Raw genomic sequence first — 57,671 nt, forward strand, 5'->3', positions numbered from 1 at the left:
CATTGATTCCCTCACCTCTCATTGTAAAGGCCCCGATAAGCAGCATTACAGTGGCAACTTGCGGTAGGCTCAAAAGAGAGCCTTTTTGATCAAAAATCCTTTTGTGGAATCGAACCCAGTGACTCAGACCTCAGACTCCTCCTCGCGTCCCTTTCATTTGACCGAATCCGGCGACTCGCTGGCCTGCGGAGCCGTTGCGCTCGATGGCCTGGTGCGCCGCTACGGATCGCCCCTCTACGTCTACTCCGGCGACCAGATTGCCGAGCGTCTGGCCCTGTTTCAGCAGGCCTTCACGGGCCGCGACCATCTGGTCTGCTATGCGGTCAAGGCCAACTCGTCGCTGGCAATTCTCAAGCTGCTGGCCGAGCGTGGCGCGGGCTTCGATATTGTCTCCGGTGGCGAACTGCAGCGGGTGCTGGCGGCCGCGCCCGAGGCAGCGGGCCGCGTGGTCTTCTCTGGCGTGGGAAAAACCGCTGCCGAGATCGATCTGGCGCTCGACGCCGACATTCTGGAGTTCAACGTGGAGAGCGAGGCGGAGCTTGAACTGCTGGCCCAGCGCGCCCGCCGCAAGAAGAAGCGCGCCCGCTTTGCCCTGCGCGTGAATCCCGATGTTTTTGCCGAGACCCACCCCTACATTTCCACCGGCCTGAAGGAACACAAGTTCGGCGTGGATGTGCGCAAGGCCATCGAACTGTACAAACTGGCCGCCAAGAACAGGTGGCTGGAACCTTACAGCATCAGCGCCCACATCGGCTCGCAGATCCGCGCGGCAGCCCCGTTTGGCGCGGCCGTGGAACGCCTGATGCAGATCGTCGGCCAGCTCAAGCGCGCCGGCATCGAGCTCAAATCCATCGATGCGGGCGGCGGACTCGGCATTGAGTACGAGCAGAAGTCCTTCAGCGCCGTAGCCGCCGTCGATGATTACGCGAAGACCATCCAGAAGGCCCTCGGCAACTTCCCCGGCAAGCTCAGCCTCGAACCGGGCCGCTTCATTGTCGGTCAGGCCGGAGCGCTGGTGACACGCGTGGTTACGGTCAAGAAGAACGGCAAAAAGACCTTCGTCGTCGTCGATGCCGCCATGAACGACCTGATCCGCCCCGCGCTCTATGAGGCGCATCACGAGATTGTGCCGCTGAAGCCGCGTGCGGTCAGGCCCGTGAAAGTCGATGTGGTGGGCCCCATCTGCGAGTCGGGCGACTTCTTTGCCCATGATCGCAAGCTGGCTCCGTTGGAAGCGGGCGATCTGGTGGCGATTCTCGACTCCGGTGCCTATGGCATGGCCCAGAGCTCGAACTACAACACCCGCATGCGCCCGGCCGAGGTGCTGGTGGAAGGCAAGAAGGCCCGCCTGATCCGCCGCCGCGAGACCATCGAAGACCTGCTCGCCCCCGAGCGCGTCTAAACGCAGTCATTCCAGCATAAAAAACGAGCCACCCGCACTGGGTGGCTCGTTTTTTATGCATTTTCTTCTTGAGTCCCATAGGGAGTATGCGCCACCATACACTCGTGCAAAATTACCCCTCTTACGTGTGTGATTACGCAGGGGAAACGCTCCCCAACCGTATATTGCGCTGAGTAGAATCGCCTAAGCGTAGCGACCGGACAAAAGCACGTCCGGCATGCGGACACAAACAACGAAGGGATGTGCAGCCGCAGGGTGAACCTTCTGCCGTGAAGTAGCCTTAAATCTAATTTTCATCAATGATTTGGAGGTTTTTTCGCGTACCGGAGGAGAGTCGGGAAATGGAATTCTGAGAACGGGCCATACGATCTGAAAAGCTGCCATTATTGCAATAGACAATAGTTTTCTCATCGTATATGATTCATCTTCGGGTTTTCCGCGTCCCGGCTTTATCGCTCTCTATCTGCAGTCTTTGGTGAAACCATGCATGCTTCACTTTTCATCACCTGCTATAACGACACGCTCTTCCCCGAGACGGGCCGTGCGGTCGTCAAGCTGCTGGAAAGGCTGGGCGTAGGGCTGGAGTTCGAACCCCGCCAGACTTGTTGCGGACAAATGCACGCCAACAGCGGATTCCGTGGCGAGGCCTACAGCCAGGCCAAGCGCTTCATTCGCCTTTATCAAGACGCGGAAAACGTCGTGATTCCCAGTTCCTCCTGCGTGGCCATGATCCGCGAGCAGTACCCCACGCTGATCCGCGAACTGGGCAACGAGAGCCTGCGCAAGGAGTTCGATGCGCTGCTGCCGCGCATCTACGAGCTGAGCGAATTCCTCATCGACAAGCTGGGCGTGGAAGACGTGGGTGCGTACTTTCCGCATCGCGTGACCTATCATGCCAGCTGCCATAGCCTGCGCGGCATTCATCTGGGCGAAAAACCCCTGCGCCTGCTGCGCAAGGTGCGCGGCATGGAACTGGTGGAAATGCCGAATATTGATCGCTGCTGCGGTTTTGGCGGTACTTTTTCGGTCAAGAATGGCGAGGTTTCCTCGGCCATGTTGGCGGTCAAGTTGCAGGATATTCTTTCCACCAACGCCGAGTACTGCACGGCCGTCGACAACAGCTGCCTGATGCATCAGGGCGGGGCCATGCACCGTCAGTTCATCAGCATGAAGACGATCCACATGGCCGAGATTCTGGCCAGCACGCAAAGCGATCCGGCGGAGGCGACTCGATGAGCCACGCTACGCAACAGCCCAATCCCCAGCCTATTCCGCAGCCCATTCTTGATCCGCGCTACGCGCCTACCTTTCCGAAGGCTGCGCTCAACGTGCTGAACAACGTGCAGATGCGCAAGAACGTGGGCCACGCCATTGACGTGATCCAGGCCAAGCGCGCCAAGCTGGTGGCCGAAAAAACCGACTGGCAAGAGCTGCGTGAATCAGCCTCGGCCATTCGCATGCACGTGCTTGAAAATCTGGGCCATTATCTGACCCAGTTCGAAGAGCGCTGCACGGCGAATGGCGGCGTTGTGCACTGGGCTGCCGACGCCGAGGAAGCCCGCCAGATTACGCTCGGAATTTTGCGCCAGGAGCAGGCTCTGGATGTCATCAAGATCAAGACCATGACCTCGGCTGAAATCCAGCTGAATCCGTTTCTGGAGTCAAATGGCGTCAAAGCCTACGAGACCGATCTGGCTGAGATCATTTTGCAGTTAGGTGAGCAGGAGCCCTCGCACATCGTAGTGCCCGCGCTGCATGTAAACCGCAGTCAGGTACGCGAGATCTTCTCCCGCACCATGCATCTGAAGGATCTTTCCGATGAGCCCCGCGAGCTGACCAACGCTGCCCGCAATTATCTGCGCTCCAAGTTCCTCTCCATTCCCACCGCCATCAGCGGCGCGAATTACCTGATTGCCGAAACCGGTTCAGTGGCCGTGGTGGAATCGGAAGGCAACGGTCGCATGTGCCTTACCCTGCCAAAAGCGATGATTACCATCGCCGGCATTGAAAAGGTGCTGCCCCGCTTTGAGGATATGGAGGTCATGTTGCAGTTGCTGGGTCGCTCCGCAACTGGCGAACGCATGAACCCCTATAACTCGCTATGGACGGGCGTAACGCCCGGCGACGGACCCGAACGCTTCCATGTGATTCTGCTCGACAACGGCCGTTCGTCGATCCTCAGCCGCCCCACCGAGCGCCAAACGCTGAAGTGCATCCGCTGTGCGGCCTGCATGAACAGCTGCCCGGTCTATCGACAGACGGGCGGTCATGCCTACGGCTCGGTCTATCCTGGCCCCATTGGCGCGATTCTTACGCCGCAGTTGCAGCAGTTGCATCATGCCCAGTCGCTGCCCTACGCATCGTCGCTGTGCGGCGCATGCTATGAGGCCTGCCCGGTCAAGATCAACATTCCCGAGGTGCTTCTGGAACTACGGGCGCGCGTCACCAACCAGGAACGCAAGGATCTGAAGCGCTTCTTCGATCCCATGTACCTGGGCTTGCGCGTCGCCAATCTCCTGTTCAGTCGTGCCAGTTTCTTTCATGCCGCTCAGTTCTTTGGCCGCATTGGAGCCCGACTGCTTACCCGTTCCGACGGCTGGATTCACTGGCTACCCAGTATGGGCGGCAAATGGACCATGACCCGCGACCTGCGTGGGCTGCCGGAACAGACCTTCCATGAGTGGTGGGCACAGCGACAGAAGGAGGCCAAATGAGCCCGGTAATCGATTCGCGACAGAGAGTTCTGGACCGCATCGGCAAAGCGACGCAGTCCGTAGCGAAAAACAATGCAGAGCGCGCCACCGACTACGCCAACCTGCCCCGCAACTATGTACACAAGGGCCGGCGCAGTCGGCAACAGACCCTCGAACTGATGATTGAACGGCTGCGCGAGTACGACGCCGAGGTGATTGAAAGCACCCCGGAGGCGCTGCCTGCCACCATCGCACAGGTGCTGGCGGCCAGCGGTCACAAGTGTTTTGTAGTGCCGCAAAAGCTACCGACAGAGTGGCTTGCCGCAGGATATGATTGGAAAGTTGATCAGGGCCTTACTTCCGCTGAGATCAATCTGGCGGAGGGTGTGGTGACGGCGGCTTTTTGCGCCGTGGCCGACTCGGGCACCATCATCCTGCACCACTCGGAAACAGAAGGGCAAAGGGCGATTACCCTGCTGCCCGACTGGCAACTCTGCATTCTTCGCTCCAGCCAGGTGGTGGAAACCTTGCCGGAGTACTTCAGCCGTTGCACAGCACCGCCACGGCTGCTTACCAGCCTGTCCGGGCCCAGCGCCACGGCAGACATCGAGATGACGCGCATCAAGGGCGTGCATGGACCACGCTACCTGCATGTAATTCTGGTGCGCGACGAAGAGGTCCGCTGATCCTTCCGGCTTTGGCAAGACGCCGCGGAAGCAGATTCAGCAACCTGCTTCGGGCGTCTTGCGATGAAACATATCGATCTCTCAGGGTTAGAGAAGGGAAACGCACTTGGCTAAGGCAAAGATCAAACGACTTTATCTGATTCCAATTCTCTCCAAGGCGCTCGACGTCATCGAGTTGCTGGAGCAAAGTCATAGTTCGCTCAGTCTGGAAGATGTGTACCAGAAGACCCGCATCTCCAAAACCAGCGTCTACCGCATCCTGAAAACGCTCGTCCATCGTGGCTACGTGGCACAGACGCAAAGCGGACAATACCGTCTGGTGTCGCGCCCCCGCCGCCTGCGCTTCGGCTTTGCCGTGCAGAGCGCGGAAATGCCCTTTCCTATCGAGGTTTCACAGAGCGTTACGGCGGCCGCCGCTGCGGCTGGCGTGGAACTGCTGGTGCTCGACAACCGCTACGATCCCGATGTGGCCGTGCGCAACGCCGAAGAATTCGTGGCGCGCCACGTTGACCTCGTGCTGGAGTTCCAGGTGGAAGAAGTGGTGGCGCCGCGCATCGCCCACATCTTCAAAAAGGCCGAGATTCCTCTAATCGCCATCGACGTTCCTCACCCCAACGCTACCTACTTCGGCGTGGACAACTTCGAGGCTGGCTACGAGGTGGGAACCGCCCTTGCGCAACATGCCCAGATCAAGTGGAAGGGCAGCGTGCACCACGTTGTGGGCCTGGGCTTCAGCGAGGCCGGCAGCTTTGTACAAAGCCGCGTTACCGGCGCTTTCGACGGCATTCGCGAACGCCTGAACGAACTTCCGCCAGAGTGCTTTATGCAGATCGACGGTCGCGGCCTGCGTGAATCCAGCCTGAAGGTGATGCGCGACATGCTCAAGGGGCACAAGCCTGGCCAACACATCCTGGTGGCTGCCGCCAATGACACCAGCGCCCTCGGTGCGCTCGATGCCGTACGCGAAGCTGGCTGCGAGGCAGATGTGGCCATCATCGGACAGGACTGCATCCCTGAGGTCATCGAAGAGATCCGCAACGGCTCGGCGATCATTGGCTCCATCTCGCATGAGGTGGAAACCTACGGCCCGCGCCTCATTCAGCTCGGTATTGCCCTGCTCCGCGGCAACATCGTCCCGCCGTACAACTATGTGCGCCACCGCGCCGTCACCCGCGAAACGCTACTTGCCGAAGAGGCTGCGGCGACGAAAAAATAGTCCGCCGCCAGCTTGCCGGTCAGTGTTTGACAGAAAGATTGGAGACCAAGTCCTTACCATGCAGGAACTCGCTCGTGTTGCTCTTGACCTGGGGGCGCAAAGCTGTCGCGTCTCGTTGCTGCGCTGGAATGCCGGCAAACCGTCCATCGAAGTGGTCCACCGCATTCCCAACGCACCGATTCACATCGGCGAGCAACTGCATTGGGATCTGAACGGCATTCTGGCCGGACTGGAAGAAGGCTTGCGCAAGGCCGCGGCCATTGCCACCGAGGGTATTGCCTCGATTGCAGTCGATTGCTGGGGGGTGGACTACGTCCGCCTGGATGCAAACGGCAAACCGCTGCAGCAGCCCTTCTGCTATCGCGATGAACGCACCAAAGCCACCAAGGAAGAGGGCGACCGCCGCATTACGCCCTTTGAACTCTACCAACTGACCGGCGCCATGCCGGTAGCACTGAACACCGCCTACCAGCTGATGGCCGATCCGGCCTGCGGCATCGCCGCCAAAGCCCCGTGGGTGATGATCCCCGAGTACCTCACCCTGTGGCTGGGCGGTCGGCGCGTTAGCGAGTTCACCCACGCTACCCACACCGGCTTGGTCGACCTGAAGACCGGCAAATGGTCCGCCGAAGCATTCAAAACCCTTGGCCTTGAGCTGAGCGCCGCGCCGGAGATTGTGCTTGCCGGAACCGTGGTCGGCAAAGTGCGAGGACCGCTGGCCGCACTGCCAGCCTATGCCAACACCGAGCTGATTATGCCTGCCTGCCACGACACGGCCTCAGCCATCGCCGGCATTCCCACCGACCTGAGCACTGTGGCTTACATCAGCTCCGGCACCTGGTCGCTGGTGGGCACGCGCACCAGCACATCCTGCACCACGCGCCAGGCCTTTGACTCGGGCTACACCAACCTGGGCGCGGCTTCCGGCGATCTGCTCTTCCACTCCATGATCAACAGCATGTGGGTGCTGCAGCAGTGCATGCTCGCCTGGGAAGCGCAGGGACGCAGTTGGGAGATTGGTACGCTGGTCAAGGCTGCCGAGGAAGTGAACCTCTCCACCGGCTTCCTCGACATGGACGCCGAAGCGCTCATGCTCGACACCGACATGCCGAGCCGCATCAACACGGAACTGACTCGTCTGGGCTTTGAGACGATTCCCGATGTGCCCGGCAATGAACCCGTTTTCGCCCGTCTGATCTTCGAAAGCCTGTCGGTGCGTTACGCTGCTGCGCTGGCCAGCCTGGAACAGATGCTCGGCCGCAAGCTGACCGGCATTCACATGCTGGGCGGGGCTAATCGCAACAAGTTGCTGGTAAGGCTAACCGAGGAACGCACCGGCCTGAAGGTCGAGATCGGCCAGACGGAAAGCACCACTGTCGGCAATCTGGCCGTGCAGATGGCCTCCGCTGAACTGGGCGGCAAGCCGGTGAATGCCGAGTCCATCCGCAAGTGGGCCGCGGTTCTCTGTCAGGCTTAGTTTTCTATAACCTAACGAACGATTCGGCTTGGGCCGTAGCCAAAGCCGAATCGTTCGCATCCGGAAGAATCAAAAATAATCAGGCAAACACCACCGCGCCTTCAAGAGCGGCGTCGATCTGCGTCAGGACGTCGTCAGGCAGCGTCACGCCGACGGCGCGCACATTGTCGGCAATCTGCTCCGGACGGGATGCGCCGATGATGGCCGAACTGACTTCCGTACGCCGCAGAACCCAGGCCAGCGCCAGCTGCACCATCGTCAACCCAAGATCCGCCGCAATCGGCTGCAGCTTTTCTACGGCCGTCAGCAGATGATCCGAGCGATAGTGCCGCCCGGCCGTCTCCATGAACTGATTCATCTGCGGATTGGCAGCGCGGCTGTCGGCGGGCGGCGGCTGGCCGGGCCGGTACTTGCCCGTCAGCACGCCGTGTGCCAACGGAGAAAAGGCGAGATTGCCAATCTGATGCCTGCGGCAGGCGGCAAAGACCCCGCTCTCCGGTTTACGCCACAGCATCGAGTACTGCGGCTGGCTAGAGCTGAAGCCAGTGAACCCGGCCTCGGCGCTGATCTTCATTGCCGCATCGATCTGCTCGGCGTTCCACTCGCTAAAGCCGATGGCCCGCACCTTGCCCGAGCGCACAGCCCGGTCGAGCGCCTCCATCGTCTCTTCCAGCGGAGTTTCCGCGTCAAAACGGTGGCACTGGAACAGGTCAATGTACTCCACTCCCAGCCGCTCCAGGCAGCGGTTGAGCTGCTTCTCAATCTGCGCGGCACTCAGGCCGTGATCGGGCTCATCGCCCACCGGAAAAAAGAGCTTGGTGGCCACCAGAAAGCGGTCGCGGGGCGCACTGGCCAAAGCTTCGCCCAGCAGACGCTCGGCCTCGCCCGCGCCATACTGGTTGGCAGTATCGAACATGGTAATGCCGCAGTCCAGCGCGGCATGAATACAGCGGATGGCCTTCTGGCGTTCCACGCCGCCAGCCACGGTCAACCAAGTACCAAAGCTTAACTCAGAAACCTGCAACGGCCCCCGGCCCAATGGTCGCAACTTCATTCTTTCTCCTTGGATACATCTCCAAATGCGAATTCAGCGTCGAATGGATTGTAGTTCAACGATAGAACCGCTGTATCTACAGAAAAACCTCCGCATTGCCGTTCCCTGCCGGGCACGGCAATGCGGAGGTTTTGTCGGGCTATAGCATTTCTCCAATTGCTGTAGAGCGAAAGCTGGATGCTGAGTGGATTTTTCCTTAAGAAAAAGCCCCCTTGCACGCAATTCGACACTGCACGTGTATTGGAGAAATGCTCTAAAAGCTTCGACTTAGCGCAAAGATTTTTTGCTTGGCCAGCAGGGCTTGCGGTGCGCCTTGAACGCGCTCACGCCCTCGCGGAAGTCATCGCCCGAACGGTGCAGGGCGTTGGCGCGGATGGCGTCTTCCATCTCTTCATTCAGGCGGCGATGCGCGCTGCGGGCCAGCAATGCCTTGGTGCATTGCATGGCCTGGGGGCTGTTCTGCAGTAGTGTCTGGGCCAGTGCGTGCGCGGCCTGCTGCAATTCTTCGGCAGCTACAATCTGCGTCACCAGTCCCAGCGCCATGGCCTCGGTCGGCTTCATCAACCGTCCGGTCAGCAGCAGATCACGGGTACGCTTGTCGCCGATCTGGCGCAACAGAAAGCTGGCCTCAATCGCCGGCACAAAACCGACCCGCACTTCGTTGAAGCCGAACTTGGCCTCGGGAGCGGCCAGCGTGAAGTCGGCCAGCGTGGCCAGACTCATGCCCGCGGCAATCGCCGGACCGTTCACAGCCGCAATCACGGGCTTGGGAAACTCGTAGAGCCGCCGCAACAACAGCGCCATGTTTTCACTGTCGCAACGACACTCATCCTCAGTCTGGGCGTGCAGTGTGGTCAGATGTTCCAGATCGAGCCCGGAACAGAATGCCTGCCCAGCCCCGGTCAAAACCACCACCTCGGTGGGTGAATCCACGGCTTCGTTCAGTCCCTGCAACAGTTCCGCAATCATCAGCGGAGAGAGCGCATTACACTTGTCTGGACGATTCAGCTTGATGGTAGTGATGCGGGCTTCGTGCGCGATGAGTAATTGTGAGGTTTCCGCCATAGCAAGCATCCCCTGACGGTCTGGTTGGAATTTGGAAGAGACCGTCTTCGTGCTGCCTATCGTAGCGTGAATAAGCCATCATGGGCCAGTGATTCAAATCACTGGCTCCCAGAAATATCAACAAACACATCCCAAAGAATTTATCTTCCCTTCGGAATTCACCTTCCCCGCGCACCGCTGGAAGAGTTTTACTCGGCCTTGAGTCCACGCAACAACAGATCCACGGCTTCGGCCAGCGATCCGGCCCGGGCCGTGGCCAACTTTGCTGCCTCTTCGGCGGCGGGGCTGGGGTGTTCGCCAGCGGCTACGCAAATGGTCTGCATGCCCAGGATGCGGCCGAACTCGATATCGCCCAGCGAATCGCCGATCATAAGGCTGGTGACAGCTTCAATCTGCGGAAAACGCTGCTGCGCCTGATGGAAGAGGCCCGGCAGCGGCTTGCGGCAATCGCACTGCTTCTTATCGTGCGGGCAGATGAAAAACCCGTCCAGATGCGCACCATAGGCCGCCAGTTCCTGCTGCAAACGCTCGTGCACAGCCTCCACGCCGGCCAGCGTGCTGCGCCCACGGGCCACGCCCCGCTGGTTGGTAACCACCACGGTCAGCAATCCGGCGGCGTTCAAACGCGCTATGGCCTCCGGAACGCCGGGAAGAAGAGAAAACTCCTCCCAGCAAGTCACGTAATTGTCCTCAGGCAGCTTGCGGTTGAGGACGCCGTCGCGGTCAAGAAAAACCGTCCGCAGGGGAGCAGAAAAAGAGATGGACTGGTCGGGATTCACACAGACAGGATAGCAAGCGGGGTTAGCCGGGTTGGTGGGATTGTTTCCTATATCCTCCTGGCTGCGGAAAAACTCGTAGCGGAGGGAGGCAGGGGTTTTAACCCCTGCAAAAAGCGGCAAAATGAGCGCGGGCTTCAGCCCCGGAAGTCTTTCGGAAGTTCGCCGCCAAAGTAAGAAATAGCCCGCGCCTGAAGGCGATACTTGGCGCATCCACTCTGCAGGGGCCTGAAGGCCCCTGCTCCCTCCGCACATACAAACCCACTCTGCGGCGAGTTTTTCCGCAGCCTGTTCAGCCCCTGCATTTGGCTGAAAATACATGCCGAACGCGACCCAGCGCAGGCCGCGCAGATACAATACGGGGATGGTATTCAGTATTTCCACCCGGCGTCTGTTCAGCTGCCACGCCGGGCAGGTGGATCGAAGCGAATGAAGAATTTTTTGCGCCTGCTGCGCTATGGAATTCCCTACGTGCTGCAGATGTTGCCCGGCGTGATGCTGCTGGCCATGGTGGGGGTGTTCGACACCTTTCGCGTGCTTCTGCTGCAGCCCATCTTTGATCAGGTTCTGCGCCCCGATGCGCCGGAAGGCCCCATCTACCTCGGCCTGCCCAAAAGCCCCTGGCATTTTGATCTGCGATCGCTGATTCCACCGGCCATTCACATGCACAATGCGTGGCATGTAGTAGCCTGTGCGCTGGTTCTGGCTACGCTAGCCAAAGGCATCTGTGATTATCTGGGCACCTATCTGGTGAACTACGCCGGCTTTGGCACCATCACCGACCTGCGCAATCATCTGTACGAAGCCACCCTGCGCCGCTCATCGAGCTTCTTTCACAAACACGCGACGGGAACCATCCTTTCCACCCTGATCAACGATGTGGACAGGGTGCAGAACGCCGTCAGCTCCGTAATTGGCGAATTTCTGCAGCAGTTCTTCACCTTTGTGGTGGGACTGGTCTTTGTCATTCGTCTGGGCGGACATCTGAGCTGGGCGCTGGTGCTGTTTATTCCGGTGGTGATTACCTCAGCCCGCAAGATCGGTCGCGAAGTACGTACCCGCACCCGCAGCGGACAAGACAAACTGGCCGAGATTCAGAACATTCTGCATGAAACCGTAACCGGCAACCGCATTGTGAAGGCCTTCAACACCGAGGTGTGGGAAGTCATCCGCTTCAAGACCGCGGCCCGTCGGCTCTTCCGTGCCAACCTGCGCAGCGTGCGCATTCAGTCCATCAGCTCGCCGCTGATGGATACGATTGGCGCCATTGCCATCGCCCTTTTCCTGCTGATCGGACGCAACGAGATTCTGCACGGCCGCATGACCATGGGTCTGTTCGGCGCATTCATCATTCTGCTCTTCAAGCTGTACGATCCGGTACGCAAGTTCGCCTACTTCTACAACAGCTTCCAACAGGCGATGGGCGCGTCTTCGTCGATCTTTGGATTCTTTGACACCGAAGACGACGTCAGGGAAAAGCCGCACGCCATCCACTTCAAGCGCTTTCAGCACTCCGTCAAATTCGAGAATGTGAACTTCAGCTACTCGACGGAAGAGGGCGAACACCAGATCCTGCACGACATCAACCTTGAGGTGAAGGCTGGCGAAGTACTGGCCGTGGTCGGTCCCAGTGGCGCGGGCAAATCCACGCTGGTGAATCTGATTCCGCGCTTCTACGACGCCAGCGCCGGCGCCATCACCATGGACGGCGTGGATCTGCGCGCCATGACGCTCGGTTCACTGCGCAAGCAGGTGGCGCAGGTTACGCAAGAGACCATCCTGTTCAACGACACGGTCAGCGGCAACATCGCTTACGGCCAGTCGGTAGTCAAGCCGGACTTGGTACGCAAGGCCGCGCAGGCCGCACTGGCGCACGACTTCATCGAGCGTCTGCCGCAGGGCTATGAGACAGTGATCGGCGAAAAAGGCTTCCGAATGTCCGGCGGCGAACGCCAGCGCATGGCCATTGCCCGCGCCATTCTGAAGGATGCGCCGATCCTGATTCTGGACGAGGCCACCAGCGCCCTTGACGCCGAGAGCGAATCCCTGGTGCAGGAGGCGCTGGCCAACCTGATGCACGGCCGCACCGCCATCGTCATCGCCCATCGCCTCTCGACCATCCGCAAGGCCAATCGCATTGTGGTGCTGGAAGACGGACGCATTACGGCCATTGGCCCTCATGAAGAGCTGCTGAACACATCGCCCACCTACCAGCGGTTATATTCGCTGCAGTTTATTGATCGGGCCGAAACCGAAGTCGTCACCGCACCGGGAGTACGGACACAGGAGTAAGCAACTATGCCGATCTATTCCATGACGGGATTTGCACGCGTGCAGGCGCGCGTGAACGATCAGCTGGGCTACACGCTCAGCCTGAAGAGCGTCAATCACCGCTTTTTAGATGTGCAGCTGCGCATGTCGTCCTCGCTCGACGGGCTGGAGATGGATCTGCGCAAGGCGCTGAAGGATGCGCTGGTGCGCGGGCATGTGGATGTGACGCTCTCCATCGAGCGCACCACGGCCGCCAAAGCCGGCTACAACCGCGAGTTGGTGGCCAACTTTGTAACCGCCTTCCGCGATGCGCAGGCCGAGCACGGGATCTCTGGCCAGCCGGACCTGAATGCGGCTCTGCGCCTGCCCAATGCGCTGCAGACCGACAATCGCAATGACGAGGATCAGGAAGCGCTGGAAGCCAGCATCCGTGCCCAGATTGTGCCGCTGATCGCGGAACTGAAGACCATGCGCGCCCGCGAAGGCGACTCGCTGAAGACGATTCTGGAAACCACGCTGGACCGGCTGGCCGAGGCCACCGCAGGCGTGGAAGAGTTGCGACCGGAGATTGAGCAGCGCTATCAGGAACGGCTCGCGCAGCGCCTGCAGGCGGCCGTCGGCAACGAGTTCAGCCACCAGCGCGTGCTGGAAGAAGTAGCCATTCTGGTGGACCGCAGCGACGTCAGCGAAGAGCTGGCACGGATGAAGACCCACATCGGCCACTTCCGCGAACTGCTGGCCAACGGCGGCGAACTCGGCAAAAAGCTAGACTTTCTGCTGCAAGAGATGAACCGCGAGGCCAACACCCTGCTCTCCAAAACCGGCAGCGTCGCCGGCAAGGGCACCCGCATCACTGAGCTGGGCCTGGCCATGAAGGCCGAGATCGAAAAGGCCCGCGAGCAGATTCAGAACATAGAGTAGGATATTTGCAAGGCCGTTCTCATCGAGCGGCCTTGCAAAAATGATTCACAAACGACCGAAACAATGCAGATAAAGCACTCATGTTGATAAAGCACACTCGGTCGGCACTTTTTTTTGGAGGCAGCAAGCACTGTGGCAGGGATCCTTTTTATCATCTCCGCTCCTTCGGGTTCGGGCAAAAGCACACTGGTAAGCGAATTGCGTCGGCAGGTCAAGGGAGTTGAATTTGCCGTCAGCTGGACGACGCGCGCCCCTCGCGGCTCAGAAGAAAACGGTCGCGAGTACCACTTCACCACCCGCGAGCGGTTCGAAGAGATGATCGCCGAAGACAAGTTTCTGGAGTACGCCGAGGTCTTCGGCAACCTGTACGGCACGGCGCGGCACTCGCTGGAAGAAGCCCGCCTCTCCGGCCATGACTTGCTGCTCGACATAGACGTGCAAGGTGCGCAGCAGGTACGGGAGCGCATGCCGGAGGCGGTCAGCATCTTCGTCATGCCGCCCACCCCCAAGGTTTTGCGCACCCGCCTGCGCAACCGCAGCCGCGCTGAGGGCTCCATCAACGAGTCCGAACTCTACCGCCGCCTGAGCGAAGCCAGCCGCGAGATTGAAAACTATCACCAGTACGGCTATATTCTGGTCAACGACATTTTGGACAGGGCTGTGGCGCAAATGGAAGCTATCGTGCTGGCCGAACGCTTCTACCGCAATGGAGAATCGATCGCCCTCCGCAGCCGCCGGGTTCTGGAAGTTGCCGCATCCTGCCTGCAGGCCAACAGTCAGGAGCGGGTCAAGCCCGTGCTCGATGCTTTCGGCATTTTTGGAGACAGCGCACAACGGGAATTTAATTTCGGGGAGGACAACGATGACGATTGAAACTACGTTTGATTCGAATTATCGTAAGGTTCTTGTTGCAGCACGCCGCGCCCGGCAGTTGCAGAACGGCTCCCATGCACTGATCCATAGCGATTCGAGTAAAGCCTGCCGAATCGCTCAGGATGAAATCGCCGCAGGCAAAATTTCCTATATCAAAGCAGAAGTTCCGGTCCACAAACCCCTGGTGGAGGGGCCGGCTATTCCCATCATGAGCAGCTAAAAAAGATTCAAACTGGCACGCACTTCCCTGCTGAGCAGTGGGGAAGGTGAATCTGTGCGTCGGAATAAATTTTCCTCCACCGAGTGATTTAAATCACTCGCGCGCGCCCGCCTCCAACGGTATAACGTAGAACTATGTGCCTCGCCATTCCCGGAAAAGTCGAAGAAATCCTCGCTGAAGGGGACCTGCATATCGGCCGCGTCAACTTTGGCGGCGTCGTCAAGCGTGTCTGCCTGGACTACGTTCCCGAGGTTGAAGTCGGTGAATACGTCGTTGTCCATGTTGGCTTTGCCATCTCCAAGCTGGACGCTGAAACCGCTGAAAAAACGCTGGACATCTTCCGCCAGATGGGCGCCCTCGACGAAGAGCTGGCCACTGAGGAGGAAGCCTTTGCCCGCGCCGCCGAGCGTGAACAATCGAACTGCCCCGACGGCAGCTGTACGGCCAAAAAGGACGAGCCCGCCGCATGAAGTATCTGACCGAGTTCCGCAACGGTGAAATCGCCCAGCGCATGGCCCGCGAAATCCGCACCCACTGTACCAAGCCGTGGAAGATCATGGAGATCTGCGGCGGCCAGACACATTCCATCCTCAAAAATGGCATCGACCAGATGCTGCCCGCGGGCGTTGAGATGGTGCACGGTCCCGGCTGCCCGGTCTGCGTTACCCCGCTTGAGCTGATCGACAAGGCTCTGGCCATTGCCGCACGGCCCGAGGTCATCTTCTGCTCCTTTGGTGACATGCTGCGCGTGCCCGGCACCGAGGCCGACCTCTTCCAGATCAAGGGCCGTGGCGGCGACGTCCGCGTGGTCTATTCGCCGCTGGATGCGGTGGAACTGGCACAGAAGAATCCCGACCGTCAGGTGGTCTTTTTCGGCGTGGGCTTTGAAACCACAGCTCCGGCCAACGCCATGGCGGTACACGTGGCCAAGCGGCGCGGACTGAAGAACTTCTCCCTGCTGGTTTCGCACGTTCTGGTGCCGCCTGCCATTGAGGCGCTGCTCAGCAACGAGCGCAACCACATTGACGCTTTTCTGGCTGCCGGCCACGTCTGCAGCGTGATGGGTTTTTGGGAGTATCCGCCACTGGCCGAGCGCTTCAAAACGCCCATCGTCGTCACCGGTTTTGAGCCGCTCGACCTGCTGGACGGCATTCGCCGCGCGATTCTGCAACTGGAAGCGGGCCGCCACGAGGTGGAAAACGCCTATGAGCGCGCCGTCACCTTCGAGGGCAACAAGCCGGCGCAAAAGCTGCTCGGCGAGGTCTTTGAAGTAACCGATCGCGCCTGGCGCGGCATTGGCGTGATCCCGCAGAGCGGCTGGCGCTTGAACGCCGACTATCGCGACTTCGACGCCGATCTGCGCTTTGACACCAGCGGCATTCACACCGAGGAATCGCCCCTCTGCCATGCAGGCGAAGTGCTGCGCGGCACCCTCAAGCCCGCCCACTGCCCGGCCTTCGGCAAAGCGTGCACCCCCCGCCATCCGCTGGGCGCAACCATGGTTTCCAGCGAAGGCGCCTGCGCCGCGTACTTCAACTACGGTCGATTTTTGAGCACCGAAGAACTGGCTGCGGCAGGAAGCAAGACAGCTGTCAGCTCTTAGCTGTCAGCTCTTTTCGTGGCAGAGATGCCTCTTGCCTCACCATAAAAAAATGGGTGCCCCAGGTCTCGCAGAGACCTGGGATGCAGGGACTCTGGCGTATTTTCTGCACGAATAGACTTACTGATTTTTCCTCGATAAAAATTGGCTGAAATAAAGTATTCATCTCAGGCCCCAGAAGCGGGACCTGGGGCACCCATTTCTATGGGACTAACTAAAATGCGGGCCACCTGCCTCATATTTTTTATGTCGCAGAGAATCCACGTTTAACCCAACGAATAAGAAAAAGCCTATTTGCTCAAGCAGCGCTGGGTCGTGCAGGAACTTGACTGCCGCGCGCTCGCACTCACTCGCGCAGGCCGGCGTGAATTGCTCGCCCGCTTTGATATACAAATTTGAAACTGTCTGTCGGACCTTTACTTGCTTTTTCACTGCCACGGAAGAATTGGATGCATCGTCCTTGAATTGTTCCGTGATTCGAAGTCGGTGGCCTATGAATCCAGATCCCGCATCTACTCTGTTGAACTTTATAGGTAAATGAAGCCGTTTGTTCGCGCCTTGCCTGATCAGTCATCGAAAGTTGCCATCGCGACTGGAATCTCTTGACCTATCCTTGCTGCGTATCGCTGTTCCCCATGGCGTTCACGAAGAGCATTCTGGATAAAAAGCGCCTGACCGATGCACAATGAGTGTCTTGACCTGCGGCTAGTTTCTATCCACGAGCATCGAGAAGTGGCAGGGCCAAGGTTGCAACACCGTAAGCGGCGCTGATGGCCAAGAGAGCATTATCGTGTATTCCGATTGCGCTGCGGGCGAGTTCGATGACTCCGTAGGCATTCATCACAGCTGCAAGCGCATAAGGACGGGCCAGAATCGTCATGCATACTTTCGGAAAAATGCGCGCCGATTCGGAAAGCCTGACGCTCGCATCACGCAACTCCTTCTGAAATCCGATTATTGCCGCTGCAGGAATGTAGCCCAGTGGAGTGCGGACGCGGTACCAGTCGATATAAAGCGGATGAAGGCCGCTGGCAGACAGGCAAAGGCTCCCAAGGATGACGCCAGCAGCATTGATGCGTGGCGCTGCGACCGGATGCTGTTGTTTCTGGCGCAGCGCATAGTCGGAGGCGATCCACAAGAAGCCCACTGCCGTTTCCAGATTTGGGTGTAGACCTCGCCTGAACAGAAGGCCAACATTCCCGGCGATGAGGCTGAACGCAACAACAGTGGGAGCTGCCGCAACTAATCCCTTTTTCACCTTACCCATCCTGGTTTACATCTCCGTCGTCGGGTGCGTGGCTCACCTCTGGCCTTTGCCCGTTGGCTCGTCCAGCACAGAGGATGGGAGCCTCAACCTTCACTGTGCCACAAACAGCCGACCCGTTCAACAGCCCCCCGACCAGGAATAGGTCTCCATATGTTGCCACGTGTCTATGTTCCCGGCCACGCGCAGCCCGCGATCATAGATTGATTCAACCGTGTCACTGAGGGGACACGTACTCTTTCGCATCAGAACTGCACTCGGTTGTTCATCAGTGTAATCTCCGGCAGCGTGCCGGTGATCTCAACGCTCACACTTCCACCCTTCCAGTCTGCGCCTGGCGGCAGGGGTAATGACACTACCTCTGTTTTTGGAAGCAGATCAAGAGGCGCCTTTAGTGGAGCGGCTTTCGCTCTCGCGAGCACTCTGTTCAAGCGATCGCGCAACACAACGGTGGAAGCCGGCGCATCCACTCCGCCTAGACTATGGACTGTCACTCTCATCTGATTGCCGTTGACAACCACATCGTCGGCACTGATCCCCAGGTCGGGCCGCGACCAATAGGGAAGGCCCTTCTCGACCAGATTGAGTTCCAGCACTGTCGTCGTATGAGGAGCAAAAGTAAAGTCCAGCATAGTGCTGCGCTCGAAGCTCTCAGAGCGCCTACGAACATCTACGACTGGATCAGTGTCTGCATTGCCACGCGTGCCCTGGGCGATCTCCCACTTGCCCGGGTCGATCTCCCATCCAGTCATCTGTGCTTTTACCGGATTGGCTTCGAGGTTATAGACGATGATCTTGAGATGATCAGGCGTAGCCTCGGGAATGAGGATTCCGACGCTTTGTGGCGTGGCTGGCGCGACAAATTTCCAACCGACAGCATTGCCCGGATAGATGTGATTGCGAACCAGCGCGATGCCACCAAGACGAGCACGCTGCAGCTCGGTGTTTACGAACATCGGGCCCGCGGAGTCAGTGACGCGATCAATCCAAAGACTACCTTCCGTATTGATCCATTCACGATTCGATTCCGCCTGCAGTTGCGAAGAGTAAAGCCGATCGAGATATCTTGTGTCTCCGCTCACCTGCCACGCCAAGGTCTCGGCAGATCCGGTCATGGACTGTGCGGCGGTTGGAGCTACACCGTTGATGCCTTCAGGCACTCCCGCGGCCGCGACCAACTGCTTGCCCCAGGTATCGCGCAGCTTCAGCTGATCGATCGCGTCCGAGCTGATATGAGCAAGCGACGACGGACCTTCATCCATGAATGGAAGCAAGTACTTCTGATCGCCCGTCCAGCGGTATGCAGCCCAGAACATGAAGTCGGGTGTGGCGTCTCCGCCGGGCAGATCTTCATCGGTCTTGAAATTGATGCTTGTGCGAGTAATGAACCTGCCATCCTGCTCCTGCTTGCGGTGGGCCAACATGCCATTGACAGTCTCCAGCACCATTTTGCGTGTCTCTGGCGCGCCATTGAAGAGCACAAGATCAAGCGCCGGATGAAAGACCATGTAAGAACGTCCCTTGGACCATCCCCACACGCCGCCTTCCGCCATTTTCGCACCGCTGAAGTAGGCTGAGCGAATGTGCCGATGCCCGGCCGCATTCACTCCGGTCAGCCACTCCAATCTGCGCGCGGTTACCATGGCGCGTTCCAGATCTTTGGGATTGCCGAAGTCCATCATCAACGACTGGCCGAGAACATTCAGGCCATCCTCGTAACTGTGCAGTTCGTCAAACTGGCCCGTTGCCAGTCCATTGGTCCACATCTTGTTTTCGTACATGGCCTCCAGTTCCCTGGAGAGAGAAGTCTTCAGCTTCTCCGGTTCCGTCCCCATCAGGGCAAGCGAAGGAAAGAGGTTGGTGAAATCGCTGTCATCGCCAAGACCGCCGCCAAATTCACCATCCCAAGCTTGACGCTCGTCGACGTAGAAGTCTGCGATTCGCTGGAAGTAGTCAACATCCTTCGCCTGCAGATAGGCCCACTTGGGTACATTTGCAGGCACCTCTGGCGGAGTGTAATCAGGAGGAGCCGTTTCGGGGTTCCATTCGTGCCAATACTTGCGCCCCAAATCGTTCGAAGGATCTACGCGCAGCAGATCGGTAATGTCCGCATAGAAGCGATTGTAGGTATTCAGCCGTCGGCTGTTGACGTGTTCTTCCGTCATGTTGGAAAAATTATCGCGCACCTCGGTGAGGCGGTCAGCAATATGCTCTTTGACGGCATCCTTGTAAGGCTTGAAAATCAGCCGTACCTCAGCGCCTTCCAAATCAGAGGCATTGAACTCCGCGCTGGCCGAGGCAATCGTAATCAGAAGGCTTTTGTCGTTGGGTAATATGCGGTCGCGCGTGTCGAGCCACAAGGTGTGCGCCTCGCCCGGCTTCACGGAAAACGTAAAGGTGAGCATGTCGCGCATCGGCCACAGTGGATCTTTCACCGCGATATTCATCGGCACATAATCGCCGTGCGTTGGCTTTACGTTCAGCGCTGGCAGGTCGATGGCAATGCCATCAAGACCCGCATACATGTTGTCCCATGAATAGGAGGGAACGTGCGTTGTACTGGCTGACAGGCCGCGCAAATCGGCGGGGATAAGAATGTGCACAATTGGCATCCCCAAATCCTGCTGTTTGTTTTCTGGCTCCCTGGGCGCTGTGCCGGGACGCTGGCGGCCACCGCCGTATCCGCTAGGTCCCCCGACCAGGATCGCGCGCTCATCTGCCGGATAGCGATCATGAATGAAGCTGACCAGGGGCTGCAGGGTCGGATTGTCGCTCGCAGAAGGGCGCGTCGCAAGTCGGTACCTGAGTTGGACAATTCCTGCCGGTGGACTGCCTGCGTGAACGTAGTAAGCAGAAAGCTCGCCGATAGGCGTCTCTTGCTCCACATTGGTGAAGCGAAGCTTGCCGCCGGTCACAGGCGCGAGAAGATCGTGGAAGGTTGTCTCCTGCCCCTGGGGTCGTTCAAAGATCGTCTTTGCCGGCAGCACCGTTCCGGCCAGGGCACTCTGGCGAAGTTCATGCTCCGATACATCCGGCGTCAGTAATGCCCCGTTGCCAAATGCGCCGCCACTCATCTCCAGGTGATTCCACGGTTCATCGGGCAGAATGAATGTAATCGTCTTCCCGGAGATCGCATAGCAATCCCAATCCGGAAGTTGAAAATAATCGAAGCGACCCGTCAGGCGGGAACGATTGTAAACGCCGGGCCATGTGGTTTCGCGGATACCATCGTTCGCCCTCCACCACCAGCGTCCCAGATCGTAGGCGTCATTGATCTGCACCTTGCGAATCGTCGTGTTGATCGCAGGCAACGGAGCGGGAATATCGCCCGGACGGTTCCAGCCGTAATGGAACCACCACTCCTTCAGCGTCTTCGCGTTCGTCAGGCTGCGCGTTGCCAACGGAATGTTTTGCGGCGTTTCGCCCTTGGCAAGAGAAGCTACATTCTCGTCGCTCAATGCGCGGTCATAAATGCGCAACTCATCAAGATCTCCGCCACGGTCATAGCTGTAAGAACTTTCTACGCCGGTGGGTCCGATGATGCGGGAGTGCGGCCCAAATTGATCGAGTGCGGCATCAAACATGCCCGTCGCAAGATTTTCGGCCACCATCTTGCCGTCCACATAAAACCGAATGCCTGTGGTCTCATCCCAAGTGAGAGTCAGATTTACCCATTGGTCTGGCTTGGGGAAACTCGGCAAGTTATATGAAACCCGAGTCCGGCCCAGGTTCACGTCAGTCACAAAGGCGTCAAAACCGTGGCCGTTGTAGTCGATTCGTAACCACACTTGGTCCCAACTGGAATGGTCAGCATATCCCACACGAAAGATGGGAAAGGCAGTCTCGTCCACTGGATCACGCGACCGCCAATAGAAGGAGATCGTTCCGCGCTGCGAATAAATATTGCCGGGCGCCCAATAGGAAAGCAATTGGTTATTGCCGCATTGCAAGTAGGAGCCTTTGGCCCCACCGGGAAGAATCTTCACATCGGAGTAAAAATTCGGCGTGGTTTGGCCCCCAGCCGCGAAATCGGCATTGGGGCCATGGTCACCGGAAAGATAAAACAAAAGTCCTGGATCGGTGGCAGTTGTCTCCGTTGATGGAAGAACTGAAGAACAACAATTTGGATCTGGTCTCTGTCCCCAGCTAACCAACACTGCGCTTAGCAAAATAACCGGCAAAAATAACCAAAGTGATCTGCTCTTCAACGGAATGCTCCTTCCATCGATACAAATACCATCACCGACGCAGAATACTCGCAATAGATAACTAAGACAATTGACGGAACGCCCGGGGTTTTAGACGCACACATTCTGTGCTTTCAATTTACGCAGCTCTGCATCCACAGCGTTTTCAAGTTTGCGTTTGCAAGAGCTGTACGGAAAAGCTGTCGAATTCAACGGGAGCAACGATGTGCAGACGGAGTTCCTGCTCAGCACTTCTTCCATTTGCGTATCCACGATATTTTCGATACGGACCATCCCGGAACTGCTAGTTCTTGACTTCGGTTCGAGCCAAACCGCATTGCGCTCATCGAGCGCAGATTACTACCCGAATGTCGCCATAGCAACTGGGGTCTCGCGCCGCGTCGCCAGAGCTCGACCCCGGGATGATCCTGGAGCCTGGCGTTTATCGTTACCGATCCTGTTCTACAAGTTGAGTAATTCCCGAGTTAGCAACAATTCTCTCAATACCAAGCCTCACCACTTTGCCTGAAGCACGCTCGCAGTCAGTTGGCCGTCGGCGGGTCAATGTGGTCGATAATTACGACGGGCAGCGGCGCTTTCTTTGAGACAAATTTGAAGCCGGCATGTTTCGCCGCAGCGATGTAGTCGGTGCCCACCTCATCCTCAACACCTCCATCTCCGGTGCCCTGAAACACAGTGGGAGGCAGGTGCAGCGTAATGTCGTAGGTGCCTGTGAGGCCGGTCTCGTCGACGATCTGCTCGTCGCGGTACCTGTCCATAAGGTCTTTGATGAAGTCATGCATGGTGACACCGAAGAGTTGGAGCTGCATTTCATCGCGCTCCTGCCGGATAAACATGCCGCCGTGAACGTTATAGTCGGGGTTGCTGGGGACAGGGCTCGGACCTTTGGGATCGAGCGTCATGACGAGCGCTGGAAAGTCCTGAGTTCCGGTGTGGCAGACCAAGTGGAATCGTTCAGTAAGAAGCTTGCGAATCATGATCCTGGTCTGGTCGTCGTTGGGCACTCCGGGAATGTCGGGTTTGGCGGTGATATCGAATTTTCTCTCTTCCACCCAGGGCGGCGCGTTCATGATCTGGCGGCCGCGGATCTTGTAGACCATCTTGATGAGCTCTGCGGCGTTGGTGCCGGTGGCATGGAACTCCGAAGCATGCATGTTCCAGACAGGGTGTTGCTCCTCGGGCAAGGCAGGCTTAATGACTGCGACCTCGTAGGAGGGGTCCGCATCGGATGCCATAGGCGGCGGACCTGCCGGCTTCCAAAGGCTGGCTGGAGTGGCAAGCGTGAGGGTCAGGGGTAAAGTTCGGTCACCCTGCAGCCAAGTACCGATTATGTACTGACCATCGGCGCTGAGCTTGCCGTGGTAGGCCATGCTGGTCGTCGACTGCGTTGCGACCAGATCCGGAGCCGAGAAGGTAATCGAAGAGAAGACGAGCCCGGCATCGTGGTCGACATACCGGATGCCGCCGTGGAGCGAACCGTCAGAATTTTTCGCGATGGAAAAAGCGACGCGGATCGAGTTGCTGCTGGACAACTCAAGTGCGCCCTGCCAGGTGCCTGCGATGCTTGAGGTACTTGATTGAGCGTGGAGTGCGACGGTCGCGGCTTGGAAAAATAAGATGAAGACAAGTAAGGCGCGGCTGAGAAGAGCTCGTTTCATGGAACCTCCAGCACAGATACATTACGCTACTGCCGACCGGACGCGCCAGAGGAGAATTCTGCTTGCCGTTTGATCGATCCCCCATGCCTTAGCCGTGAAAAGACTGTGGCAGAGCCCGTGGCTTACACTCAATCTGTATGCTCAACCGAGGCTATGCCTACACCACCATCATCGGCAGGAAAGACCATGGGCAAACCCTGCTCTCCCATCTGGCAAGCCTTTATCCCCACTCAACGACCGAAGTCTGGCAACAAAATCTGAACAACGGCGAAGTCACCCTCAACGGCGTGCCCGCCAACGGAAGCGAGTTGCTCACTGCAGGGCAAACCCTGGTCTGGAACCGTCCTCCGTGGATCGAACCAGACGCTCCGCAGCACTTCGAAGTCCTCTTCGAGGACCCCTGTTTGTTGGCCGTCAACAAACCCAGCGGGTTGCCCACCCTGCCCGGCGGCGGCTTTATGGAAAACACCCTCCTGCGCATGGTGCAGAAGCATAGCCTCCACGCCAACCCCGTCCACCGGTTGGGCCGAGGCACTAGCGGCATCGTCCTCTTTGCCAAAACAGCGCAGGCGGCCGCGCATCTGACCGCAAACTGGAACACACCCAAAATTCAAAAGATCTACCGCGCGCTGGCGCAAAACGCTGCCGAGCAGGACGCCTACGAAATCCTCACCCCCATCGGCCTCGTACCGCACCCGCGCATCGGTTCCGTGTGGGCCGCCAACCCCAGCGGCAAGCCGTCCAAGTCCCTGGCCAGGGTGGTCGCACGCAGCGCAAGCAGCACCGTATTTGAGGTAAGCCTGTATTCGGGTCGCCCACATCAAATCAGAATCCATCTGGCTTCCATTGGCCATCCCCTGGTGGGCGATCCTCTGTACGGCTCAGGCGGCCAACCGCTCGAAAATCTCCCCGGCCTGCCCGGCGACGGAGGCTATTTGCTGCACGCCCAATTTCTGCAATTCGAGCACCCCCTCCGCGGAGAACAAATCCAGCTTGAGGCAGCTTTGCCCTCCGGATTCAGCTTGCATCCGTAAAGCAGCTGTCAGCTCAGTCAAGCGAAGCGATTGGCCCCACCGCAAGTGGTTGGCCCCACTGCAGGTGGAAAACGTTACACTGAACACGGGCACCGGTTCTTTGATCTCTGATCTCTGTATCCGTCCCCTGAGTTCTCTTTATGTCCAAACCTGATTTCTCCAACTGGAGCTGCCCACTGCCTCTCGCCGATTACCCCACCATCGTGATGGGGCATGGCGGCGGCGGCAAACTTGGCAACGAACTCGTCGAGCACCTGTTCCTTCCTGCCTTTCGCAATCCCGCGCTCGAAAACCTGGGCGACGCAGCCGTGCTCGATTTGTCTTTCGAGAAAAATGCAGGCCGCATTGCCATGAGCACCGACTCGTTTGTCGTACAGCCGCTCTTTTTCCCCGGCGGCAATATTGGCGAGCTGGCAGTCAACGGTACAGTCAACGATCTGGCCGTCTCCGGCGCGATTCCCAAATTTTTGACCGCAGGCTTCATCCTTGAAGAGGGCTTTCCACTCGATCAGCTGGCGGCCATTGTGCAGTCGATGGCGCGGGCGGCAGCAACGGCAGGCGTACAGATTGTCACCGGCGACACCAAGGTGGTGGAACGCGGCCACGGCGACGGCGTTTACATCAATACAGCCGGCGTGGGCCAGTTGCGCGAGGGCCTGAGCGTGGGTCCGCAACGTGCCCGGCCCGGCGATGCAATCCTGGTTTCCGGCTCCATTGGCGACCACGGCATGGCGATTCTGAGCGTGCGCGAGGGGCTGGAGTTCGAGAGCCCGATTGAATCCGATTGTGCGGCGCTGAACGGCCTGATCGCGAACGTGCTCGATGCGGTGGGACCACAGGTACACACCATGCGCGACCCTACCCGTGGCGGCCTTTCCGCCACGCTCAACGAGATTGCCAACAGCTCGAATGTGGGCATGCAGATCGACGAAACCCGCCTGCCGGTCCACGCCGAGGTGCAGGCCGCCTGCGAGTTGCTGGGCCTTGATCCGGTCTACGTGGCCAACGAGGGCAAGGTGGTCTTCTTTGTTGCGCCCGAGGCTGCGGAGCAGGTGCTGACGATTCTGCACGCGCATCCACTCGGCAAGGAAGCTGCACGCATCGGCACCGTGGTGGCCGAGCACCCGCGCATGCTGGTGGCCCGCACCGCCATGGGTTCCAATCGCGTGATCGCTCCGCAGATCGGCGAACAGTTGCCGCGCATCTGCTAGAGCATTTGTGCTTTCCCAGGTCTCAAAAACGAGACCTGGGGCACCCAGCTCCCACACCCGCACTCGCTCCCGCACCCAACGACCCGATCGAGTAGTTTTGAATTCAAAGAAAAGAAGCGACGGAGCAAACTCCGTCGCTTCTTTTCTTTGTCTGAATCTGTTTTACGCAAACATCTGGAAAGACTTTTCTATGCGGGCAGGCAGCGCATTCAGGTCATCGCCCAGCGCTGGATGCAGTTCCAGCACGATGGCTGGCGGCGTGGGCAGAGCCTTGAGCGCCTGAACTACGGCAGGCCACTCGATGGACCCCTCGCCCGGCCACAGATGCTCGTCCTTCAGGCCGTGATTATCGTGGACGTGCACGTTGACGATGCGCTTGCCGAGCGTAGCGATGGCGTCGGCCACCCCCACGGTCATATGCGCATGGCCAAGGTCCAGACAGATGCCAATGCCGTCCTGATGGCCAATTTCCAGAATCGAATTCAGATGCTCGGGATAGGCGGCCTCGTTCAGCAGGTTCTCCACCAGAATCTTCACGCCCAGCGGATGGGCAAAAGCTCCCAGATGTTCGAGCGCGGTCAAAGAGTGCTCCATCGCGGCCTGATCCCAGCCATCGGTGCGCTCACCCAGATGCAACACCATCGTCTCCAACGGAATATATTCGGCGGTTTCGAGGGCACGCTTGATCTCATCCATGGCCTGAATGCGGCGGGATTTTTCCGGATGGATCAGGTTCACGGCCGGTGCGCCGGCGCGGCCCATCTCCAGATCCGGGAAGAGCGGCGCATGCATCGAATAGGGCTTGAGCGGGTTCGAGCGGAACCAGCTGGCCAGTTCGTGAACGATCTCGGGACTGGTGTAGTCAAAGTGCTGGCGGGCGGCAAAGAGCTCAACGCCGTCGGCTCCGGCGCGGCTGGCCAGTTCAAGCAGGCCAGGATGAAGCCGATGCTGCAGAAACAGATGAGTGGAAAGAATACGCTGCAGAGTCAATGTCCCCCTGCGTACGGCAGAATCAATCAGCAAGCCGCACGCCTGCGTCCTTTCCCAGCTGCAGACCCATAGAACAGAGCTTCAGCCTGTTGCGCATCGGTGTAAATGATCACCGAATACGCTCAAGTGCCTTTGCCGCCGGGAAGACGCTCTACCCACATTCTCGCATCTTTTTTCGTCCGGAGGTTGCCTGCGGAGGCACTCCCAACACGAGAGGGAGATGAACCTTCAAGCGGAACCAAGTTGGGATAGATCAGATAAGATATTTATTTTCTGTGGAATGGGGTTTGCAGCTAGGGGAACCGCAAACCCACATCCCACCGCGCTCTTCTGGGGAAGGGCGGATCATGAAAGTTGGTCGAAACAGATCGTGCGGAAGTATAAAATTTCTGATACGTCCACGAATCAACCGCTTGGGCCCGAATAGCTCGCAGGATCTTTGTCCCTTTTAAACCTGACACTCTATAAATTGATAAGCCAGACTCGAGCTTATATATACGATGTGGGATTTAGTTGGAAGGTTGCTCAGGTTTTTAAAAAAACAAGGAATCTTTTCCGTAATGACAGAATCAAAACCCGGCTGTCCGTAGTTCAGCGTACCCCACGTTAAAACGTGGGGCTAACCTGCGTTGCGCCTACGGCGCGGGCTGGAAGAGCTAACCGCTTGCGCGGAAAGCTGCTTTACGCCTTCCCCTTCAATCCCAGCTCGCGCATGGCTATCTGCAGATCGGCCCAGGCTTCCTTCTTCTGGCGCGGGTCGCGGAGCAGGTAGGCAGGGTGATAGGTGACGATCAGCTTGGTCTGACGGAAGCTGTGCACGCGACCACGCAAGCCGGCCAAAGGCTGACGCTGCCCCAGCAGATAAGTGGCCGCCGTAGCGCCCAGTGCCACAATCACCTCAGGCCGCACCACGTCGATCTGGCGGAAGAGGAAGGGCGTGCAGGTATGCGCCTCTTCCGGCTCCGGCGTACGGTTCTGCGGCGGGCGGCACTTGACCACGTTGGCAATGTAGACCTGCTCGCGCTGCAAACCCATGGCATTGATCATATTGTTCAGCAGCTGGCCGGCGCGGCCCACAAAGGGCAGGCCCTGCGCATCTTCATCGGCTCCTGGACCTTCACCCACAAAGAGCAGGCGGGCGTTGGGGTCGCCGTCAGCAAAAACCAGCTGGTTGCGCCCCTTATGCAAGGAACAACGGGTGCAATCGCCAATCTCGTCGCGAATAGCTTGAAGGGCGGCGGCACGCTTGGCGGGAGCAATGACTGCGCCAATAGCGGGCGCCGCGGGAAAGATCTTGCGAGGGGGAATTTGAGTATCCTCCAGTGAGTTTTGGTCCGGCGCAATCTTCTGCGCCAAGTTCTGCGCGGGCTGCGAACCCTGCGCGGACGGCGAAGGTTCTGAAATTGCTGTGGCTGTTGTGGGTTCTGCGACTACAGGCTCGGGGATTACCGCCGCTTGTAATTGGGCCAGCAAAGCCGGGTCCACCGGGCGGCGATAGAACTCCGTCAGGCCCAGATCGCGATAAAAGCGCATCCGTTCCTGAAGCACCGCGCGGGTTGCCGGATCGAGTACAGGCTTCACGGCTACTCCACGATCAGCTGGCGCTCACGGCCGGCCGGGACAAAGCTGGTTTCGGGGCTATTTTGGAAGCTGGTCTCGCGCAACACGCGTTCCTGGCTGGTCAGCTCGTCTTCATGCGAGCCCACTTCCATCATCAGCGTACGCGGGCGGCGCAGGGTCAGAATCTCGTCCAGAATGCGGTCGGCGAGCTGGCGCTTGGGCATCTTCTCTACTTCGATCGAGGTCGAGGCGGTCAGGAAGGTGACGGCGTTCTGATCGGCGTCAAAGCCCACATCGGAGCGGCTCACGTCGTTCAGCACAATGGCATCCACGCCCTTGCGCAGCAGCTTGGCGCGGCCGTTTGCCACACCGTTTTCAGTTTCAGCGGCAAAGCCCACAATCAGCTGTCCGGGACGGCGGTTGCGCACGACTTCGGCCAGAATGTCTTCAGTAGGCGCCAACTCCAGCGTGAGCGGACCGGTACGCTTTAGCTTCTGATCGCTAACGGCCACGGGGCGATAATCGGCCACGGCTGCGGCCTTGATGACCAGCGTCGCCTCGGTCATGCGCTCCATCACGGCCTTGCGCATCTCCTCCGCAGTGGTCACATTCACCTGCTCACAATGGGCCGGAATCTGCAGCAACGAAGGGCCGCTGACCAGAATCACGCGGGCACCACGGCTGTGCGCGGCCTCGGCCAGCGCGTAACCCATCTTGCCGCTGGAGCGATTGCCGATGTAACGCACCGGGTCGAGCGCCTCGCGTGTGCCGCCGGCCGTCACCAGCACGGTTTCACCACGTAGATCGTGACGATTGCCAAGCGTATTCACCACGGCCTGGGTGATGACCTCAATCTCGGCCATGCGTCCCGCACCCACCATGCCGCAGGCCAGCTCGCCGGTGCCGGGTTCAACCACCCGCACGCCGCGCTGGCGCAGAATTTCCACATTGGCCTGTACGGCAGGATGCGCCCACATGTTGGTATTCATGGCCGGAGCCACAATCACCGGAGCTTCGGTGGCCAGGTACATGGTGGAAAGAAAATCGTCGGCCAGCCCGTGGGCGAATTTGGCCAGAATGTTGGCCGTGGCCGGAGCCACCACCAGAAGGTCGGTCCACTGCGCCTCGGCAACGTGATCAATGCCGTTCTGCTCGCTCTGGCCCTCTTCCCAGCCGTTCCACAGGCTGCTAATCACCCGGTGGCCGGTCAAAGTGGCAAAGGTGAGCGGCTGCACAAAGCGGCTGGCCGCCTCGGTCATAACCACATGCACATCCAGATCCTGCTTTTGCAGAGCCCGCACCAATTCCGCTGACTTGTAGGCGGCAATGCCACCCGATACTCCCACCGTGACTCGCATGGCTTGATTGTAACAATGGAGAGGACGGAAAGCAGCTTTCAGGCGTTAACTACCAGCTTTCAGTTGTTGGTTACCTATTCTGTATTTTTGCCTGCCTTGGGAAGCTCGAATCAGGCGGCGTGTTGATGTTTTTTGCACTCTATTCTCTGCGCTCTATTCTCTGATCCCTGTCCTCTGTTCGTTAAAATGGGCTAAATTCTTCTATTTCTGCTATTCTGCCCGCGGTTTTTCTTTCTGGGGAGCAGGCAATGCGTTGGAACGGCAAGCAGGCGGCGGTTGTGGTGGTGGCAATGGTTTTGACGGTGGCGCTGGCCCCGGCACAGAGCAAAAAAACAGCCAGCAACGCATCCGCAGCCAAATCGGCAGCGACCCAGGCCAAGGCTCCGGCCAAGCCTGCACCCCAGTCCAAGGTCGATCCCCTGCCCTTGGCGGCAAGCACCAACGACTGGGATCAGGTGAAAGCGCTGGTAGCCTCGGGTGCCAAGCTGGAGGCCAAGGGCGCGGACGGTTCAACGGCGCTGGTCTACGCCAGCCGTGCCGGACGGGTGGAAATCGTCAAGCTGCTGCTCAGCCGCGGGGCCGACCCACAGGCCGCCAACACGCTGGGCCGCACGGCTCTGCTGGAGGCCGTGGCCAACGACTACGCCGATGTCGCCACTGCCCTGCTGGCCCAACAGGCCAACGTGAACGCCAAGGACAAGAACAGCGTGACGCCCTTGATGGAGGCCGCACGGCGGGCCAATCAGGAGACGGCACGGCTGCTGCTGGCCCATCAGGCCGATCTGACGGCCAAGGACAAGGACGGCAATACCCCGCTGCTGTATGCCGCCGGATCGGGCGATCTGAACGTCCTGCAGACGTTGATTACCAAGGGTGCCGACGTGAAAACCACCAACAATGAGGGCAATACCCCACTGATGCAGGTGGCTCACGATGGCCTGCTGCCGCTGACGCAGATCCTGCTCAGCCACGGGTCCGAGGTGAACACCGCAGCCAAAGACGGCAGCACCGCCCTGATGAAGGCCGCGGAACGAGGCAATGCGGAGGTCGTACAGCTTTTGCTCAAGAAAAACGCCGACCCACTGCTGAAGAACAAGGCAGGTAAAACAGCGCTGGATCTGGCGGCGGCGGCGCACCAGACGAATGCCTGCGATCTGCTGCTGAAGGCCGAGCTGAAGCCCCTGCCCACTGCACCGCAGCCGGCCAAGCCATAAGGCCGCATCCGCAAAACCGCTGGGGCTGACCTTGGTGCGGTTCCCTCGTAGCTCCGCCCCCCTATAATGGACGGGGAGCCACGCCTTGTTTGCGCGCTGGCCCAAGATTTCGCGAAGTAAAAGGAAGAACCATGGCAGCGGTCATTGAGGCCATCAACGTAAAGCGCAAGATGTACTTTGAGCACGAGAACGTGCCCTACTACTGCATGGACGTCGAAGTATCGACGCCGACGGCACGCGGCGGCCAGACGCTGGTGCGGCTGAAGATGCGTAACCTGATCACCCGGGGCGTCTTCGACAAGACCTTCAAGGCCGGCGAAAAGTTCAAGGAACCGGATCTGGAAGAGATCGAAGCCTCCTACCTGTACAGCGACGGCGACGGCTCCTACTTCCTGGATCAGACCAGCTTTGAGACCCACATGCTGAACAACTCCATGATGGGCGACGCGCTGGAGTTCATCGTTGAAGGCGCAATTCTCAAGCTGATGAAGTACAACGGCAACCCCATCGGGCTGGAACTGCCCGCGCAGGTGGAGCTGACGGTGGAGTACACCGAGCCGGGCGCACGTGGCGATACGAGCGGCAACGTCACCAAGCTGGCACGGCTGGAAACGGGTCTGGAAATCAAGGCTCCGCTGTACATTGAAAACGGTGAAAAGGTGCGCATCTACACGGAAACCCGCGAGTTTGCCGGACGCGCATAGAGCAGTTCTCCTTAGGAAATAGAGAACGTCACGGCAGCTAAGCGCCGTCTTCCACCCCACCCCCATGGCAAATTTAAACGCCTTGCGGGTGGGGCACCCAAAGCGTTTAAATTTGATGTCGATCAATTCTGGAAATACTGCGAGAGGAAACAATGTTTAAAAGTTTACTGCAGGGCTTTTCTGTTTTGGTTCTTTCAACAGCTGTGGCCGGGAGCGCACAGAGTGGATGGGTGGGCACGTGGGCAGCTTCTGCCATGCCCAACCAGGGCGCAAAGTCACTGACCAATGCCACCGAGCGCGAGATTGTGCACCTCTCGCAAGGCGGCGACAAGGTGCGCGTACGCTTTACCAACGAGTACGGCACCGAACCACTGACCATTGAAGAGGCGCATGTAGCGCTGAGCGCGGGCGGCGCGGCTATTCAGCCGGGCACGGACCGCAAGCTGACCTTTGGCGGCGCGGCCAGCATCCAGCTAGCTCCGGGCGCAGTGGTTACCAGCGATCCCGTGGCCCTCACGGCTCCGGCACTCAGCAATCTGGCCATCAGCCTCTTCGTTCCGGTGCAGCCGATGCATACGGCCACCTATCATGCGCTGGCCGTGCAAACCAACTACTCCGTGCCGGGCAACCAGACGGCGGCTGAGACGCTGAGCGAAGCCTCCAAAAGCAGCTCGTGGTACCTGATCAGCGGCGTGGACGTACCGGCAACAGCCGATGCGCGGGCCATCGTCACCTTTGGCGATTCGATCACCGACGGCGCACGTTCCACCAACGACGCCAACCGCCGCTGGCCGAATGTACTGGCCGAACGCCTGCAGCAGACCAAGGGTCTGGAGCACGTGAGCGTGCTCGACGAGGGCATCAGCGGCAACCGCGTGCTGAACGAGGGCGCGGGGCCGAGCGCACTGGCACGCTTTGATCGCGACGTGCTGGCGCAGGACGGCGTCAAGTACCTGATCATCCTGGAAAGCATCAACGACATTGGCCACACCCTGCACCTGAGCGCACCGGAAGATGAGATCACCGCCGATCAGCTGAAGTTTGCCCTGAGCCAGATGGTGGAACGCGCCCATGCGCACGGCATCAAGGTCTACGGCGCAACGCTCACCCCTTACGTGGGCGCAGGCTATTCGAGCGGCAAGGGCGAACAGATGCGCGCGGCTGTGAATCAGTGGATTCGCACGAGCGGCGTCTTCGATGCGGTCATCGACTTTGAAAAGGCGACTGGCGACGGCCAGACCCCGCCGCACTTCAACCCGGCCTACGATTCGGGCGATCATCTGCACCCCGGCGATGCCGGCTACAAGGCGATGGGCGAAGCAATCGACCTGAACCTTTTTAAATAGCACGGCCAAAAACAGAAGAAAAACGCGCATTCCAAGCGAATGCGCGTTTTTCTTTTCCGGGACAAGCACCCGACGACTCTCCCATCCCTGCCGCCCACGCTTGCCCCAGCCGTTATCATGGAAGAAGGCCATTCCGCCCCGATTCCCTCAGGCTCACAAAGGAACCCATGACGCAGAAACCGCTTCATCCCTTGCAGAAAATTCTTGCCGAACGCATCGCCATCATCGATGGCGCGATGGGCACGACCATCCGCACCTACGGGATGAAGGAAGCCGACATTCGCGGCACACGCTTTGCCCATGCCGACAAGGATCTGCTCAACAACGGCGACCTGTTCTCCCTGACGCAATCCGGAATGATCTGCGACATTCACCGGCGCTTTCTGGAAGCCGGGGCCGACATCATCGAGACCAACACCTTTGGCGCGACCTCGATTGCGCAGAGTGAGTTCTTCGTGGAAGACCCGCGTGAGCACGGCGGGCGCAAGAATCCCGAGTTCTATCAGGGCGTGATTGAAATGCCGCAGCTGATCGAACTGGCGCACGAAATCAACTTCCAGAGCGCGCAACAGTGCCGTGCCAGCGCCGACTTGGTGGCCAACGCCACGGGCCGGCAGCGCTTTGTAGCCGGAGCGATTGGCCCGCTCACCGTCTCGCTTTCGAACTCGCCCGACGCCGACGATCCGGGCTTCCGCGTAGTCACCTTCGATCAGGTCAAGCGCGTTTACACCGAGCAGGTGCGTTCGCTGATGGCGGGCGGCGTGGATCTGCTGCTGGTGGAAACCATCTTCGACTCGCTCAACGCCAAGGCCGCGCTGGTGGCCATTCGCGAGGTCTTCGACGCCGACGGCAAGGAGCTGCCGGTGATGATTTCAGCGGCCGTGGGACGTGGTGGCGAGACGATGATCTCGGCGCAGACGGTCGAGGCGCTGTGGAATGCAGTCGAGCACATTCATCCGCTCAGCATCGGCCTGAACTGTTCTCTGGGACCGGACCTGATGTATCCCTTCCTTGAAGAGCTCTCGCAGAAGTCGAACGCGGCCATCTCCGCCTACCCCAACGCGGGCCTGCCCAATCCGCTCTCGCCGACGGGCTTTGACTTTACGCCAGCCGACATGGCGCATCATCTGGCGCACTTTGCCAAGGGTGGACTGATCAACATTGCCGGCGGCTGCTGCGGTAATACGCCGGAGCACATTGCCGCCATTGCGCACGCACTCGAACACCAGCCCACACGCGGCCGTTCACAGGTGGCTATGCCCAGCACCGCCGATGAAGCACCGCGCCCACTACGGCTGAGCGGCTCGCAGCCCTTCACCCAGCAGATCGGCTCCTACCTGATGATTGGCGAGCGCACCAACGTCGCCGGTTCGCCCAAGTTTGCCCGACTCATCAAGGAAGGCAACTACGATGAAGCGGTAAGCGTGGCCCGTCAGCAGGTAGAGAACGGCGCCAATGTCATCGACATCTGCATGGACGAAGGCATGATTGACGGCGTGGCCGCCATGACGCGCTTCCTGCAGTTGCTGGCCAGCGAACCTGAAGTGGCCAAGGTGCCCTTCATGGTGGACTCCTCCAAGTGGGAGGTGATCGAGGCTGGTTTGAAGTGCCTGCAGGGCAAGGGCATCGTCAACTCGATCTCACTGAAGGAGGGCGAAGAGAAGTTCCGCGAACATGCACACACCGTACTCGCCTATGGCGCAGCGGTGGTCGTCATGGCCTTTGACGAGCAGGGTCAGGCCTCGGGCTATGAAGACCGCATCCGCATCTGCGAGCGCGCCTATCACATCCTCGTTGACGAAATCGGCTTTCCCCCTGAAGACATCATCTTCGACCCCAACGTGCTTACTGTTGCCACCGGCATGGAGGAGCACAACAACTACGCGGTCGACTTCATCCGCGCCACCCGCTGGATCAAGCAGAATCTGCCTCACGCCAAGGTGAGCGGCGGCGTCTCCAACATCTCCTTCAGCTTCCGCGGCAACAACAAGGTACGCGAGGCCATGCACTCGGCCTTCCTCTATCACACGATCGCCGCCGGCATGGACATGGGCATTGTGAACGCCGGCATGCTGGAGGTCTACGAAGAGGTTGACCCCGAGCTGCGCACGCTGGTGGAAGATGTGTTGCTGAATCGCCGCCCCGATGCCACCGAACGTCTGGTGGAGTTTGGCGAAACACTCAAGTCAGCCGGCACGGGCAGCACGGAAAAGGCCGAGAAAAAGACCGAGGAGTGGCGCAACGGCACCGTGGAAGCGCGCCTGAGCCATGCGCTGGTCAAGGGCATTGATGCCTACATTGACGAAGACACGGAAGAGGCTCTCAAGCAGCTGGGCCGCCCCATCGACGTGATTGAAGGCCCGCTGATGGCAGGCATGAGCGTGGTGGGCGACCTCTTCGGCGCGGGCAAAATGTTTTTGCCCCAGGTGGTCAAGTCAGCCCGCGTGATGAAGAAGGCCGTGGCCTTTCTGACGCCCACCATGGAAGCGGAAAAAGCCGCTGCCGCTGCCGCCGGTGAGGCGGTGCAGGCGCAAGGCAAGATTCTGCTGGCCACCGTCAAGGGCGACGTGCACGACATTGGCAAGAACATCGTAGGCGTGGTGCTCAGTTGCAACAACTACGAAGTGATCGACATGGGCGTGATGGTGCCGTGCGAAAAGATTCTGGAACGCGCCAAAGAGATCAAGGCCGACATCATCGGCCTGAGCGGCCTGATTACGCCCTCGCTCGACGAGATGGTGCATGTGGCCCGCGAGATGGAGCGGCAGGGCTTCAGGATTCCGCTGATACTGGGCGGCGCAACCACCAGCCGCGCGCATACAGCCATCAAGATTGCACCGCACTACAGCCAGCCCGTGGTGCACGTGCTGGACGCCAGCCGCGCCGTTCCGGTGGCCACCAGCCTGCTGAGCGAAGATGGCCGGGCGGCATACATCAAGAAGCATTTTGCCGAATACGAATCCATTCGGCAAAACTTCACCAACCCCAAGCAAAGCACGATTTCCTTTGCCGAAGCCTGCGCACGACGCACGCCCATCGACTGGCGCGCGGAAGAGCTGGCCACCCCCGCCTTCACCGGCGCACAGGTGCTCGACGGCTTTCCGCTCGATGAACTGCGCAAGTACATTGACTGGACGCCGCTCTTCCACACCTGGGGTCTGAAGGGGCTCTATCCCGCGATTCTTGAGAACGAAAAATATGGACCGCAGGCGCAGCAGATCTTTGCCGACGCACAGACGCTCCTGGATGAGATCATCGCCCAAAAACTGCTGACCGCACGCGGCGTCTATGGCTTCTTCGCGGCCAACGCCGTGGGCGAAGATGTGGAACTCTACGCCGACGCAACGCGCTCCACAGTAGTAGAAAAACTGCACTTTCTGCGTCAGCAGGCCAACCGCGAAGGCAGTCAGGCCTGCCGTTCGCTGGTGGACTTTATCGCGCCCCGCGAGACCGGACTCAGCGACAGCATCGGCATGTTTGCCGTTACCAGCGGTCATGGTTTGAAGGCAATCTGCGACCGCTATCGCGCTGAGAACGACGACTATCACGCCATCATGGCCGAAGCGCTGGCCGACCGTCTGGCCGAGGCCTTTGCCGAATGCCTGCATGCACGGGCGCGGCGCGACTGGGGCTATGGCAACGAGGAAAAACTCACCGACGCACAGTTGTTTGCCGGCGAGTATCGTGGCATTCGTCCTGCGCCGGGCTATCCGGCCTGCCCCGACCACACTGAGAAGGCGGCCATCTGGAAGCTGCTGGATGTGGAGAAGAATACCGGCATGCTGCTGACCGAGTCCTATGCGATGTGGCCGGGCTCCAGCGTGAGCGGCCTCTACTTTGCGCATCCGCAGACGCAATACTTCAATGTGGGCAAAATCGAGCGCGATCAGATCGAGGCCTACCATCAGCGCAAGAACTGGACGCTTGAAGAAACCGAGCGCTGGCTGGCGCCGAACCTGAACTACGAGCCCGCCTGAAGTAGTCTTTGACTCATTGAAACAAAAACCTTTATGGTTCTCTGGTCCGGATTCCGGGACCAGAGAACCATAAATTCAATAACACGTATTATTTTATCGTATCACCATGGCAGGAAATTCCGGGAAAATCGCAGCTTTTTGGACCATTTCTGTGCGATTTTCACATTTGCACAGCGCACGCTACATATACACATTGAAAACACCAATAGCACTAGATATAGTAGAGAAGCTCGGTGGTTCCCCAGGCTACGGCTGGGGCGAAGATGGGAATCCGGCGTGAATCCGGAACTGCCCCGCAGCGGTAAGCAGGTACGAGGGCCAGCAAAAACACTGGACCATGGGTCCGGGAAGTTTAGAGCGGTTCTCCAATAGGTGTAGCCCTTGTGAGACTGTGCAAGGTAGCTTTTTCTTGAGGAAAAAGCCCCTCAGCGGCAGAAGCTTCGGTGTACAGCAATTGGAGAACCGCTATGGCCTTCCGGTTTGAACCTGCAGAGTCCGAAGACCTGCCCCGAGAACAAATGCACAGCCTCCGAGGGGAGGCGAGATGCAATGGCTGCATATCCCCTTCAGGGGAAGCACATTGCCTCGTCTTTCCGGGAGGCCAAGGAGAGTTTTCTCATGGCCACCATTGAGTCGCCCACCGGCTACGCGCCTGTACTACCTGGCTTCCCCGACCGGGATGAAACACCCACGATGCACATACGCAAGCGAAATGGCGTACTGGAACCTGTCGATGTAAACAAGATCGTGCGCGCCGTGCAGCGCTCGGCCTACGGACTTCCGCATGTGGACGTGATCCGCGTGGCGTCGAAGACCATTGGCGGCCTGTACGACGGCGCAACCACGCGTGAACTGGACTCGATTTCGATCGACACGGCCGCGGCGCTGATCGCCGAAGAGCCGCAGTACTCGCGTCTAGCCGCACGTTTACTGCTGGCCACCATCGTCAAGGAAGTTTCCTCGTTCAACATCTACTCGTTCTCGCAGTCCATCGAGCACGGCTACAAACAGGGCCTGATCAGCGATGCGGCCGCGGAGTTCGTGCGGATTCACACCCGCAAGCTGAACGACGCGATTGCCGACGACAACTCCGACCGCTTCGAGTACTTTGGCCTGCGCACGGTCTACGACCGCTATCTGCTGCGTGATCCTGAGTCGCGCAAGGTAATTGAGTCGCCGCAACACTTCTTCCTGCGCGTGGCCTGCGGACTGGCGCACACGCCGCATGAGGCCATCGATTTTTATCGTCTGATCTCGTCGCTGGACTACATGCCGTCGTCGCCGACGCTGTTCAACTCCGGCACCCGCCATGCGCAGATGTCCTCCTGCTACCTGCATGACTCGCCGGAAGATTCGCTCGAAAGCATCTACGACACATACAAAGATGTGGCCATGATGTCGAAGTTTTCCGGCGGCATTGGACTGGCCTTTCATCGCGTGCGTTCGCAGGGTTCGCTGATTCGTGGCACCAATGGCCTGTCGAATGGCATTGTGCCGTGGCTGCGCACGCTCGATAGCTCGGTGGCCGCAGTGAATCAGGGTGGCAAGCGCAAGGGTGCCTGCTGCGTCTATCTGGAGCCGTGGCATGCTGACGTCATGCAGTTTCTGGAACTGCGCGACAACACCGGCGATGTGGCCCGCCGCACCCACAATCTGAATCTGGCCAACTGGATTCCCGATCTGTTCATGCGCCGCGTGGAGGCCGATGGCATCTGGTCGCTCTTCGATCCGAAGGATGTGCCCGAGCTGCCTGACCTCTATGGCAAGCCCTTCGATGCCGCCTATGAAAAAGCCGAAGCCGAGGGACTCTTCAAGGAGCAGGTGAAGGCGCGTGACCTGTATGCGCGCATGATGCGTACGCTCGCCGAAACCGGCAACGGCTGGATGACCTTCAAGGATGCAACCAACCTGAAGTGCAACCAGACGGGCAAACCGGGCAACGTAGTGCATCTGTCGAACCTGTGCACCGAGATCACCGAGGTCAGCTCGCAGGATCAGACGGCGGTCTGCAATCTGGGCTCAATCAATCTGGCACGCCACGTGGAACGCGCGGCAGACGGCACGCTGCGCTTCAACTTTGAGAAGTTGGCGGCCACGGTGGCCACGGCGATTCCCATGCTCGACCGGGTGATTGACATCAACTTCTATCCGATTGAAGCCGCAGCCCGCTCCAATGCCAGCTGGCGTCCGGTGGGACTGGGCGTGATGGGCCTGCAGGACGTCTTCTTCCAGCTCCACATTCCCTTTGACACAGAGGAAGCGCTGAATCTTTCGACGCGCATTCAGGAAGAGATCTACTACTCCGCGCTCAACGCCAGTTGCACACTGGCCGAAGAGTTTGGCGCACACGAAAACTTTGCTGAAACCCGTCTGGCGGACGGTCATTTCCAGTTTGATTTGTGGAATGTGAAGCCTGCCAATACTGCGCGTTGGGAAGAACTGCGCCAGCGCATTGCCAAGAGCGGCGTACGCAACTCGCTGCTGATCGCCATTGCACCCACGGCTACGATTGCCTCGATTGTGGGCTGCTATGAGTGCATTGAGCCGCAGATTTCCAACCTCTTCAAACGCGAAACGCTCTCGGGCGAGTTCTTGCAGGTGAACCGCTATCTGGTGGAAGAGCTGAAGCGGCTGAACCTGTGGAACGACGCGATGCGCAACAAGTTGAAGGCTGCTGAAGGTTCCGTGCAAGGCGTGGAAGAGCTGCCCGAAGAGCTGCGCGTGCTTTACCGCACGGTGTGGGAGACGCCGATGCGTGCGCTGGTGGATATGGCCGCGGCCCGCAACGCCTACATCGATCAGTCGCAGTCGCTCAACCTCTTCAGCGAGTCGCCCAACATCGGCAAGCTCTCATCAATGTACATGTATGCGTGGAAGAAGGGGCTGAAGACGACCTACTATCTGCGTTCGCGCCCCGCTACGCGCATTGCCAAAACGACGATTGCCAGCACGGGCCGTGCGAATCAGACACCGGTGAGCGCGACGGCCGCCATTGCCTGCTCGCTTGAAAATCCGGAATCCTGCGAGTCGTGCCAGTAAGACATTTTCCCGCTTGATCCGGCCCAAAAGATTTGCGTCGTGCTTCCCCACCCTAGCCACAAAGACGTGGCGAGGGTGGGGCACCCGATCAGCATTGGTATGGATTTGCCAGATCAACCACGCTTGAAATAGAGAAAGAAAAAATCATGAATGAAAAATCGCTGCTGAATTCCTCCTCGGTTGAAGTGCCTGACCGCATCCTTGATCCCGGCCTCTGCCTGACGCTGCGCCCCATGCGCTATCCGGTCTTCTATGACATGTACCGTGACGGCATCAAGAACACCTGGACTGTAGACGAGATTGATTTCCAGACCGATCTTGTCGACCTGAAGCAGACGCTGAGTCCGGCCGAGGTGCATCTGATCCAGCGTCTGGTGGCGTTTTTCGCTACCGGCGACAGCATCGTGTCCAACAACCTGGTACTGAATCTGTACAAGCACATCAACTCGCCCGAGGCGCGGCTTTACCTTTCGCGCCAGCTCTTCGAAGAGTCCGTACATGTGCAGTTCTATCTGACGCTGCTCGACAACTACATTCCCGCCCCCGACGAGCGCGCCGACGCCTTCGCCGCGGTGGAGAACATTCCGTCGATTGCCAAGAAGGCTGATTTTTGCATGAAGTGGATCGACACGATCCACCAGATGGATCGCATTGAAACGCGCGAGCACCGTCGTCAGTTCCTGCTGAACCTGATCTGCTTTGCCACCTGCATCGAGGGACTGTTCTTCTTTGGCGCGTTTGCTTATGTGTACTTCTTCCGCTCCAAGGGACTGCTGCACGGACTGGCCGCGGGCACCAACTGGGTCTTTCGCGACGAGAGCTGCCACATCGATTTTGCCTATGAAGTCGTACGCATTGTGCGGGAGCAGGAACCGGATCTGTGGGATGCGGATCTGGAGCGGCAGATTGTGGAGATGCTCACCGAAGCCATCGACGCCGAGGCCCAGTTCAGCGAAGATCTGCTGTCGGGCGGCGTGGCTGGTTTGTCGGCCAAGGAGATGCGTCAGTATCTTGGCTTTGTGGCCGACGCACGGCTGGAGCGGCTGGGCATTGCGCCTGCCTTCCACTGCTCGAACCCCTTCCCGTTCATGGAATTGCAGGACGTGCAGGAGCTGACCAACTTCTTCGAGCGCCGCGTCTCGGCCTATCAGGTTTCGGTGCCCGGCGAAGTAAGCTTCGGCGAAGATTTTTAGAATTTCCTTTTTTTACGCATGCCCTCATCCTTACCGCGAAGAGCGCGCAGGGGTGGGGGCATTCGCTCCAAAGCCCAAATTCTGCTATCATGGACTCACGCTCAGTTGTTTGGCCGTGAGCCGTTCCCGCCTTTCTTCAAGGTTGTCCGCCACGTAAGCTTTCCAGGCCCCTCAGCGTAATGGTCCATCGTAGTCAAGGCTTCGCAGTGTCTGCTCGTGAGAACGCAGCGTGCGATTGACCGGACCAGACTGCAGCGCGTGTGCGCCAGATCAGTCGAAGACGCGAGATGTGGCAAACCCTGAAGCGACGATTCTGAAGTAATCCCAGGTTTACTGCATACAATAGAATGGTCTTTTGCGCGTTTTTGCGCTTGTTGACGTGCAACGAAGGGCCAAATAACTGCGTTCTTGCGGGCAATTCCATGGAAGAACTGGAATGATGGATTGCTGCGCCGTGAATGCTGCCTAGGAATGAATTGAAGATCTTTTCTGAAATGCCCCTGTCGCCCGCAATGAAGCAGCGACTGCTCGAAGCCAATTTTATTTACCCCACGCCCGTACAGACTGAAGCCGTTCAACCCGCGCTTGAAGGCCGTGATGTGCTGGTTACCGCGCAGACCGGCACCGGCAAAACGCTCAGCTATCTGATTCCGCTGATCGAGCGTACCGAGCAGGCAACCAACAGCAAGGGCGCCATCGCGTTGGTCATGCTGCCCACCCGCGAGCTGGCCATGCAGGTGTTGGCCAACTGGCGCACCCTGACCCAGGGCCAGGAAAGCGCCGCGCTGGTTTGCGGCGGCCTACCGGAAGGCCCGCAGCTCTCCGCGATTCGCCGTGGAGCACGCGTGATTTTTGCCACTCCCGGACGCCTGGAAGACTATCTGCAGCGCAAGCTCGTGAACCTGAGCGGCGTGCAGATGATGGTGCTCGACGAAGTGGACCGCATGCTCGACATGGGCTTTAAGCCGTCCATTCAGCGCATCGCCTCGCTGCTGCCCGCCAACCGCCAGACTATGTGCTACTCGGCCACGCTCAGCCCCGCCATTCGCGACGTGGCCAGCATGTACCTGCAGGATCCAGTGCGTGTGGAGATTGGCTCGTCCGAGCTGAAGCCTTCCGCGAATGTAAAACTGCAGAGCTTCGAAGTTCCCACCGACAAGAAGCAGGAGCTGCTTGAGCATCTGCTCACCACACATCCGGGCAGCTTCATGGTATTTGTGCGCACCAAGCACGGAGCCGACCGCGTGGCCAAGAAGCTGACCAACTCAGGCTTCTCGGCAGCGCCGATCCACGGCGACCGCACTCAGGCGCAGCGCAGCTCGGCATTGCGTGGCTTTGCCGAAGGCCGTCACCGCGTGCTGGTGGCCACCGATGTGGTGGCCCGTGGCATTGACGTGGCTGACGTAGCCCATGTGGTCAACTTCGATCTGCCCAAGGAAGCTGAAGACTTTGTGCACCGCGTAGGCCGTACCGGCCGCGCATCGGCCCGCGGCGTGGCTTCCACCTTTGCCGCTCCGGCTGAGATCCGCACCCTGAAGCGCCTGGAACGCACGCTCTCGATCACCACCGAGAAGTACCGTGTGCGCCCCAACCCCTCGGCTCGGGGAATGGTCGCCTAAGAGTCTTTTCAATCAACACTGAAGCGAGTGGGCTTCAGCGCCTGTTTCCTCCTGGATCTGTTCTTCCCGGGAGGAAACAGGCGCTGAGGCCCTCGCTTTTTTAGATGCACTTACGGCCCGACTCAAGTCGGGCTCTGTTACAAATCTCCTCCGGAATGAAACTATCCTATAAAAATCGCTTGGGATTCTGTTGTTTGCCCGTCCTTTAAGGCCGATGAAGGCTAGGAGTTTCCCATTCTGTCAGCGGGTGCTCCACTTGGCCGAGGAATCATTTCATGTCGATTTCACCAGTCTGCTCACGTTGGCTGAGCAGACCTCGGACGCCGTTGTGCTTACCGACCCGGACGGAATCATCCGTTATATAAACCCAGCCTTTACTACTCTCTCCGGCTATACGCTTGAAGATGCCCTCGGCGCCACACCGCGCATTCTCAAATCCGGGAAGCAGAAAGCGGAATTCTATCGCAGCATGTGGCAGTGCATCCAGGCGGGAGACGTCTGGCAAGGCACACTCATCAACAAGCACAAGGATGGTTCGCTGTTTTCAGAACGCCTGCGCATCGTGCCGATTCAGGACAAGCCTCCTCAGAAAATCACAGGCTATATGGCATTTGTCCAGAACAGCACGGTAGCCAGAGCCGCAGAGGATGCGCAACATTTTCTCGCCTCCCTCATACGGGGCTCGGAAGATGGCATTCTTGTCTTTTCCCCCCAGAATGGCGAGATTCTGAGCTGGAATCGCGGTGCCGAACGCATCTTCGGTTACACGGCAGAAGAAACCGTGGGACGTCCCGTGGCAGAGCTATTCGCCCCCGAGTTGCGGGAGCAACTGAGCGCCCAGATTGCACGGATGGCGGACGGAAAAACCTTGCTTCCCTGCCGAACCATCGGGCAACGCAAGAATGGAAGCATCTTCCCCGTGGCGCTGGACGCAGCGCTTGTGCGCGACGAGCAGGGCAACGCCACGTCCATCTCAATGCGGGTCAGCGATGCCACGGCGCAGGCTGAGCCTGAAAGGACGCAGGACTTTCTGGCTGCGGTTGTTGAATTCTCTGAAGATGCCATCGGTTCTTCCGACCTGAGGGGGAAGATTCTGAGTTGGAATTCCAGCGCGGAACGCCTCTTTGGATACAGTGCGCAGGAAGTGATCGGCCAACACGTCCGCCTGCTCACCATGCCGGGACGCGAAGCGCGCCTGACGATGATTCTGCAAAAGATCTGGAATGGGGTGGCCGTCAGCGCTTACGACACGATTCTGCGCCATAAAAACGGCTCTGCGATTGACGTCTCTCTTTCGACTTTTCCGGTGCGCAACGAAGTGGGCGAGATCATTGCCATCAGCGGCATCGCCCGCAGTATTCGTCAACGCATCCAAGACGAACGGCAGCAGCATGAAAGCGAAGAAAAATTCCGTCGCATCTATGAAGACAACGGCCTGGTCATGCTGCTGGTCGAGCCGGGGGATGGAACCATCGTCGATGCCAATCCAGCAGCATGCGAATTCTACGGATACAGCCGCGCCGAGATGGCTGGAATGTCCATCCACAGGATCAACATCATGGAGCAAAGATGGGTTGGCTCCATGCGGCAGCAGGCAATGCGGGAAAAGAATGTGCGCGCCGAGTTTCTCCACCGCCTGGCCAGCGGCGAAGTTCGCGAAGTTGAAGTACATATGGCAGGCATTTATGTGGAAGACAAGCCTCTGATCTTTTCCATCATTCACGACATTACCGAACGTCGGCGGACAGAAACCGCCCTGGCAGAATCGGAGATGCGCTTCCGCAGAATCTTTGAAGAGAACAGTTCGGTGATGCTTTTTGTAGACATAGAGACTGGCATTCTGATCGACGCCAACGCTGCGGCTTCCAACTTTTTTGGCTATCCTTTGCAGGAACTGAAGGGTATGCAGGCCAGCCAGCTGACGCACTTGCCGCAGAAACAGGGCGCAGAACTACGCGAACGCATGCGTCAGGAAGGACGTTCCCGCTTCAGCCTGCGCAATTACACCAAGGATGGCAGGGAACGCGAGGTGGAGGTCTTCTCGTCCTCGCTCGAAGTGAAAGGAAAACCGGTTCTCTTCATCATCATTCACGACATCACCGAGCAGAAGCGAGCCGAGGGAATGCTGGTGGAGCGCGAAAAGCAGTTGCGCCTGCTTACCGACAATATCCGGGAGCTCTTCTGGATCATGAAAGCCGACGGAAGCGCCTTCAAATATCTCAGCCCTAGCTTCGAGAATCTGTGGGGGTTAAACCGCGAAAAGGCCGCATACAATCTCAGCCTGCTCCAGAAGGTGGTTCATCCGGAAGATCTGGAGCTAATTCAGGAAACCTACGCCCGGGAACTTCGCGGAGAAGCTACCGAAGTCGAGTTCCGCATCCTGCATCCCCAGAAGGGCCTGCGCTGGCTGCGAGACCGCTCCTTTCCAATTCGCGACGCCGAAGGCAAATTCACCCAGATGGTTGGCTTCACAGAGGACATTACCGAGCGGAAGTACGCGCAGGATGCGCTTGTAAGCAGCGAAGAGCGCTACCGAAGGACCTTTGACGAAGCGCCTATCGGCATTCTGCATACCGCGCCCAACGGCCGCTTCATCCGCTGCAATCACCGCTTTGCCGAGATCGTAGGCTATGCGCAGGAAGAGGTGACAAGCCTGCGCTTTCAAGACATCACCCTGCCCGAAGACAACGCCGCAAGTCTGGAGATCCTCCACCATCTGGAGAAAGGCACAGTCAGGATTCCTGTCTGGGAAAAGCGCTATGTACGCAAGGACGGAGCGCTGGTCTGGGTACGACTGACCTCGCAGGCGCTGCGCGACACAAATGGAGAAATCTCCTACTACATCACGCTGGTGGAAGACATTCATGCACGCAAGCTTGCCGAAGCCCGATTGAAGGAAACCGCCGAACGCCTGAAGCTGGCCACCCAGGCAGGCGGCGTTGGCATCTGGGAGTTGGATATGGCCCGGCAGCAGTTCTACTGGGACGAACAGATGATCCAACTGTATGGAAACATCACCGACGCACTGCAGGGCGGTTTCGACATATGGATTCAGTCGCTGCATCCGGAAGACGCCCAACGGGCGCAGGAAGAGCTTCAGGCGGCTTTGCAGGGAACAGGGGATTTCAACAGTGAGTTCCGCATCGTCTGGCCCGATGGCAGCATTCACTTCATCCGTGCCATGGCCCTGGTACAGCGGGCAGAGGACGGAAGCCCGCAGCGCCTGGTAGGAACCAACTGGGAGATCACCGCCCAGCGCCAGGCGGACGAAGCCCTGCGCCAGAGCAACCGCGAACTGGAAAAGCAGACAACCCGCGCCAACCGCATGGCCATGCAGGCAGCCCAGGCCAACGCCGCCAAAAGCGAGTTTCTGGCCAACATGAGCCATGAGATCCGCACCCCCATGAATGGCATTGTGGGCATGACGGAGTTGCTGCTGGAAACGCCGATAAACAGTGAGCAACGGTATTATGCCGAAGCCCTGCACTCCAGCAGCGAAACCCTGCTCCGGCTGATCAACGACATTCTCGATCTGTCCAAGATCGAAGCCCGCAAACTGGAGCTGGAGCAGGTCGACTTCGAGCTGATCCCCTTGATTGACCCTCTGGCCAGCGCCGCCTCGGCACAGACTGCGGGCAAGAACGTGGAGGTCATCAGCGACGTGGATGCCGAGGTTCCCGCCATCCTGCACGGAGATCCGGTACGCCTGCGCCAGATTCTGGGCAATCTGCTGAGCAACGCCATCAAGTTCACGCCCTGGGGCGAAGTCGAACTGCGCGTCCAACTGATAGAGCGGGGCAAAAATGCCTGTATGCTGCGCTTTTCCGTCCGCGATACGGGCATCGGCATTCCGGCGGACAAACTGACCTCGATCTTTGACAAATTCAACCAGGTCGATGCCTCAACAACACGCCAGTACGGTGGCACGGGTCTGGGTCTGGCCATCAGCAAACAGCTGGTGGAGTTGATGGGAGGCAGGATCGGAATCAACAGCCAGCCCGGAGCGGGCTCGGAATTCTGGTTTACCCTGCCGCTGGGCATTGTGCAGCAGGAGAACGCCAGCACATCCCCCCTCTTTCTGCTTGGGCAACGGGTGCTGATCGCAAGCCACAGCCTGTCTATCCGAGCTTCCCTGCGGCGACAGATGGAGGCATGGGGTAGCCAGGCAGAGGAGGCCAACAATGTTTCCGAAGCACTGCAGCGGCTCACGGCATCCTTTGAGAGCACCTCGTTCTTTTCCCTGCTTTTGCTCGATATGGACCTGCTGGAGACGGAAGACGAAGCAGCGATAAAGGCCCTGCGCGACGATCCGCGACTGACGGCAACGCACATGATCCTGCTAACCTCCATTGACCCGATGCGGGGCATGGAACGAGCCCACCTCCAAGGATTCCAGTGGTGCGTCACCAAGCCAGTCCACCGCCAGGAACTCTCTGAGGTGCTGCATGAAATTCTTTGCGCTACTCCCGAAGATGGTGAAAACGCCCCACTGCAGTGCACCGAAAAAAGTAACGCCCTGACGCCCCTGGCTGAGCACCAGGGAAAGATTTTGCTGGTGGAAGACAACCTGACCAATCAGCAGGTGGCTCTGGCCATCCTGAACAAGATGGGGCTGACGGCGGATGTGGCCAATCATGGAATCGAAGCACTGCAGCACATGGAAACCACCCCCTACGATCTGGTTCTGGTGGACATGCACATGCCACAGATGGACGGGCTGGAGACGGCCCGCCACATTCGCCATCGGGAATCAAAAGTCCTCAATCATGAGGTTCCCATCCTTGCTATCACGGCGAATGTGCAAAAGTCCGACCGCGACGCCTGCCGGATGGCCGGGATGAATGGATTTCTGACTAAACCAGTTTCCGCCGCACGACTGCGCGAGGCGCTGGAGGCATGGTTGCCGGTCCGCTGCGGTCAGAAATCCCCGCCTGCCGCAACGGCTTCCGCCGCGCCGCAAGAGCAAACCACCGTACCGAACAAAACGAATGGAGCCGTAATCTTTGACCGCGCCGGTCTGCTGGAACGCCTGATGGAAGACGAACAGCTGGCCGGGGTCGTGCTAGGAGGATTTCTGGAAGACATTCCACGCCAGATTGAAATTCTCGGCGAATTTCTTGACCGGGAAGATGCCCATGCAGCTCATCGTCAGGCGCATTCTATAAAAGGCGCGGCAGCCAACGTCGGCGGAGAGCGCCTGCGCCAATGCGCCCTGGAACTGGAAAAAGCAACCCAGCGCGAAGACCTGCAGACGGTGCGGGATGGTTTGCCCGCTCTCAAAGAGGAGTTCGAGCGCCTGCGTCTGGCCATCCATGCAGCCTTTCAGGAGCAAGAAGTGAAAAACCAGAAGGAAAGAGAAAACCAACAGGACGGCCAACTACCATCGGAAGAGTGAAGTTCTCCCCGATCAGGAATGCCGGAGAAAACACCCCGTGATCGAATCACCGCGGAGAATCTGGCAAGCCCGTTCTCCGCAGACAAACCGGATTGCAGCATTCAGCTTTCCTCAACGCAGAGGAAATATACGGAGGCAGAACAATGAAAACCCTGGTCGTGGAAGATGAGCTCACCGGACGCGCCATTTTGCAGGGGATCCTGGGAGGATTTGGCGAATGTCATGTTGCTGTCAATGCCGAGGAGGCCATCCTCGCCTTTCGCAAGGCCTATGCTCAAGCCGCCCCCTACAACCTTGTCTGCATGGACATTCAACTGCCCGGCATGGATGGCATCGAGGCGGTCAAGCAGATTCGTGCCATTGAAGAAGAGCATGGCGTGCTCTCCACGCAAGGCACAAAGATCCTGATGACCACCGCCGCCGATCAACCTCGTGAGGTCATCAATTCCTTCCACGCCCTCTGCGATGAATACCTGACCAAGCCGATCAGCGCTTCCGTATTGCTCAACAAGCTAAAAAATCTTGCGCTCGTGTAAGCGCGGCGCTGGTCATTGGTCCATGGCTAACGACTGCTTTCCTTCTGCAGAAACCTCTGTTTACCGGACTTATTCGCTGGCTTCGGGAGGGAGCATCACCAACTCAATGCCAGCCTCGCTGAACATCGTCTCCGACAGCGGCGAGCGGCCCCACTTTTCATTCGAACTCGGCGTATACACAATGCGGGAAATGCCGGACTGCACCACCACAGCCGCGCACTGCGGACAGGGCATGTAGGGCGTCACATAGAGCGAACAGCCGCGAATATCTTGCCGCGCGGAAAGAATCGCGTTGATCTCGGCATGCAGAATGATGGGGTACTTGATCTCGCGATTTTCGAGCCGCTCCGGCAGATCCTCAACTCCCTGCGGAAAGCCGTTGAAGCCCACCGAAACCACGAACTTGCCCCGCGTAATCACGGCCCCCACCTTGGAGCTTGGATCCTTGCTCCAGCTGGCCACCAGCCGGGCCATATCCATAAACCTGCGATCCCACTTTTCGCTGCTCGACATCTGTATCTTCTCCTCGGATTGCCGGCTGTTTGCGGCTTTCTTTTCAGGATCTCATGCGACCGCCGCACCACGGCACCAGCTTCCCTGCCCTTTTGCGCATGGACAAATACAAAAGCAGGCTTTCGCTGCCATTCCATCCGGCCATTCCGGCAGCCTATAGTCATTTTCACTTCCAAACCTTACTTCCACAGTGGATTTCCCATTCCTCTTCCGCCCGATCCTCTCTATGCTTGAAAAAAGTTTTTCTTCTGGCTCTTTTTCCGGCAATTTGCCCCACAATGAGGCCGAAGACTTTGCTACCAGGGAGATTGTTGCGATGGGTTCGAGTTCACGTGTGATTCGTTCGCCGCGCGGCGCCGAAAAAACGGCCCGCGGCTGGATTCAGGAAGCTGCCAAGCGCATGCTGATGAACAACCTTGACCCGGAGGTGGCGGAAAAGCCGGATCAGCTGATCGTCTATGGCGGTCGTGGCAAAGCGGCCCGCAACTGGGAGTGCTTTGACAAGATCATCACCACGCTTGACCGCCTCGAAAACAATCAAACGCTGCTGGTGCAGTCCGGCAAGCCGGTAGCCGTCTTTGAGACGCAGCCCATGGCTCCGCGTGTGCTCATCGCCAACTCCAATCTGGTGCCCAACTGGGCCAACTGGGAGGAGTTTGACCGTCTGGACAAGCTGGGACTGATGATGTACGGTCAGATGACCGCCGGTTCGTGGATCTACATCGGCACCCAGGGCATTCTTCAGGGCACCTATGAGACCTTCCAGACCGCAGCCGAGCTGCACTTTGGCGGCACACTGGCGGGCACCATCTCAGTGACTGCAGGCCTGGGCGGCATGGGCGGCGCACAGCCGCTGGCCGTCAAGCTGGCGGGTGGCGTCAGCATCACCGTGGAAGTGGATGCATGGCGTGTGCAGCGCCGCTTGGAAACGCGCTATCTGGATCAGGCCACCAACTCACTGGAAGAGGCTCTGCGCCTGGCACACGAGGCCAAGGCCGCCCGCAAGGCGCTTTCCATTGGCCTGATTGGCAACGCCGCCGAGGCGCTGCCAAAGATGGTCGAGCTCGGCTTCATTCCCGACCTTGTGACCGACCAGACCAGCGCCCACGATCCCATGTGGGGCTATATTCCGGTGGTTGCAGAGGGTACCGATGTGGATGCGCTACGCTCCAATCAGCCCGACGAATATCTGCGCCGCGTGCAGGCTTCCATGACGCAGCACATCCGCGCCATCCTGACCATGCAGCAGCGCGGAGCCATTGCATTCGACTACGGCAACAACCTGCGCACTCAGGCACAGAAGGCTGGCGTCACCGATGCCTTCTCCTACCCCGGCTTTGTGCCCGCCTTCATTCGCGACTCCTTCTGCGAAGGCCGTGGACCCTTCCGTTGGGCCGCGCTCTCGGGCGATCCGGAAGACATTTACGCGACAGACCGCGCCCTGCTGGAACTCTTCCCCGACGATCGCCGTCTGCACGACTGGCTTACCTTTGCCGCCGGACAGATCGCCTTCCAGGGCCTGCCCTCGCGCATCGGCTGGCTTTCTTACGGCCAGCGCGACAAGGCCGGTCTGCTCTTCAACCAGATGGTGCGCGACGGCCGCCTGAAGGCTCCCGTCGTCATTGGCCGCGATCACCTGGACGCAGGCTCCGTGGCCAGCCCCTATCGTGAGACCGAAGCCATGAAGGACAGCTCGGATGCCGTGAGCGATTGGCCGCTGCTGAACTTTGCCACGGCGATTTCGAGCGGTGCAGGTTGGGCCAGCTTCCATCATGGCGGCGGCGTGGGCATGGGCTACAGCCAGCATGCTGGCATGGTGGCCGTGGCCGACGGCAGCGACGAGGCTGAAGCGCGTCTGCGCCTTTGCCTGAAGAACGATCCCGCCATGGGTGTGGTGCGCCACGCCGATGCCGGATACGAAAAGGCCATCAAGGTCGCGCATGAGCGCGGCGTGGATATGCCCTCGCTATGACCGCCGATCTGCTGATTCGCGGAATTGCACAACTGGCCACGCCGCCTGCCGCAGGCATACGGCGTGGCCCAGCCATGCGCGACGTGGTTGTAACTGAAGACGCCGCGCTGGCCCTCCACGGCGACACCATCGCCTGGGTAGGCAAGGTCTGCGAATGGCAGGGCGAAGCGCGGGAAGTGGTTGATCTGGGCGGTCGCGCGGTCGTGCCCGGCCTGATCGACGCCCATACCCACGCGGTGTGGGCAGGCGACCGCTTGGCCGACTTTGAAGCGCGCATTGAAGGCAAGCCCTACGAAGCGATTCTGGCGGCTGGCGGCGGCATCTGGAGCACCATCCGCGCCACCAGCGCCTGCAGTGAAGCGGAACTGGTTGCCGCCAGCCGCCCGCGCATTGAAGCGCTGCTGCAATCAGGCGCAACCACCATCGAGGTCAAGTCGGGCTACGGCTTTACGCCGGAAGCGGAACTGGCCAGCCTGCGCGCCATCCGCGCGCTTGCCACGCAGTCCAAAGCCCGCATCATTCCCACGCTGCTCATCCACATTCCTCCGCGTGACGCAATCGAACGCGCTGCCTATCTGCAGACCGTCTGCCAAAAACTCATTCCACAAACCGCGCACAAAGCTCTCGCGCTCTCCGTCGATGTCTTCGTCGAAAAAGAAGCATGGTCGGTGGCGGAAGCCGAGCAGATTTTTGCCGCAGCCCGCGCCCATGGCCTTGCCGTTCGCCTGCACAGTGAGCAGTTCCAGAACGTGGGCGGCGTAGAACTGGCCGCACGCGTAGGCGCATTGAGCGTCGATCATCTGGAAGCCTGCCAGCCTGCGCAGATAGCAGAGCTGGCCGCTGGTGCCTCCGTAGCCATACTGCTACCCGGCGTTTCGCTGCAGCTTGGTTTGGCTGCGGCTCCTGGCCGCAAGCTCATCGATGCGGGCGCTGCCGTGGCCATCGCCACAGACTTGAACCCCGGCACCAGCCCGCTCTATTCCATGCAGATGGCTCTTGCACTCTCCACGCGTTTGAACGGACTCACCGCGCAGGAAGCATTGGTGGCGGGCACAGTCAATGCCGCAGCCGCACTGGGCCTTGCCAACGTGGGTGCTCTCGCAGCCGGAATGCGCGCTGACTTCCTCGTACTCGATGGCGGCGACTGGCGCAATCTTCTCTACACGCTTGGCTCCAACCCGGTCTCTCAGATCTGGACCGGCGGCACGAAGGTCTGCTGAAAATAGCCTTCACACAGGATCAATCTTATGGCGGAAACTATTCTCTATCGACCTGAGCTGCTCTATCGCGATGGCGCATTTCTGCGCAATGCCGGCCTGCTTGTGAACGCCGACGGACGCATTGCTTCGATCCTCACCGACACCAGAACGGTCGCAGCTGATCGCATCATCGAGTTGCCTGGCAAGGCCCTGCTGCCCGGCTTTGTGAACGCGCACTCGCATGCATTTCAGCGCGCCATTCGTGGCCGCGCCGAGTCGCGCGCGGGCTCCGGTCGCGACTTCTGGTCGTGGCGCAACACCATGTACTTTGCCGCCGCCAGCCTCTCGCCTGCGGAAACCTACGACGTAGCGCGCATGGCTTTTCTGGAGATGGCGCTCAGCGGAACCACCACGGTGGGCGAGTTCCACTACCTGCACACACAGCCCGACGGCACCGCGTACGAAGATCCCAACGAGTTGGCCAAGGCCGTGATTCGCGCCGCGCAATCGGTGGGCATTCGCATTGTGCTGCTGCGCACCGCCTACATGCGCTCCGGCTTTCAGATTGATTCAGACCCCGGTCAGAAGCGCTTCTTTGAAAACCGCACGCAGTACATGAGTGCGCTCGAAGCATTGGTGCATGAGTACGCAGACGATGGCGATGCAGTCCGTGTGGGCGCAGCTCCGCACAGCACCCGCGCCGTGCCGCTCACTGACCTGCGTGAGATTGTTCCCTTCGCACGCTCGCTCCACTTGCCCCTGCACATGCACATCAGCGAACAGGTGGGCGAGAACGAAGCCAGCCTGCGCGAGTACGGTGTAACGCCCGTGGCTCTGCTGCAATCGGCAGGCTTGAGCGGCACTGACTGGACCGCAATTCACGCCACGCATCTGGATCGTGACGAAATGGCCATGTGGGCCGATGCGGGTGCGGCCATCTGCGCCTGCCCCACCACCGAACGCAACCTGGGCGATGGAATCTTTCCTGCCGCCGAGGCCATGCGCCTGAAGATTCCCATCGCACTTGGCTCCGATAGTCAGGCGCAGATTGATCCGCTCGAAGACGCGCGCCAGCTTGAGTACCATCTGCGTCTGGAACAGCAGCGCCGCACCATTCTGGACAGCATCGACGAACAACCCGCCGCACGCCGTTTGCTGGAATGCGCCACAGCCAACGGCGCACATGCGCTGGCGGTAGAAGCCGGCAAGCTCGAAGCCGGCCTCTTCGCCGACTTCTTCACCGTCGACTTGCAGAATGTTTCCATCGCCGGTGCCAGCTCTGATGACCTGCTTCCGCTGCTGGTCTTTGGAGTGAATCGCACCGCGCTGCGCGACGTTGCCGTACGCGGCAGGATGATTGTGCAAAATGGTCGCCATGCACTGACCGAAGAAATCATTGGCAGCTACTGCCAGACGCAACACAAAATCTGGAGCGCGCAATGAAGACAGCCCGCGAGCATCTGGAAGCTCTCATTCGCATTCCCTCGCCTTCGGCAGTTTCCAATCGTCCGCTGATCGAGTATGCGAAGCATGAGCTTGCCGCCCTTGGCTGGAGCACGCGAGAGCTTGCCTACCGCGACGCCCAAGGCGTGGAGAAGGTGAACCTGATTGCCGCGCCGCCCACACAGGACGTGCATCGAGCCGAAGTTGACTTGGCCTTTGTCTGCCACACCGACACGGTTCCCTACGCCAGCCACTGGGCTGAAGCTACCGCGCCCGCCGAGCACAACGGCAATCTGCATGGCTGCGGTGCATGCGACGTGAAGGGCTATCTGGCCTGCCTGCTGGCCGCTGCTGCAACACTCCAGAGCTTCACACAGCAGTTGCGCATCGTGCTCACCGCCGAAGAAGAAATCGGCTGCATTGGCGCTGCGCATCTGATGGCTTCAGGCGCAATCAAGCCACGCCGCGCCGTCATTGGCGAGCCCACTTCGCTGCATCCGGCGCGTGCCGGCAAGGGCTACTGTCTGGGCGAAGTTGTTGTGCTGGGCGCGGAGGCGCACAGCGCCCATCCCCAGCAAGGCGCATCGGCTATCTATGGCGCAGCCACGCTAATCAAGCAAATGGAAGCGCTCAGCCAGCAACTCACCACCACGCGCAACGAGTTTTTCGATCCGCCCTTCACCACCATCAATGTAGGCACAATCACAGGCGGCTCGGCTAAAAACATCATCCCCGGCCGCTGCGTTTTTCTGGTGGAATGGCGGCCGATTCCCGGCACTGCCGCAGACGATGTGGCGCACGCGCTCGAAGCAATCGTCGCTCACTTCAACAACGCGGAAGAAAAACTGCGCGCCACATTCACCGTGCAGCGCCGTCAGCCGGGCTTTGAAACTCCTGCTGCTTCTCCGCTCGTGCAGCGCGTAGAAGCGCTCAGTGGCAAACAGGCCGTCGCAATTCCCTTCGGCACCGAAGCCAGCCATCTTGCCGCGGTTGCGGAAGAGATCGTCGTCTTCGGCGCGGGCGACATGCGCTCGGCACATAGCGAACGCGAGTTTGTTCCTCTGCGCGCACTGGAACAGGCCACAACGATTCTGGCCGCATTGATGCAGGAAAACACATAGAAAAACACAGCACTGTTTGCTGCAATTTCCCTGCAAGGACAGAAGAAAATTCCCTTTCCTGCCCTTGACACATGCGCGACGAACCCGTAGATTGTTTTTAAGCCGTTGCGCCAACAAGGCGTCGGTTTCCAGGAAAAGGATTTGATGAACAATCTCTTCAATCACGCCAACTGTATGTGCTGCTGCTGTCTGGGCTGCGCTGAGCGGGCGTGTCTGATGGGATGATTCCTTAGTCGAATCCTACCCCTACGACCCACCCGCTGACAGCGAGGTGGGTTTTCTGCTTTCAGCGGTAAAGTTCGCAGGCTCTGGTTGAGTTTCAGGCACCGGTGGCGAAGTGGCTAACGCGCAGGTCTGCAAAACCTGTATGCGCGGGTTCGAACCCCGCCCGGTGCTCCAAACATTCGATTGTCCCCTCTTCTTTCCCGGTGCATTGCAGGGCTCATGCTCCGATGTATCGCCTAAGTCAAGATCCATCGAACACAAGGGTGATCCGTTTCATGAAGACTTCGTTTCGCCGCCTGGTTATTGCGTTTTCCGTCGTTCTCGCGCTCGCCACTTCCCATCGCGCCTTGCAGGCTCAGGTCCGACTGCTGAACGTCAGCTACGATCCCACGCGCGAATTCTACGAAGAGTACAACCGGCTGTTCGCGAAGCACTGGAAGGCCACCACCGGGCAGGATGTGATCATCAATCAATCGCATGGCGGCAGCGGCAAGCAGGCACGCTCGGTTATCGACGGTCTTGAAGCGGATGTGGTCACGCTCGGCCTCGCGTATGACATTGACATGATCGCGCAGAATGGCCTGACTGATCCCAACTGGCAATCGAAGCTGCCCTACAACAGCACGCCCTACACATCCACCATCGTCTTTCTGGTGCGCAAGGGCAATCCACGCGGCATTCACGACTGGAACGATCTGGTCCGCCCCGGCGTCCGGGTGATTACGCCCAACCCGAAGACCTCCAGTGGCGCGCGCTGGAACTATCTGGCCGCATGGGGTTATGCGCTGCATCAAGCCAACAACAACGAGGCCGGGGCGCTCGAATACATGCGCAAACTCTTTGCCAATGTGCCGGTGCTCGATACTGGCGCACGCGGCGCCACTATGACGTTTGTGCAACGCGGCGTGGGCGATGTGCTCATCGCCTGGGAAAACGAAGCGCTGCTGGCAGTGCGCGAACCGGGTGGCAACAAATTCCAGATCGTCACGCCGTCGTCCTCCATCCTTGCCGAACCACCCGTGGCGGTGGTCGAAAAAGTGGCTCGCAAGCACGGCACGGAAAAAATCGCCCATGAATATCTGGCCTATCTCTACTCGCCCGAAGCGCAGGATCTGGCCGCCAAGTATTTTTATCGGCCACGTGTGCAGGACGTTCTTGCAAAATACGCTTCCATCTTTCCGAAGGTAAACACCTTCACCGTGCAGCAAGGATGCGGCAACTGGCAGAAGGCGCAGAAGAAGCACTTTGCAGAGGATGGAACCTTCGATCAAATCTTCGGACGTTAGGACTTCTGAATGGCCACAAGCACAAAAAAGAAACGCCGTAGTTCGACTCTGCCGGGCTTTCGTCTGAGTCTTGGCTTCACGCTTTTCTATCTGGTCTCCATCGTTCTTCTACCGCTCGTCGCCATTCTCCTTACCGGCTTTCATAGCGGAACCGCCGGCTTTCTGCATGCCATCCGCACCCCGCGCGTGATTGCATCCTGCCGCGTCACGCTCACCTCTGCGCTGCTGGCTGCGCTGCTCTCCGCCGTCTTTGGAATGCTGGTGGCGTGGGTGCTGGCACGCTACCGCTTTCCTGGCCACAGCATTGTGGACGCGCTCATCGATCTGCCCTTTGCGCTGCCTACAGCCGTGGCAGGCATTGCGCTCACTTCGCTCTATACCGAGGACGGCTGGGTCGGCCGCTACCTTGAGCCGCATAACATTCACATCGCCTTCTCACAGGCGGGCATTGTGCTGGCCATGGCCTTTGTCGGTTCGCCCTTCGTGGTGCGCAGCATACAACCAGTGCTTGAAGACCTTGACCACTCGCTCGAAGAAGCCGCACGCAGCCTGGGCGCAAGCCACTGGCAGATCTTCACCCGCGTACTGCTGCCCCTCTGCCTGCCTGCCCTGCTCACTGGCACGGCGCTGGCCTTTGCACGGGCTGCGGGCGAATACGGCTCCGTCATCTTCATCGCCGGCAACATGCCCATGAAGACCGAGATTGCCGCACTGCTGATCGTCACTAAGCTGGAGGAGTACGACTACACGGGCGCGTCCGCCATCGCTCTGGCCATGCTGGCGCTCTCGTTTGTCGTCATGCTCGCCATCAATCTGCTGCAGTGGGCCGTCAGCCGCCGGGAGGGCAAGCGCATATGAGTTCTCTTACTCGCACGGAATCTTCATCGCTAGCCATCAAAGCCGGGCGCGCTTTTCTGATTCTGCTCGCGCTGGCCTTCGTTGCGCTCTTTCTTGTGCTGCCGCTGGTCAGCGTCTTTGTGCAGGCCTTCGCACAGGGCTGGAAGCTCTACGCCCACACCATTCTCCAGGAGGACGTGGTGAGCGCACTCAAGCTCACCGGGTTGGTCGCAGCCATCGCCGTACCACTCAACGTGGTCTTCGGCATCGCCGCCAGCTGGGCCATTACGCGCTTTGACTTCGCTGGAAAAAATCTGCTCACCACGCTCATCGACATTCCGTTGGCGGTTTCACCCGTGGTTGCCGGCCTGATGTACGTCGAGGTCTTCGGCTTGCACGGCTGGCTCGGCCCCTGGCTTTATGCGCACGACCTGCACATCATCTTTGCTGTCCCCGGCATTGTGCTGGCCACCGTCTTCGTCACCTTCCCCTTCGTCGCCCGTGAGCTGATTCCC

At 59.1% G+C, this 57,671-nt stretch carries 42 protein-coding genes, 1 tRNA gene and 1 riboswitch (2 of these 44 only partly in view); of the genes, 31 read left to right on the forward strand and 12 right to left on the reverse strand.

The annotated features are described in order from the left end of the window. Nucleotides 1-3 carry the 5' portion of a carbohydrate kinase family protein gene (locus ACOBR2_RS13300; RefSeq protein ID WP_420236598.1) on the reverse strand. It extends 945 nt beyond the left edge of the window, so the window shows 3 of its 948 coding nt (coding positions 1-3); its start codon is at nt 1-3; its stop codon lies off the left edge, out of view. Nucleotides 4-118: 115 nt separating this feature from the next. On the opposite strand from ACOBR2_RS13300, the gene lysA reads away from it, so the two are divergent. The 6 genes from lysA to ACOBR2_RS13330 all read left to right on the forward strand — a co-directional run bounded on the left by lysA (nt 119) and on the right by ACOBR2_RS13330 (nt 7,474). Beyond that, nucleotides 119-1,402 (forward strand): diaminopimelate decarboxylase, encoded by a 1,284-nt coding sequence (gene lysA / locus ACOBR2_RS13305; RefSeq protein WP_420236599.1) that lies wholly within the window; start codon nt 119-121, stop codon nt 1,400-1,402. 483 nt (nt 1,403-1,885) lie between these two features. Beyond that, nucleotides 1,886-2,638: a (Fe-S)-binding protein gene (locus tag ACOBR2_RS13310; protein ID WP_420236600.1), complete on the forward strand. Its 753-nt coding sequence runs from the start codon at nt 1,886-1,888 to the stop codon at nt 2,636-2,638. Further along, nucleotides 2,635-4,116, forward strand: a complete 1,482-nt coding sequence (locus ACOBR2_RS13315; RefSeq protein WP_420236601.1) for a lactate utilization protein B — start codon at nt 2,635-2,637, stop codon at nt 4,114-4,116. Before ACOBR2_RS13310 ends, ACOBR2_RS13315 begins: the two co-directional genes overlap by 4 nt. Next, complete coding sequence (locus tag ACOBR2_RS13320; RefSeq protein WP_420236602.1) at nt 4,113-4,781, forward strand: LutC/YkgG family protein; 669 nt, start codon at nt 4,113-4,115, stop codon at nt 4,779-4,781. The genes ACOBR2_RS13315 and ACOBR2_RS13320 overlap by 4 nt, the downstream gene beginning before the upstream one ends. A 106-nt stretch (nt 4,782-4,887) precedes the next feature. Further along, entirely contained in the window at nt 4,888-5,997 is a 1,110-nt protein-coding gene (locus tag ACOBR2_RS13325; protein WP_420236603.1) for a substrate-binding domain-containing protein, read from the forward strand. 58 nt (nt 5,998-6,055) lie between these two features. Then, entirely contained in the window at nt 6,056-7,474 is a 1,419-nt protein-coding gene (locus ACOBR2_RS13330; protein ID WP_420236604.1) for a rhamnulokinase, read from the forward strand. A gap of 79 nt (nt 7,475-7,553) precedes the next feature. On the opposite strand, the gene ACOBR2_RS13335 is transcribed toward ACOBR2_RS13330, so the two are convergent. The 3 genes from ACOBR2_RS13335 to ACOBR2_RS13345 all read right to left on the reverse strand — a co-directional run bounded on the left by ACOBR2_RS13335 (nt 7,554) and on the right by ACOBR2_RS13345 (nt 10,372). Next, nucleotides 7,554-8,528 (reverse strand): aldo/keto reductase family protein, encoded by a 975-nt coding sequence (locus ACOBR2_RS13335; RefSeq protein WP_420236605.1) that lies wholly within the window; start codon nt 8,526-8,528, stop codon nt 7,554-7,556. A 267-nt stretch (nt 8,529-8,795) separates the two neighbouring features. Next, on the reverse strand, nt 8,796-9,593 hold the full coding sequence (locus ACOBR2_RS13340; protein WP_420236606.1) for an enoyl-CoA hydratase/isomerase family protein: 798 nt from the start codon (nt 9,591-9,593) through the stop codon (nt 8,796-8,798). A gap of 188 nt (nt 9,594-9,781) precedes the next feature. Next, nucleotides 9,782-10,372, reverse strand: a complete 591-nt coding sequence (locus ACOBR2_RS13345; protein ID WP_420236607.1) for a D-glycero-alpha-D-manno-heptose-1,7-bisphosphate 7-phosphatase — start codon at nt 10,370-10,372, stop codon at nt 9,782-9,784. A 426-nt stretch (nt 10,373-10,798) separates the two neighbouring features. Here ACOBR2_RS13345 and ACOBR2_RS13350 point away from each other — a divergent pair, with 426 nt between their 5' ends. The 6 genes from ACOBR2_RS13350 (at nt 10,799) to hypD (ending at nt 16,257) form a co-directional block, all read left to right on the forward strand. Next, on the forward strand, nt 10,799-12,661 hold the full coding sequence (locus ACOBR2_RS13350) for an ABC transporter ATP-binding protein (protein ID WP_420236608.1): 1,863 nt from the start codon (nt 10,799-10,801) through the stop codon (nt 12,659-12,661). Nucleotides 12,662-12,667: 6 nt separating this feature from the next. After that, a complete protein-coding gene (locus tag ACOBR2_RS13355; protein ID WP_420236609.1) occupies nt 12,668-13,561 on the forward strand; it encodes a YicC/YloC family endoribonuclease in 894 nt (297 codons plus the stop codon). Nucleotides 13,562-13,693: 132 nt separating this feature from the next. Continuing rightward, nucleotides 13,694-14,434: a guanylate kinase gene (gmk, locus tag ACOBR2_RS13360; RefSeq protein ID WP_420236610.1), complete on the forward strand. Its 741-nt coding sequence runs from the start codon at nt 13,694-13,696 to the stop codon at nt 14,432-14,434. Next, nucleotides 14,424-14,654: a DNA-directed RNA polymerase subunit omega gene (gene rpoZ, locus ACOBR2_RS13365; RefSeq protein WP_420236611.1), complete on the forward strand. Its 231-nt coding sequence runs from the start codon at nt 14,424-14,426 to the stop codon at nt 14,652-14,654. The genes gmk and rpoZ overlap by 11 nt, the downstream gene beginning before the upstream one ends. Nucleotides 14,655-14,788: 134 nt before the next feature. Then, nucleotides 14,789-15,124 (forward strand): HypC/HybG/HupF family hydrogenase formation chaperone, encoded by a 336-nt coding sequence (locus ACOBR2_RS13370; RefSeq protein ID WP_420236612.1) that lies wholly within the window; start codon nt 14,789-14,791, stop codon nt 15,122-15,124. Further along, on the forward strand, nt 15,121-16,257 hold the full coding sequence (hypD, locus tag ACOBR2_RS13375) for a hydrogenase formation protein HypD (RefSeq protein WP_420236613.1): 1,137 nt from the start codon (nt 15,121-15,123) through the stop codon (nt 16,255-16,257). The genes ACOBR2_RS13370 and hypD overlap by 4 nt, the downstream gene beginning before the upstream one ends. A gap of 207 nt (nt 16,258-16,464) precedes the next feature. On the opposite strand, the gene ACOBR2_RS13380 is transcribed toward hypD, so the two are convergent. The 4 genes from ACOBR2_RS13380 to ACOBR2_RS13395 form a co-directional block, all read right to left on the reverse strand. Beyond that, the gene (locus tag ACOBR2_RS13380; protein ID WP_420236614.1) at nt 16,465-16,692 is read right to left on the reverse strand and encodes a hypothetical protein; all 228 of its coding nucleotides are present in this window, start codon (nt 16,690-16,692) and stop codon (nt 16,465-16,467) included. Nucleotides 16,693-16,966: 274 nt separating this feature from the next. Further along, nucleotides 16,967-17,521, reverse strand: a complete 555-nt coding sequence (locus tag ACOBR2_RS13385; RefSeq protein WP_420236615.1) for a hypothetical protein — start codon at nt 17,519-17,521, stop codon at nt 16,967-16,969. 242 nt (nt 17,522-17,763) lie between these two features. Continuing rightward, nucleotides 17,764-21,585 carry a LamG-like jellyroll fold domain-containing protein gene (locus tag ACOBR2_RS13390; RefSeq protein ID WP_420236616.1) on the reverse strand — a complete coding sequence of 1,274 codons (3,822 nt, stop codon included), beginning with the start codon at nt 21,583-21,585 and terminating at the stop codon, nt 17,764-17,766. Between the two features lie 662 nt (nt 21,586-22,247). Beyond that, complete coding sequence (locus ACOBR2_RS13395; protein ID WP_420236617.1) at nt 22,248-23,384, reverse strand: TIGR03435 family protein; 1,137 nt, start codon at nt 23,382-23,384, stop codon at nt 22,248-22,250. 137 nt (nt 23,385-23,521) lie between these two features. On the opposite strand from ACOBR2_RS13395, the gene ACOBR2_RS13400 reads away from it, so the two are divergent. Both ACOBR2_RS13400 and hypE read left to right on the forward strand, forming a co-directional pair. Beyond that, on the forward strand, nt 23,522-24,418 hold the full coding sequence (locus ACOBR2_RS13400; RefSeq protein WP_420236618.1) for an RluA family pseudouridine synthase: 897 nt from the start codon (nt 23,522-23,524) through the stop codon (nt 24,416-24,418). Between the two features lie 140 nt (nt 24,419-24,558). After that, on the forward strand, nt 24,559-25,629 hold the full coding sequence (gene hypE / locus ACOBR2_RS13405; protein WP_420236619.1) for a hydrogenase expression/formation protein HypE: 1,071 nt from the start codon (nt 24,559-24,561) through the stop codon (nt 25,627-25,629). A 162-nt stretch (nt 25,630-25,791) separates the two neighbouring features. Here the strand turns inward: hypE and ACOBR2_RS13410 are convergent, their stop codons facing one another. The 3 genes from ACOBR2_RS13410 to coaBC all read right to left on the reverse strand — a co-directional run bounded on the left by ACOBR2_RS13410 (nt 25,792) and on the right by coaBC (nt 29,537). Beyond that, nucleotides 25,792-26,619: a sugar phosphate isomerase/epimerase family protein gene (locus ACOBR2_RS13410; RefSeq protein WP_420236620.1), complete on the reverse strand. Its 828-nt coding sequence runs from the start codon at nt 26,617-26,619 to the stop codon at nt 25,792-25,794. Nucleotides 26,620-27,300: 681 nt separating this feature from the next. Then, nucleotides 27,301-28,200, reverse strand: a complete 900-nt coding sequence (locus ACOBR2_RS13415; RefSeq protein ID WP_420236621.1) for a uracil-DNA glycosylase — start codon at nt 28,198-28,200, stop codon at nt 27,301-27,303. 2 nt (nt 28,201-28,202) lie between these two features. After that, nucleotides 28,203-29,537, reverse strand: coding sequence for a bifunctional phosphopantothenoylcysteine decarboxylase/phosphopantothenate--cysteine ligase CoaBC (gene coaBC, locus ACOBR2_RS13420; RefSeq protein WP_420236622.1), 1,335 nt, complete (start codon nt 29,535-29,537; stop codon nt 28,203-28,205). A 248-nt stretch (nt 29,538-29,785) separates the two neighbouring features. On the opposite strand from coaBC, the gene ACOBR2_RS13425 reads away from it, so the two are divergent. The 9 genes from ACOBR2_RS13425 to ACOBR2_RS13465 all read left to right on the forward strand — a co-directional run bounded on the left by ACOBR2_RS13425 (nt 29,786) and on the right by ACOBR2_RS13465 (nt 48,560). After that, entirely contained in the window at nt 29,786-30,751 is a 966-nt protein-coding gene (locus tag ACOBR2_RS13425) for an ankyrin repeat domain-containing protein (protein WP_420236623.1), read from the forward strand. Nucleotides 30,752-30,882: 131 nt separating this feature from the next. Then, complete coding sequence (locus ACOBR2_RS13430; RefSeq protein ID WP_420236624.1) at nt 30,883-31,455, forward strand: elongation factor P; 573 nt, start codon at nt 30,883-30,885, stop codon at nt 31,453-31,455. A 152-nt stretch (nt 31,456-31,607) separates the two neighbouring features. Next, a complete protein-coding gene (locus ACOBR2_RS13435) occupies nt 31,608-32,801 on the forward strand; it encodes an SGNH/GDSL hydrolase family protein (protein ID WP_420236625.1) in 1,194 nt (397 codons plus the stop codon). Between the two features lie 167 nt (nt 32,802-32,968). Next, on the forward strand, nt 32,969-36,778 hold the full coding sequence (gene metH, locus ACOBR2_RS13440; protein WP_420236626.1) for a methionine synthase: 3,810 nt from the start codon (nt 32,969-32,971) through the stop codon (nt 36,776-36,778). Nucleotides 36,779-36,995: 217 nt separating this feature from the next. After that, nucleotides 36,996-37,304: riboswitch (cobalamin riboswitch) on the forward strand. Between the two features lie 23 nt (nt 37,305-37,327). Continuing rightward, the gene (locus ACOBR2_RS13445; RefSeq protein WP_420236627.1) at nt 37,328-39,817 is read left to right on the forward strand and encodes a ribonucleoside-diphosphate reductase subunit alpha; all 2,490 of its coding nucleotides are present in this window, start codon (nt 37,328-37,330) and stop codon (nt 39,815-39,817) included. Nucleotides 39,818-39,963: 146 nt separating this feature from the next. Next, entirely contained in the window at nt 39,964-41,010 is a 1,047-nt protein-coding gene (locus ACOBR2_RS13450; protein WP_420236628.1) for a ribonucleotide-diphosphate reductase subunit beta, read from the forward strand. Between the two features lie 476 nt (nt 41,011-41,486). Continuing rightward, a complete protein-coding gene (locus ACOBR2_RS13455; protein ID WP_420236629.1) occupies nt 41,487-42,629 on the forward strand; it encodes a DEAD/DEAH box helicase in 1,143 nt (380 codons plus the stop codon). Nucleotides 42,630-42,885: 256 nt separating this feature from the next. Then, complete coding sequence (locus ACOBR2_RS13460) at nt 42,886-48,024, forward strand: PAS domain S-box protein (RefSeq protein WP_420236630.1); 5,139 nt, start codon at nt 42,886-42,888, stop codon at nt 48,022-48,024. Between the two features lie 143 nt (nt 48,025-48,167). Further along, nucleotides 48,168-48,560 (forward strand): response regulator, encoded by a 393-nt coding sequence (locus ACOBR2_RS13465; protein ID WP_420236631.1) that lies wholly within the window; start codon nt 48,168-48,170, stop codon nt 48,558-48,560. A gap of 69 nt (nt 48,561-48,629) precedes the next feature. On the opposite strand, the gene ACOBR2_RS13470 is transcribed toward ACOBR2_RS13465, so the two are convergent. Next, nucleotides 48,630-49,073, reverse strand: a complete 444-nt coding sequence (locus ACOBR2_RS13470; RefSeq protein ID WP_420236632.1) for a deoxycytidylate deaminase — start codon at nt 49,071-49,073, stop codon at nt 48,630-48,632. Between the two features lie 316 nt (nt 49,074-49,389). Between ACOBR2_RS13470 and hutU the strand changes: the two genes are divergently transcribed. The 8 genes from hutU to cysW form a co-directional block, all read left to right on the forward strand. Then, nucleotides 49,390-51,045, forward strand: coding sequence for a urocanate hydratase (gene hutU, locus ACOBR2_RS13475; protein ID WP_420236633.1), 1,656 nt, complete (start codon nt 49,390-49,392; stop codon nt 51,043-51,045). After that, complete coding sequence (hutI, locus tag ACOBR2_RS13480; protein WP_420236634.1) at nt 51,042-52,265, forward strand: imidazolonepropionase; 1,224 nt, start codon at nt 51,042-51,044, stop codon at nt 52,263-52,265. Before hutU ends, hutI begins: the two co-directional genes overlap by 4 nt. Before the next feature lie 27 nt (nt 52,266-52,292). Further along, on the forward strand, nt 52,293-53,687 hold the full coding sequence (locus tag ACOBR2_RS13485) for a formimidoylglutamate deiminase (protein ID WP_420236635.1): 1,395 nt from the start codon (nt 52,293-52,295) through the stop codon (nt 53,685-53,687). Beyond that, on the forward strand, nt 53,684-54,808 hold the full coding sequence (argE, locus tag ACOBR2_RS13490) for an acetylornithine deacetylase (RefSeq protein WP_420236636.1): 1,125 nt from the start codon (nt 53,684-53,686) through the stop codon (nt 54,806-54,808). Before ACOBR2_RS13485 ends, argE begins: the two co-directional genes overlap by 4 nt. A 323-nt stretch (nt 54,809-55,131) precedes the next feature. Continuing rightward, nucleotides 55,132-55,207, forward strand: a tRNA-Cys gene (locus ACOBR2_RS13495). Nucleotides 55,208-55,308: 101 nt separating this feature from the next. Continuing rightward, nucleotides 55,309-56,319 (forward strand): sulfate ABC transporter substrate-binding protein, encoded by a 1,011-nt coding sequence (locus tag ACOBR2_RS13500; RefSeq protein WP_420236637.1) that lies wholly within the window; start codon nt 55,309-55,311, stop codon nt 56,317-56,319. A 9-nt stretch (nt 56,320-56,328) separates the two neighbouring features. Then, nucleotides 56,329-57,177, forward strand: a complete 849-nt coding sequence (gene cysT / locus ACOBR2_RS13505; RefSeq protein ID WP_420236638.1) for a sulfate ABC transporter permease subunit CysT — start codon at nt 56,329-56,331, stop codon at nt 57,175-57,177. Beyond that, nucleotides 57,174-57,671: the 5' portion of a sulfate ABC transporter permease subunit CysW gene (cysW, locus tag ACOBR2_RS13510; RefSeq protein ID WP_420236639.1), read on the forward strand. Its footprint extends 363 nt past the window's final position; only the first 498 of its 861 coding nucleotides appear in the window; its start codon is at nt 57,174-57,176; its stop codon lies beyond the right edge, outside the window. Before cysT ends, cysW begins: the two co-directional genes overlap by 4 nt.

The sequence above is a fragment of the Telmatobacter bradus genome (genome assembly GCF_048629425.1).
Lineage (GTDB): Bacteria > Acidobacteriota > Terriglobia > Terriglobales > Acidobacteriaceae > Telmatobacter > Telmatobacter bradus.

Excerpts from the sequence above, each read along its gene's own strand:
- ACOBR2_RS13310 (WP_420236600.1), top strand. The coding sequence starts at position 1,886 with ATGCATGCTTCACTTTTCATCACCTGCTATAACGACACGCTCTTCCCC.
- ACOBR2_RS13315 (WP_420236601.1), top strand. The coding sequence starts at position 2,635 with ATGAGCCACGCTACGCAACAGCCCAATCCCCAGCCTATTCCGCAGCCC.
- ACOBR2_RS13320 (WP_420236602.1), top strand. The coding sequence starts at position 4,113 with ATGAGCCCGGTAATCGATTCGCGACAGAGAGTTCTGGACCGCATCGGC.
- ACOBR2_RS13330 (WP_420236604.1), top strand. The coding sequence starts at position 6,056 with ATGCAGGAACTCGCTCGTGTTGCTCTTGACCTGGGGGCGCAAAGCTGT.
- ACOBR2_RS13335 (WP_420236605.1), bottom strand. The coding sequence starts at position 8,528 with ATGAAGTTGCGACCATTGGGCCGGGGGCCGTTGCAGGTTTCTGAGTTA.
- ACOBR2_RS13340 (WP_420236606.1), bottom strand. The coding sequence starts at position 9,593 with ATGGCGGAAACCTCACAATTACTCATCGCGCACGAAGCCCGCATCACT.
- ACOBR2_RS13350 (WP_420236608.1), top strand. The coding sequence starts at position 10,799 with ATGAAGAATTTTTTGCGCCTGCTGCGCTATGGAATTCCCTACGTGCTG.
- ACOBR2_RS13355 (WP_420236609.1), top strand. The coding sequence starts at position 12,668 with ATGCCGATCTATTCCATGACGGGATTTGCACGCGTGCAGGCGCGCGTG.
- rpoZ (WP_420236611.1), top strand. The coding sequence starts at position 14,424 with ATGACGATTGAAACTACGTTTGATTCGAATTATCGTAAGGTTCTTGTT.
- ACOBR2_RS13370 (WP_420236612.1), top strand. The coding sequence starts at position 14,789 with ATGTGCCTCGCCATTCCCGGAAAAGTCGAAGAAATCCTCGCTGAAGGG.
- hypD (WP_420236613.1), top strand. The coding sequence starts at position 15,121 with ATGAAGTATCTGACCGAGTTCCGCAACGGTGAAATCGCCCAGCGCATG.
- ACOBR2_RS13385 (WP_420236615.1), bottom strand. The coding sequence starts at position 17,521 with ATGGGTAAGGTGAAAAAGGGATTAGTTGCGGCAGCTCCCACTGTTGTT.
- ACOBR2_RS13395 (WP_420236617.1), bottom strand. The coding sequence starts at position 23,384 with ATGAAACGAGCTCTTCTCAGCCGCGCCTTACTTGTCTTCATCTTATTT.
- ACOBR2_RS13400 (WP_420236618.1), top strand. The coding sequence starts at position 23,522 with ATGCTCAACCGAGGCTATGCCTACACCACCATCATCGGCAGGAAAGAC.
- hypE (WP_420236619.1), top strand. The coding sequence starts at position 24,559 with ATGTCCAAACCTGATTTCTCCAACTGGAGCTGCCCACTGCCTCTCGCC.
- coaBC (WP_420236622.1), bottom strand. The coding sequence starts at position 29,537 with ATGCGAGTCACGGTGGGAGTATCGGGTGGCATTGCCGCCTACAAGTCA.
- ACOBR2_RS13425 (WP_420236623.1), top strand. The coding sequence starts at position 29,786 with ATGCGTTGGAACGGCAAGCAGGCGGCGGTTGTGGTGGTGGCAATGGTT.
- ACOBR2_RS13430 (WP_420236624.1), top strand. The coding sequence starts at position 30,883 with ATGGCAGCGGTCATTGAGGCCATCAACGTAAAGCGCAAGATGTACTTT.
- ACOBR2_RS13435 (WP_420236625.1), top strand. The coding sequence starts at position 31,608 with ATGTTTAAAAGTTTACTGCAGGGCTTTTCTGTTTTGGTTCTTTCAACA.
- metH (WP_420236626.1), top strand. The coding sequence starts at position 32,969 with ATGACGCAGAAACCGCTTCATCCCTTGCAGAAAATTCTTGCCGAACGC.
- ACOBR2_RS13445 (WP_420236627.1), top strand. The coding sequence starts at position 37,328 with ATGGCTGCATATCCCCTTCAGGGGAAGCACATTGCCTCGTCTTTCCGG.
- ACOBR2_RS13450 (WP_420236628.1), top strand. The coding sequence starts at position 39,964 with ATGAATGAAAAATCGCTGCTGAATTCCTCCTCGGTTGAAGTGCCTGAC.
- ACOBR2_RS13465 (WP_420236631.1), top strand. The coding sequence starts at position 48,168 with ATGAAAACCCTGGTCGTGGAAGATGAGCTCACCGGACGCGCCATTTTG.
- ACOBR2_RS13470 (WP_420236632.1), bottom strand. The coding sequence starts at position 49,073 with ATGTCGAGCAGCGAAAAGTGGGATCGCAGGTTTATGGATATGGCCCGG.
- hutU (WP_420236633.1), top strand. The coding sequence starts at position 49,390 with ATGGGTTCGAGTTCACGTGTGATTCGTTCGCCGCGCGGCGCCGAAAAA.
- hutI (WP_420236634.1), top strand. The coding sequence starts at position 51,042 with ATGACCGCCGATCTGCTGATTCGCGGAATTGCACAACTGGCCACGCCG.
- ACOBR2_RS13485 (WP_420236635.1), top strand. The coding sequence starts at position 52,293 with ATGGCGGAAACTATTCTCTATCGACCTGAGCTGCTCTATCGCGATGGC.
- argE (WP_420236636.1), top strand. The coding sequence starts at position 53,684 with ATGAAGACAGCCCGCGAGCATCTGGAAGCTCTCATTCGCATTCCCTCG.
- ACOBR2_RS13500 (WP_420236637.1), top strand. The coding sequence starts at position 55,309 with ATGAAGACTTCGTTTCGCCGCCTGGTTATTGCGTTTTCCGTCGTTCTC.
- cysT (WP_420236638.1), top strand. The coding sequence starts at position 56,329 with ATGGCCACAAGCACAAAAAAGAAACGCCGTAGTTCGACTCTGCCGGGC.